The sequence below is a fragment of the Reichenbachiella agarivorans genome, from assembly GCF_025502585.1.
GTDB classification, from domain to species: Bacteria; Bacteroidota; Bacteroidia; order Cytophagales; family Cyclobacteriaceae; genus Reichenbachiella; species Reichenbachiella agarivorans.
Map to the genome: position 1 here is coordinate 4,016,691 of NZ_CP106679.1, position 57,671 is coordinate 4,074,361.

Here is a 57,671-nt window from a genome sequence, read left to right on the forward strand (position 1 = left end):
CATCCGCTACATAATAAGGGCCGTGGGGTGCATTGGTGGAGATGTAGGTGAAGAAGGGTTCGTTGGCCTTGTGCTTAGCATCGATAAAATCAATGGCCTGCTCAAACCAAATATCTGTGCAATATCCTTCATATCTCTTAGGCTTGCCATTGTGGTAATACACATCGTCGAAATAGTCATTGTTCCAGTAGTCAGGCTGCTGTCCAACACCTCCACCCATATGTGCTACTACTTCCTCAAAACCATTGTCCTCTGGCCTGAAAGGAAAATTGTCTCCCAAATGCCACTTGCCAAACATGCCCGTAGCATAGCCGTTTTGTCTGAGCACCTCAGCCAGAGTCACCTCACTGTCGTGCAACAGTGAACGGCCAGCGATGGTATGCCACACCCCAGTACGGTTGGAATACCTGCCTGTCAATAGGGCGGCGCGGGTAGGTGCGCAAGTTGGGCTTACATGAAAGTCAGTAAGGCGTGTGCTCTGCCCATGCAGCTCGTCCATATTTGGAGTTTGGATGATAGGATTGCCATGCACCCCCACATCTCCATATCCCTGATCATCTGATATGACCAGCACGACATTTGGAAGACGGGTCTCCACTTCTACACATGACCACATACCAATCCACATGCACAATCCAATGACTAACTTTGATAGTCCTCTCATCAATCTTTTTCTATTAAGTCCATAATATATTAAATACAGGATGCTAAAGTAAACAGTAGCGCAAGCAATGAGCATAGGCAAATACTCACCAAAAGGAGGGGGAATTTAATATGCAGTTATTTACCCCAGCCTTCATCATGTTTTTGAAACTAATATCGTGAAGCAAAAAATCAAACTCGCTTACAAAAGATGAAAAAACTTCTACTTCTCTATTTGGCAATGACTATCTCATCCCTAGTGGTGAGTCAAAATCCTTTGGTCACACATATCTACACTGCCGACCCTACTGCTCGGGTATTTGATGGTCAGCTCTACCTCTACCCCTCGCATGATGTAGTGCCACCAGCCGATCTGAAAAATCCTCCGCGATTTTGCATGCCAGACTACCACATTTTCTCTCTAGAAAACGGCAATACTTGGCGAGATCACGGAGTAGTGCTCGATCAAAACGAAGTGCCATGGGGAGCCAAAAACTCCTATGGTATGTGGGCACCAGACTGCATCAAAAAAGGTAACAAGTACTACTATTATTACCCAGCCAGCCCAGAAGATGGGAGTGCTTTTAGAAGAATAGGTGTAGGTCTATCTAACAGCCCAACAGGGCCTTTCAAATGGGAGAAAAACTACATAGATGGAGTGAGTGGTATCGATCCAGGCCTGTTACTAGATGACGATGACCATGCTTATCTATTCTTCGGTGGTGGACATGAGCTCTATGTTGCTCCTTTGGCAGAAAACATGAAAGCTATTACCCAAAAGCCCCTGCTGATTGAAGGCTTGCCAGCAGGATACAAAGAGGGTTCTTTTCCATTCAAAAAAGACAGCGTCTATTACCTGACCTTCGCTCATGTCTTCGCTGATGAGGGCTACACCATCGGCTATGCTACTAGTGATAGTCCTATGGGTCCCTACACCTATCAGGGCAAGATCATGGACAACATCGACAATGGTACCAACCACCACTCTGTGGTCAAGTACAAGGATCGCTGGATACTGTTTTACCACTGGTGGGACATCAGTGGACAAAACAAACTTCGCTCTATGCGCGCTGACTATATGGAATTCAAACCTGATGGCACCATACGCAAGGTTACGCCCACACTGCGTGGCATCAACACGCCTACGCTTGGCGACACAATCCAAATCGATCGCTACAGCGAAATCAAAGGGGCAGAGACGGCCTTTGTGGGAGGCAATGAACCTAAAGGCTGGATGGTGTGCGAGACACACATGATGTCATACGTCGGATTCAATAGGGTCAACTTTGGATCAGGAGAAGCGCAAAAGATACATGCACGCGTCTCTTGTGGCCAACGCATAGGATCATACGAAGTAAGGATAGACAGCCCCAAAGGGCCCTTGGTTGCTACTTTTAACGCACAGTACACAGGAGGTTGGAACAAATGGATAACCCAAGAAGCTCCTGTGGAAAACAAAATTGAAGGCATACACGACCTCTATGTCGTATTCAAAGCAGATTGGGGATCGACCAAGGTAGTTAATTTGAATTGGCTGGTAATAGAGTAGGATACCCAAAAATATAAAGAAAGCAGTCTTCCTTTTAAAAAAACTGCTTTCTTTATATTAAAACTAAGCGGCTATTTTATAACGCACGCACCCAAAGGCAATTGGTTTCTCCCAAACACTACTACCTTTTCATTGTCAGGGCTTTTGGTTAGTAGACTTAAATTCTCCTTAGTGATGAATCATCAATTTCTTGTAGTCAAATTTATATTGAGCTCCCTTTAAGGAAACATAGTACACTCCCGACGGATAGTTATGTGTAGATAATTGAAACTTATCCAATCCAGCAGACATCTGTCCATTCTCAAATACTCTGCCTGTTTGATCATATATCACCCATTGGATACCTTCTGGCATCACTGTATCAAACTGAATAGTTACCAATTGATCCGAAGGATTAGGATACATCTTAAAATCCACAATAGAATTCACATCATCCTCTACATCCAAGATATTGTTAGCAACCGTTGCCTTACTAGAAATGAACGCAGATTCACTGGAAGCACCTCCTGCTCGCAAAATTTTGGCCTGATAAATTTCCTTGGTTTGTCTATTTTGGATGAATAAAACTGCTGCCAATTGATTATCATCAGCTATGTTGGCAATATCCCACTGTACATTTAGTGTTGTCACATCTCCATCGGCATCAGTCGTAGAACCCAAAGCCAGTGATTCTCCATTTGCTACATCATTGGCCAACTTAATGTACTTACCTGAAGCATCTGGCAACATCTTCCTTAGCACATTCTTATGAAAATCTATCCCTCCAATTGACTGAGCAACCTCCTGTTCGATAATGGCTACATAAGCAACCAATTCTTCTCCCGCAGCTAAACCTTCAGGTTTGTTGATAGTAAACTTGACGGCACCTTTGATCTGCCCCTCTGTGGCGCTTGGGTCTGGTATCACCTCGATCAAGAAACCAGGGTCTTCCAAAGAACTCAATGTCAAATCAATTTCTGTCCACGTCAAAGGATTAGATGCTGTAGGTGTAGCGGTACCCTCGTCACCATCTATAAATGAACTCACATTGTCTACATTGTACCAGCTGCGCCTAGCGGCTGGATCTGACTTGTTTAAGGCATTGAAGGGATCCTTGAATTCATCATCGATACTAATATGATAGGTAATAGTCAGTTGATCATCTATCAAACCAGAAGCTTGCAACAAGGATTGAATGTTAGTATCGAGCAATTGGGTAGCAGCATTGGTTGCTGTGGCTCCATCAGCTATGCTATAGAACTGCTCTACAAGTACATTCTTTGATCTTTCTTGGATCACAAAGTCATCAAAGGCAAACCCAAAAGGCTTAGGTGTAGAAGTCTCAGCCGTAGATGCAATTGCAAACCTAAACTGCACATGCTTTCTATCTCCTGGGATTACATTCAAGCTATGTCGTGCTGATGCCCAAGTCAATTGATCACCAGCTCCAGACCATCCTACAGAAGTCAGTGTATTGTCATTTTGAGTCTCCTGCTGATTACCTGGATCAGCACCTACGTTATCCCAATTGTACCATTCTAGGCCAGACTTGATGCCATTGACTCCACCTTCGTTGCTTCCGAGTGCCTTCCAAGACTGTCCATTATCAATTGAATACTGAAACACAACTCCGTCCTTGGCATCTTCAAAATTGTACAGCACGTTGAAAGAAACCATTGGTTTTTCTAATCCTGACAAATCAAACGCTGGACTGTACAACCAAGAATCTTCTCCGCCGAGATACCTATTATTTCCATTTTGGTTCAAAGTAGACCACCCATATAGACCTGAAGTTGGTTTTTCTGGATCACTGGCAATAATGGTCGAAAAATCAGTGGCACTCCAAACCCAGCTCGACATTCTTAGTGCCATACTACCTGTTTCGTCAATGATATTGATTGCATCATCCTTGAGTGTTTCGATATACCAACCATCATTGTCTGGCTCAAAGCTTCCTTGCTCAAAAGCTTGGAAATAGGGCTGATCTGGTGTTACCTCGATCAAAGGAAGAATATTGACATCACGCTGCAAACTACTTTTACAATTGTTTTCGGTAGACAAGGTGACGGACACTTTATGTTTTCCTACGCTGTTGTAGGTATAATAAATAGGTTCAAAATCCTCGTCGGCCAATATCGAACTAGGGACAGAATACCAAACTGTATCTGTGAGGTAATCAAAATTCATCCCGATACGAGCTATTCTATTACTCTCTAGAAGCAATTCATTGACAAAGAAACTAGTTTCTTGATTGACCGTCACAGAGTCCCAAACAAAAGCAACACTAGGACTAATGAGAACTTCAACTTCCTTAGAAGTAATTTCATCTACCAACAAGGATGTACATTCATTCTGAGGGCTAGATGTAGAAAAAGTATGAGTGGCATAAAGGTTTGCTGTGAAAATTTCTTCAAAACTAGAGCCCGTGATTTCTAACTTCTTAGTCAGTTCTCTTAGATTGTTGACCTCCATGGTTCCGTCTATATTATAGAGTGGGACATCTCCCCCATTCGCACTTTTCCAGTTCCACAAGTAGCTCAGATCCGACTCATTATAACCTGAACCAGTCTCAACAAATGCACTAAACTTTACATTTGGATCCACACAACCACCCTCGACATCAAAATTTACCTCTGGTTGATCATAAAGCGTGATCACCTTTTCAACCGAATTGCTACATCCTCGCTGATCCTTGTATTCAAACCTAACCGTATAGTCGGCATTGAAACCGCCACCTGAAAGTGTTTTGATGTCTTGACCTACTTCTTGCGAGCCCCATCTTAATGGATCAAATGTAGCTTTGTTGATTGTACCTGAAGTTACAGGGAGATTGACTCCATTGATATAATATTTACCATCATCACCTACTACATCTGCGGTGGCTTCTATCACAAAATCATCATAAGACTCACAAATTACAAATTCAGGAAATGCAAGGTCTGTAAAACCAATTTCATTACTAACCAAAGCCAATTGAGCTAATGGGTTTACTTTAACCTCCTTAGAAACACTGTTGGAACAACTGCTACTTGCATCTGTATAAGTAAGAGTAACCGTATGTACAGTAGGATCTCCACCTTCTTCTGTACCAACTATTCCATTGTCATCTGTCAAGTAATGTGCTATACTTGGCAGAAACCCACCAGTTCCATCACCATAATCATTGATAGCAGTCATTCCAGAACTAACTGTGTATGTTCCTGAATTAACCGGAGTCACACCAATATAGCCTGTCAGTATCACTTCGTCTCTGCTCACACAATATTCACCCGCAGCACTTCTAGTCCCTGTCTCAATATTTGGGAGGTTGATCGTAATATTTGGCAGAGGATTGATACTCAACGTAACATCGGCTGCTAGGGTATTGTCAAACTGACTACTCTTACATCCTCCTTCGATTGCAATCGCATAGTATTTAAGATCAATATCTGTGGCCGAAGAAACTGTTGGAAATGATGGGTGATTGTTGGCCAAAATTTGTGATCCATCGATGCTTTGTGAACTAAAAATCTGACTACTCAATCCAGCATTTGTAAACCATTGAAACGTGACACCTGCATTGTAATCTGACATATTGCCAATATCTAAGGTCGTTATCGTCTCATTGGCACAATATAAATAGGTATTATCACCACTGTTACCTGTCACAATTGGTTTTACTGGTATGTTGTTAACCGTGAAATCAAAACTCAAGTACTCACTCTCACATCCCGCGAACGTAGATCCTCCAATGTTTTTATCAGTCAACTGTGATACAAAATATGTGTACACGCCATCTGTGGTGTTTAGCGGAGTATAGCTAGAAGCAAAAGCTTCATTCACCTGAGGGGTATCATCGATTATATCATTGTCATTCGCATCGTATATCCAAGTAAATCTCTGTCCTGCAGAATTCAAGACCTGAAAAGAAGGTATTGTCGCTCCTTCACATATTGTAGGGGCATTGTTCACCAGGATAGGAGTACTTGGCACTGATCTGACTGAAATAGTGATTCTTACAGGAGTACTCTCAGCTCCAATAAAATTCTGATCACTACCTGAAGTGCCAGAGTCCTTATTAACTGCTACATAGAAAGTATATTCTCCAACCTCTGGAGTTCCACTCAAGTTGGTTCCACCATCAGTACGAGTCTCATCAGTTATCAAATCTACTGGATTGATGTATTCCCCTTCCAAACCAGTCATATTAGTACTAGTGAGTGGGTTGGTTCTAGCCACTGCATCTGCTTCGGATCTGTACCAAACAAATTTCAAGTTAGGTTCACCATCGTCCGATGCGTTATTTTTTACTCGTATTGCTTGCACTGCATCTTCAAAACAGTAATATATTTCAGTTCTGTTGTTGAATTCGGTCGGGGTTGAGGGTTCGTCCCAAGTATTGACCTGTAGTTTGGCATAGTCACTTTGACAACCCACAAAATCACCACTGGTCTCTATGAAAGTCGTCTGATTGATCAGAAAATAACTATTAACATCCGTAGGTATTCCTGTTAGCCCCAATTCATTGGCCTGTGCTGAAGCATCTCTACTGTATGCTATCGCTATCTGACCAAATTTAGCTCCCAAATCATTGGAAATAAACCAATTAAAATTCTGTTCAAAGGTGACATCAGGCACAAAAGTGGTAGATGCGGTAAAAGTATTGGTAGCAGACAATGCACCAGCTTCAAAATTGAGAACTTCATCAATTCCTCCAGTGTACGCACCATTGTCAGATGGACCTTTGACTACAGGCGCGGATGCTAATGGATACATTGTAATATCCACCAAGGAACGTGTAGGACTTTCACATCCAGCAAAATCAGTTGTCAACTTACTTGACCCTAAATAATTAGTCGTTTGAGACAAATATGCCATAGCATGATAGGTGCTCGACAATTCATAATATCCGCTACCTCCATTGGTAGGTGTACTTCCAGTCTCAGCAGTTAAACTAGGTACCACATCCGCATAAGTGACATCCGTACCATCTGCACTTGCAATCGCACTGCCTCCAGTGCTCGCATCATACCAAGAGTATCTAACCAAACTAGCATGAGGGGTTAATATCGGATCGGTAGGTGCGATTCTTGTATTGAGATTCAATTCTCCAGAGCAAACATTGATATCAGACAAAGCATCTGTCAATGTAGGAGCAGCAGGAATCGGATATATCACCACGTTGATTTGCTTTAACATACTAGAGCAACCATCAAAGACTCCATTAAGATTTCTATTTTCTCTTTTCGCAACATATAGGGTATAAGTCCCAGATGTTGGACTATTTGGATCTTCACCAAAATGACCAAAAAATTCACTCCCAGTAATTGACACATTACCAATTGAGCTGATCAAACCTTCTCCAAGCCCGTCACCAACACCATTGGCATCAAGGTCTCCTACGCCAAACCCATCAATAATCGAGATACCATCACTATCATACCAATCATAAAACTCTTCACCTATTTGTGTAGATGGCGAGGAAATCACAATATCATCAATAGCTCCTTGGCAATATTCAAAAGTATATACACCCCCAACCACATCAGCACCTACTGCACTGACATCCACTACTGGATCACTTGGTGTGGGGTATATCTCAACGGTGAGTGTAGAGAAATCACTCTCACAACCTGTAAAACCTGTAAGATCAGTATAATGAACCTGAGTAAAATAAAAAGTATGTGAACCTACTGCTGGATTAATGGTTCCAAAAAGTTCATAAACCGTGGTGGAAGAAGTGACTTCTTCATGAATGAGTGTTCCTAACCCGCCAAAACCATCATCTTCATACCAAATAACCTTGGTCGTGGCATCTTGACCCGACACTACAAAATCTACCGGATTGTCTAAGTCACAATATTCTACTACATAATCATTAGTCCCTTGATCATAACCTACTCCCATGGTAGCCATGTCTAAAACAGGTTTGTTCGGTACTTGATGTAAGGTGAAAATTGCCGTTGCAGTATTGGTGCAACTCAGGTTACTAGAATTCACTCCTGGATCCTGCGCTTCAATTGAAGCAACTTCTATTTGATAACTAGAACCTAGGCCTGATAGCGCAAGAGATGCCCCCAAAGAACCGTCAGCAATCGCTGAAAAATCTAAGCTTCCAGAGGGAATAGTCACATAATTGGCAGTGTTAAAATTTTTCGAACCTGGAGTTGTCTCTTTGACGATTCGGTATTGCGTAAAGGTAATATCGGTAGTTGTATTGACCCCATGTTTGATATCGGCCTTTAAAGCCACACCTGCATCATCAACACAAAAATCATTAGCAAGTTTGTTTTCAATCTCCAAAACAGGAAGATCATAAACGGTGATGTCCACATTACCCAAAGGATTCTTTACACCTTCAGGAGAAAAAGCACCATTAGGAGCAAAAAATCTAACAATTCTAAAATTTCCTGGTCCACTCACAGAGGGGTTGAAGTTCCATCCATCCGTAGGCCAATCGGCTGTGATTGGAACTGATCCACCTCCTGGAGCTGTCAAAGGATCACCAGCGCCAACTAATTCTGTATAACCACCTCCACCATCAGACATGAAAGCTTCCAACTCATAAAACCACACGTTTGCAGGCTCATTACTTGGATTTGCATCCACATCCATGTTTACACTGACTGTGGATTCGCAGAAGTACTGCTCAACGGTATTAGTAAATAAATTCTCATCCGCATCAGACACATACAAAAGTTGAGAGATCAGAAATTGCTTGGCATCAAAATTTCTAGTCAAGGTATAGGTGATGTTGTATGGGGAATCAACATCTCCTACAGCACTAGGCTTGAATCTCACACTGGCAGAGTTAGTAGCCGCGTTAATGTTTTCAGAAACTAACCCAGACCCATTGAAATCACCACTATGACCCGCACTTGGAAAATCCATAGTAATCACAGTCCCTACATTATCATCATCGGTAAAAGCCGTGGTATTTGGATTCAAACTAATACCAAAAACTGCAATATCAACATCGGAAATATCACTCACACAGCCATCGACAGTTTCAGTTACTTGGACAGTATATAGGCCAAATGTCGAAGCTGAAAAATTGTTTGGGAATGTACCTGCAACCCAGCCTGTTTCATCCACAGTTGCGGTACTACCAGACTGTGCCGCTGAACCATTCAAATAAGTCCAATCAAAAGTCCCTCCAGTGCCAGACGCTGTTAAGTCAAAAGTACCATTTGGGTCAATTCTAAATTGATCGTTGGTCACATCTCCTGTGCCTGCCAGATTAATCGTGGGAGCAGCAGGTCTTGCCTTGCTTGAAACAGTTCCCAATACAAATGCAGGATTTCCTATATTGGCTCCAAAAATATTAGCAGTTCCTCCAAATCGTGTAAAGTTTACAGAAGTAGTCACAGTATTTTTTGCTCTTATCTCTAACCCTGTGATAGTGATTGTATTCAACTCAAGTAAAGAAGCTGCAGAGGCTGTATATTCTATTTGAAGCAAATTAGCAGCAGGATAACTCACACTATACCCTGTTATTTCTGTTGAACCATTCACATCTATCGCTCCAACCAATTCATTAAATTCAAAATTGGTGGGCAACTTAATCAGATAGTTGACTGCCGTTCCTGCTTTGATATCATTGGCAATACCTTCGGCAATCACTACGTCGGTAAATCCAGCATTTCCAGCCTCGGCTACTCCGTCTAAACACAAGTCTGTCCACAAAGCTGTGGTAACTGTGACACCACCAGTGGTGACATTGTTGAAACTGGCAACTGCTGACTGGTTGAATAATACTTTGTCTTCCACTATATAATAGACATCATAAACTGTATTAGGACTAAGAATGGCTGTCCTCGTGTAGTCAGTCGTTATACTGGAGACATCTATTGTACCAGAGGCCAATGGAGCTCCTCCACCAGATGCCTGTTGTAATTTCACTTCTGCTGCGGTGGGTGCAGTCGATCCATCAGCAACAATTACATAGTATATATCTCCTGTTTCGTCTGTGTTGAAAGTCAACTTAATCGTTGCATCTTCTGCACTAGCTGTTTCTATATCAAACTTAGGAGCAAAAGTATCAATCACCAAGGAGGCACTTGGTGCTGGATTATTTCCATAGTCCATGACTTCATTATGGGCATTGTTATAGGATATAGTCAAATTGCTAATTCCACTACTCAAGCCTCCTCCACTCATAGAGATCACTATATCTGCGTCATAAGCTGTGCCATCAGATACAGCTGTCACTGGGTAGGATCCTTCTCCATCCACAACAGTAAAATCAGTTGGATTCAACCCCGCAACTTGAACAATGTCATCAAAAGAAATAGTAATATCTGTATCGCTACTCACTACCGCACTGAGCATACTTGGTGCTATCTGATCAGTATCAATAATGTATGAACTAAAATCCCCCAAAAAATTAGCCGCATTTGCTTGGTCTTGTATTTCTGTTGTAGATTTGACAAAAGATAAACTAAGATCTCCCACGGCAGCACTCAAATCAGCAACTGTTAATTTTACTTGACTGGCTGCATGAGTCGCAAGCGCGCTTGATACAAAATCACTTCCTGCACCCTTTGTATCTTTCACCAAAAAGTCAGTTTCTTCTGAACCTACTAGGTTAATATTCCTATTAAAAGTCAATATCAATTCAGTTGCACTCAACTTGCTCACACTAGTCAACGCTATTTCATCGGCAGTACTAAAGGCCCAACCATTGTTGGTTACAATCCCAGCAAAAGCATTTCCATTGGTATCTGTAATCACCCCGTTTGGTATCACCACATAGTAAGAAGAAGATGAATTAAACGCAGGTGGTGTAATGGTAAGTGTCGTGCCCGAAATATTAACCATAGAGGTATTGGTAATATTGATCACCGTATTGTTAGGTGGTACAGATTGCTCCACTATCGTAATCGAACCTGAACCAGCCTGAATATTTTCATTGAAAGTAACCGTCAAAGTGCCATTGAGTGATACCGCGGTAGCATTATTTAATGGAGAGAGGGTATTTACTATTGGAGGATCGGTATCTAATATGGTAATGTTGTTTGCCACCACATCGGTAAATCCTACTCCTGAGAAAGTAAGTACATTGCCAGTACCAGGTGAGTCAATATTGAGGTCAGAGAATGTTACTTCTCCATTGGTCATGGATGCAGAAGATGTTCCTGTAAACGTACCAGAACCAGTAGTATGAACCACTGAAATAGACGAGGTTTCATCTACGTCGTAGTTATTATTCGCATCTACAGCAATAATTGTAGCTGTGATGAAATCTGTCAGTTCAAAACTACCTCCAGTAGGATCGTCACTTGCATCAAAAATGAGCTTAGTACCTACCACCTCTACGTCTATCTGATCTGAAGATGCAGTAGAATTATTATCCAAAGTGGATGAACTAGTAAATACTATATTGTCTCCAGACAATTCAAACTGCAATTTTAAAGAGGCATCATCCAGCGTTTCAGGATCAGCAACGGTAGATTTCAACCATATTTTTAAATTGTAAGTTTTTGTAGAACCTCCTGCATCAATATCTCCCCAATTGCCATTGCCATTGTCAATACCTGTAAAGACAATACTGCTTGCTCCAATTGTCGTTTGGACAATAAAGTCATTGGTAGGGTCTCCATCATATTCCAATCTTGCTCCCGCAATTACATCATCCCAAGCAAAATCGTTGTCTGCCCCAGGAGTAAACGTCATTCCTGTAAATCGAAAATCTTGACTGCTCCCTCCTACAACTGGATTCGTAATACTAAACGAAAACACAATGGCATCTGAGGTAGTACCAGGATCAGTATTCTGAATAGATGAAATCGTATTATTCGTGCCATTTTTAACAATAAAACTTTCATCAGGAGTTAAATTAATGGGACCAATCATCTGACCTGCAGACATAAAGACATCAGATGCATCTTTTACTACTGCTGCACTCAACACGGTTATACTTATGTCTTCACTCCCATCTGGAGTACCTGTCACGTTCAAATTGAATCGAATCGTGGTTTCACCTCCAGCCAATGCTCCTCCTCCAGTTTTGGTTATACTTCCAACTGTTACATTCGAAGCTCCCCCTCCGTTGGCATTGAAATCAAAGGTAAACTCTGTTCCAATAGCAGCAGCCAAAGCTCCTCCACCTGAGGCATATACTGGTTCACTAAATTCTATATCGATGTATGAATTATCAATAGCCAAAATATTTCCTACCATAATAGGAGCTTGACCATCTGAGATCGCAAAACCTAATGCATCTGCTGCACTGTTGCCATTCGCATCCTCTATGACATCTCCTGCATCCAAGGTGATATCCAAAGTTCCTGTATAATCTGTACCTCCCAAATCATCTACAGTCACGATCACCATAGAATTATCTGTATCTAAAGCGATGCTTGTGACTGCCACTCCTCCACTGATTACAATACCATCATCATGACCAAGACTCACTCCATCAATGTCTTCACTGTATTGTAAGGCAATCTCTGTATTGCTGATCGCTGTAGCACTCTGTAATACCGGTGCTTGACCATCTGAGATCGCAAAACCTGATGCATCTGCTGCACTGTTGCCATTCGCATCCTCTATGACATCTCCTGCATCCAAGGTGATATCCAAAGTTCCTGTATAGTCCGTGCCACCCAAATCATCTACAGTCACTATCACCACAGAATTATCTGTATCCAAAGCGATGCTTGTGACTGCCACTCCTCCACTGATAACCATGCCATCATCATGATCAAGACTCACTCCATCAATGTCTTCACTGTATTGTAAGGCAATCTCTGTATTGCTGATCGCTGTAGCACTCTGTAATACTGGTGCTTGACCATCTGAGATCGCAAAACCTGATGCATCTGCTGCACTGTTGCCATTCACATCCTCTATGACATCTCCTGCATCCAAGGTGATATCCAAAGTTCCTGTATAATCAGTACCTCCCAAATCATCTACAGTCACGATCACCACAGAATTATCTGTATCTAACGCGATGCCTGTGACTGTCACTCCTCCACTGATTGCAATACCATCATCATGATCAAGACTCACTCCATCAATGTCTTCACTGTATTGTAAGGCAATCTCTGTATTGCTGATCGCTGTAGCACTCTGTAATACCGGTGCTTGACCATCAGTGAGGTTTTGTCCAACGAAACCTATAATAGGCATACTCGTTGCAACATCTTCCACGGTATTGTCAGCTATGGTAAATGAAGCATCCGTGATCTCAAAGTCAGTACCTGATAAAGCAATACTTAAAGTCACTGTAATAACATCATTACTAACTGTTGCGTCAGCACCTGACACATCCAAACCTGTCCCAGAAATGCCCGTTGCAAAATCCACAGACGACGATGTAAATACTACATCCTGATCAAAAGTTATATCTATGGTAGTTGTAGAGGTAGCTGTTACGCTCAATACAGTTGGTTGAGCCCATGCCTGTATTCCACCCAAAGTCAGGAATGCGACCAGTACGAATAATATATTAAATCTTTTTTTGTTAGTAGAATTTCTCATATAAACGACCTTTAGCATGCAACAGAATATAAACAAATTTGACCTTTGTGTGAGGTATCCCTCATACGGTATGGTTTGGTGGTTAATTTTGATTTACCATTCAAATACTTCATCGTACTGTTCATTCTTAAATATTTTTCATCCCTATACAACACAATTATCGAATTGTGTCCCTCCTCACATTTTACTTAAACTCTCCCCAAACATTAGTCTTCAGTAATGACATCATGGATGTCGATCCAAAGTCGACTGTCGCACCAATGACTAACGTCCCATCAGCCCTCAATATTATAGCATCTGCTTTGTCATTGTCTTCGCTACCATACACTCTAAAATTGTCTAAATCTAGACTTCCAAAGGCATCCACTCTAAAAATACCAATTTCGTTTTCTTTGAATTCACCATCTTCAGTCCTGAATCCATTGATTTGCCCTGCTATGTACACATCACCATTGTTTAATCTTACCAAGTCCAATCCCTGTGTACCAGTAGCAGTAAAATTAAAGTCACCATTAGTGACGTCAATGTTCACAAAATCTATGTTTTCTTCTGGCAAGCTTTTGGGGACTCTTAGAAAGAAAGCTTGCTCGGATTGAACATCACCAGAAGTTCCTGTCACAAACAGAAAATTATTGAATGAAACGATGTTGTTGGGTACATCCGCACCCGCAGTACCGTAGTAGCCACTGTTGATGGCAACACCACTCGATGGATTAAACTCTACAACAAACACATCCTTATTGCCATAACCAGTCGGATTACCTACTGGAATGGTCACTGTTGAAATATAGAAGTATCTACCATTGTCTTCTATCAGCTTTACGCCAGCATCTTCACTTCGAAGGCCTGTCAAATCATGCCATTTGGGTGCAAAAGTCTTGGCATCCACACTCATCAAAAGTATACTTTGTGGATCACTGAGATAAAGATCTTTACTCCATGTCTCTACACTCCCCAAAATAATGAATTCATCATTGGCTTCATTGTATAAAATATCGGCTCCACTGGTCGATTTAGCACCTATGTTGTCTATGGCTACATTTTGAATCCTATCATCATAATACTGATACGCAAATGACTCTATGGCCTGTCCAGTTGCAACATCGATGTTTAACAAGAAAATCCTCAAAGTATCAGAAATATTGCTTGTACCAATTGCCAAGAGATTTTGATCATTGTTGAATAAACGAGCAGATGCAGGTATGTCTTGGCTGGCAGAATTGCCGTCTATTCCATCATCATAATTGTAAGACTCCTGCCAGATCCCATTACCAGCAGAATCCGTTTTGACTATATAAAAGTCATTGTCACCATTGGGCGTATTGGTATATCCCAAAATTAGAATCTCCCCAGACATGGTTTCTACCATGTCTACTACTCCTTCATTGCCAGTAGTACCAAAATATTTGATAAACCTAGCTGATTGATCCAGACTGCTAGGATGGTCATCTATGCATCCAAAAGTCAAGATCAAAACACAGAAAAGCATTATATTTTTCATCCTATCCATCATTTCTTAGCTCGCTTCTGATTTACCTTTTGCAGTTTCTTATCCGAATACTTCTTAGGATTATAGAATGACTTGATATAACCCACCTTGACAGCCAAACTATTGATGGCCATGTCGTCATCTATATGTCCCATATTATAATTCAACTGATCCGAAGCATACCTATTGGCGGAGTTAACAAAATTCTGCGCACCTACGCTGTAAGTAGCTTCTATAAAAAAGGAGTCTGTCCGCTTAAAATTAACTTTCATTCCCACTCCTCCTAGATATGACCAATTCGTCCTATTTCGCATTTTTAAATCCACCAAATCTAAATCAGTCACAAATTTGGTTCCTAATCCTCCTCTGTTACCTGTCATTTTTGCACTCAACAACCAATCAAAGGATACTCCTCCCATTACATAGGGTGTCACTGTCCCAATAGGAATGTTGTACCGCAAAGCCAGTGGTGTTCTCAACCATTGTTGGGACTCAGTCAACAATACCTCAAAAGCATTGGTTGCTTCATAACTACCATTGCTAATCAAGTTGTAATTGACCTCATATACATTACTGGCATACGTTGCTCTTAATAAAATCTCTAGATTTTTGACCAACATATATTCTATTCCAATACCTGCTGAAAAACCCATTTTAGAGGAATATTGTTTGGAAATTGGACTCCCTACAGAATCAAAATCATTGGATGAGGTATTAAACACTGCATAGGTTTTCATTGAATGAATACCAGTTGCATTTCCTCCGATAAAAGTCCCAATTCTAAAGATGGGTTTGGAACGATACTTTGCAAAAAGATACTTTAGCTCCGCAGGATCATTTGGATCATTTTCCGGATGCTCTGGGTCTACCAATAGTAGGTTCACAACAGCGTCTTCTGCGTCAGGTTCGTTATCCATAAATAAATAAACCAATGCCAACAAACGATACGCTTTGATCTTCTCCTCCTTCGTGAATCCATCCTTTCCTGATGACAAGCAGTTTCCTTCATTGATTTTTTTGGTCACTTCATAAAGCCTACCTGCATCATACAAATCTTCAGCTTCACTCAGTTTTTGGGTACAACTCACTTGCGAATAAGACTCCAAAGCCATTCCCAAAATAAGTACTAGTGGAATAAGTATTTTTTTCAAACTCAGTCAGTTTATTTATTCTAATTCTTCACGTTTAGGCATTCCCTCACAGGTGTACTCATATTCAATATCATCCCCTACATAGGCCTCCCATGTCGTTTGAGTCAAATTCTCATTGACAATGTCAAACTCACAGATTGCCAATGCCATCTGATCAGGCTGAGTAGGCCACAACCTAATCACGCCATCGCCAGCTGCGGTGACCAAAGAATAACCATCTGGCGCAAACGATACAGCCCAGACATAACTCTTATTGCCAATCTTGTCTAAACTTTGATGGTCATCAAGATCTATCGGTAGGTCATTCAGGTATTTCATCACCCATAGTTTGGCTGTACCATCCAAACTAGATGAAGCCAACAGTGAATTGTCGTTGTTAAAGTCCAATTCAGTAACCGTAGCGTTATGTGAACTCAGTTTTTTGATGGTACGGTTGTCTTCCAAATCCCATAAAACTATGTCACCCGTCTCATCTCCAAATGCTAGGATACGCCCGTCCCCACTGAAGGTCACTGCACTCACCGAAGCACCTTGTTGTACATAGAGAGAGGTTTCCTCGTAGTTGTTTTCCATATCCCAGAGGTAGACACTCCCAGAATCACTTCCTCCTGCCAAATACCTCCCATCAGGACTAATTGCCAATGATTTGACTCTTGAAGCAACTCTTGCTATTTCCTTGCTCTGGTTAAAATCATAAAGCCTGATCACTTTGTCACTGGAAGTAAATATGAATCCTTTGTTGTTATTGAGGTAGACCAAATCATGTACCACCCCTTGGTGTCCTTTGATCTCCTTAGGAACGGCATCTTTGCTCTTCAAATTGTACAAAAGAATCTGATCATTGTCACTACCTATTGCCAGCCAGTTTTCATCAGGACTGATATCGACTACACGGTTGACTTGGTAGTTGTTGAGCAATTGTGTGCTTTTTCTGGTATCCATATCCCATAGCAAAATCCTCCCGTCGCTACCTGTAGAGTACATGCGTTGGCCATCTTTGGAATACTTCACAGACCTAACTGCCTCAGTGTGACCTATGTAGTGGTTAAAAGTAGATGAATCTCCACCTGTCAATGCTTTGGTTGCATAATACACCCCAGCATACACATCAGGGTTGTATTGCTTGGTTGAGTACTGGTTATCAAACTTCCAAGCTTGGCGCGCGATCAACGCTTGCTGCTCCACATCATCATCTATATTGAGTGACTTGATTGCCATCGAATTGGCAATTGCCTGATACCGAAGTGCCAATGCAGCTAGCTTCTGCTCATTGGCAACTTGCGCACTTTTATCTGCCTCAATCTGTGCCAAACGTGCCTCTTCTGCACTTGCTCTGGCTTTATTAGCATTTCTAGTAGCGAGTGCTTGTGCAGCCTCTGCCTTTAGCCTCTGAGCATTGGCTGCTGCCTCTGCCTTCCTCGCATTTTCTGCTTCAGCTTGTGCCCTCAGCCTCTCTTCATCTGCTCTTTCCAGTGCCTTTCTAGCTTCTACCGTTTTTTCATTAGCCAGCTTCTCTTGCTCCAATGCTTTCGCCTCCTGAATCTTGGCCAATTCCAAATTGGCCTCTGCCTTCGCGGTTTGTTTTTTTGCTTCTCCAGCACGTATCTGAGCTAGTACCACAAAGAAAATACATATCAGCATCGCTACCCCAAGCACTACAGCAATCAACCTAGATCGTCTCAGAGCTCGTTTTTGCAGCAATTCTTTGTTGCGCTGCTCAGTTTCATATGCCTTCTTGCTGGTTTCAAGAAAAACCATCGTACGTTCAAAGGCAGGCTCGTATCTCTGTCCCCAAACCAAAGTTGGTTTGTTTTCTTCCTGCCAGTTCAATGCCAATTGCAAATCTGGCATCTTCCACAGACCTGCTCTACCCATCTGGAATCTCTCAGCTGAGTCAGACAGTTTGAGATACATCTCTGCTGACCTAGATTCTTCGTCCAGCCAGGACTTGAGCCTTGTCCAGATTCTCATCAAACTTTCGTGAGAGATATCGATTACCGTATCTGAATCTAGTCTAACACCATGCGGCGGCATCAGCAAGGTTCTACCTGGTTCGCGAAACTTGTCTACTACTCTGCCTACTTCGTCTTCTGTGACGCCAGATATTGCAGCAATAGTCCCTACTTTGGTAGGACGTCTGATACCAGAGGATTCTGTCCCCCTCTCTGTCAGCGCCTTGAACATAGACTCACAAATCTGCTGTTCGCGTTTGGATAATGAATCAAAAGCTTCGTTGGCGTGTTGAGAGAGTGCTTCTCTCAAAGTACCTACTGCATTGTAGTGCTTTAAATCCATAGGCTCGTCTTCACGACGATGCTCTTTCCAAAATTGCCATGTACGCATCAATGCATGTTGCAAAATTGGGAGTTGATCGGGATTATCTCCGACATCATTGAGCAATTGCTGAGACAAACGGGGCGCTATTTTACCTCCACCTACAGCTACAGGTCCTTCGATAGCCAATCTTTTTTGATCCCTCGTCATTTGTGGAATCAAATAGTGACTGTCATTGATCATCTGCGTCAATTCTGGGAATTGTGCACAATCACCAATAAAATCTGATCGCATCGTCAATGCTACATAAATCGGTGCATCATACTGATGAACTGCCTCCAACAAGAGGTTGACAAATGCAGAAGACTCGTCCAAATCTGAAGACAAGGTTTCTAATTTTTTGTACCTAAAAAGCTCTTCAAACTGATCGACCAGAATCAATACGTTTTCATGTTCTGATGACTTGAGTTGCTTCACTGCCTCGATCAAGCCCAAAGAACTACTTCTCAATACTGTTGAAGTAATAGTTTTACGGATGAGCTTATCCTCTTCGTCTATGCTATTGTATTGCTCATCTTTGGATAGCAAAGACTCTGCAAGGTTGTCAATAGGACCTCCACCTGGTCTTGTCACGACAATTCTCCAATTGGATCCGGCTTGAGTCATGAACCCACCATATAGCGTAGGTATCAATCCACAATACATCAAAGATGATTTCCCACTACCTGATGCGCCTAAAACTCCAACAAACTTGTTCTCTGACAATTTCATCAAAACTTCGTCGCTCTGACCCTCACGTCCAAAGAACAGGTGACTTTCTTCTACACCAAAGGGTCTCAACCCCGGAAAGGGGTCTACGAATTGGGTGATATCATCCAATCTGGTATCGCTAGTATGTAAGTCTTTTTCGGTCATGTTAGTTTTCCAGTTTAGCTAAGAATGGATCTAATGATGTAGGTACAAACGATGCTCCTCCCAATACCATTGTTCTGGTCATTTGTATATTTTGATTGTCGACTCTGGATTGATCCTCAGCAAATATCGCTGAAGCCTTCATCGGCTTGATTCTCCCAAAGCCTGGAGCTTTGAGCAAATCTTGAAGTTTGGTTCTAATCCAATCTTCAGAGGATTTTCCAAAATAGATCAGCGAAGCATCACAGCGTCTCAAATTTTCCTGGTGCAAATACCTCAAATCCATCAATTGTCCTTCAAACAAAGAAGTCACTACATTGTAACCCTTTTGTTTCAAATATTCAGATATGGGCTTGGAAGATTCCAAATCGAGTTGGTCACAGATGAGGTAGATGATGTTGCCCTCATCAGGCAAAGAGTGATCGTGTTTATTTTCCTTTGATTTGAATCGACCACCTGTGACCAATTCCTCTCTGATGATAGATTTTAATTCCTGAAGTGGAATTTGTAACACTTCTGCTTCATCAAGTGCCGCAGCGTCACTTTTTAGATCCTCTATGAATATTTTCTGTCTCTCGCTGATGTTTTTCAAATCTGGAGACAACCAAATCAATCTGCTGAATTTATCCGAAGTGATGCCTTTTTTGTTCTTTTCATTCAACTCAAAAGTATGTTTTGAAGCAATCTTGTTTTGAATATCGACCACTGACAATTCTGATCCTCGTGGTGCATATCCATAATCCTCTCCGATCAAATGAATAGACAAACAGCAACTCTCCAAGTCCTTCTTTACGACTGATTCTAGAGAGTGAATCTCTTTGGGTAGAGACTGGTCTGGCAACACACGGTATCCATGTCTGATCAATTCTCTCTTGACTATATCTCGCTGGATGATCATATCTACACCAGAGTTCGCCAAATAAATCGTCTTCTCTTTGTCTATTTCTTTAGGAATCGACTTTTGTGTAGAGACCTCCTCTAGTTTCCTTTGGATTTGATGAATATCATAGGCCATATCCACCATTTTCATCCAGTAGCTTCGCTCTGCCTCGTTACCAAAGAACCGTCTGAATTCCTGAGGCTCCCCTGTCAGTGGATCAATCTGATAAAAATCATAGGACAGTATGTCTGAGTAATCAGGCAAATACTCATCTATATCAATGGGAAACTTGATGACTTTGAGCAATCTAGACAATCCTCCCAATTGTAATGAACCACTTTCTTTGGCTGTACTGGCAAAGAGATTCACCCCATTGATCAAAATGGGATTATTGAGGAAGTTTTTAGAAAAAATTGAAATCAACAAGGCACTGTTGCTATACAAATCAAGGTGGCTATCGCTTTCGTTGACCATTTTGATCTTAGGCTTGACACCTGAAACTTGCTCTACAAGTGTGGAGAGAAACTTATAAAAATTCGTCACCCAACCTTTGCCATCACCACTGATAGGCTGATCATCCAAAGTATGATAAGCAAGTAATATATCGTGTTCAAATTTCATTCTCGGTTGCTTTACTGGTATATATCATCAATTGAATAATGACTCAACTTCTTCTTCTATCTCACTTTCGTTGACTATCGTAAGGATACCATCGACCATCTCTACATTGCGAGAAACTGCATCGTACAATTCGTCCTTACCTATTGTAAGCAACAAACACTCTGTCTCTGTAGTCAAGTTGTAGGGGTAAACGTCCGACATCAAGATTAACTTGTGTCCTACGATCCCTTTTTCCTCCAATATCTTGCTGGTGCCGTCCTCATAATCCACTCTGAGTGACCCCTTCAATACTATATAAACTGGTGCTGTACCATAATCGCCAATCTCGGCAATCGTAGTATTGGCTCCTACTTTGATCTCTTCAAATCTCTTGCAAAGTTCAAGCAAAATCACCCCTGGTATTCCTTTGAAAATCTCAATCTGCTTGAGCATAATCACCCTTTCTATCACCAAAAGCTTTTGATGAACATCCTCCTGATTGATTTTGAAAACTGGAGGAACAATATCCTTGTCCAATCTCTTTTTCAAGGTAGTTTTTAATCGTTTGGTATGGTATTGATAGGCATCCGCATCTAGTTTGTACATCGTAGCTGCCGCCGTTTGTACCATCACATAATCTGGATTGAACAAATTGGCAATCAAATCATCTGTCACCTTCTGACCTCTGATCAGAGATAGTTTATAGATCGCTAGGCACTTGGTGTACTTGTTGATATTGTTGTAATCTCGGTTGACTATCTGCAAGAGCAAATCCGAATAATCCTCAAAGTTCTCGGGAGGGAAATAATTGTTCAACCTTTTCAGCTTTTCTTCAGGAGTCACATCATCCAACACTGCAGATAGTTTGGGCTTGATGTTCTCATCCACAAAAATATCAAGCATCTCAATCCCAAATGACACACTGTCCGTAGTTCCTAAGTCAATATTGTCACGCACGAGTTTGATACTCTGTGCATCATATATCATCGATAGCAACATGAAGATCAAATCAAAATTCTTCTTGTTTTCTTCCTCAAAAGCAGCAAAAATCAAGCGATCAAAGAAGTCTGTTCTAGGTATCTCTTGTACCGCTTTGATGTTCCAAGCCAAATCGCTGATGGTACTTTCAATCGCAATTTTAATCCTCGCCGCATAAAAATCCTTGGCAGAAAACCCAATGTAACTGAGTGACAACAGCATCTCAGAAACGATGGCCTTGTCAGGAAAATCAATCTTTTTCCAGAGCATTTCACTGGCGGTTTTTCCCCCAATCTTACCCATGATTTGAATAATCCGAACCATGGTATCCGTATGCTGTGCAGTTTTGTAAAATGCTGAATCTATGGCATAGAAAACCGTCTCTCCAGAAGCTATCAATGCTGAATCAGCATAATTGCTATACGCAGGTATGTGCAAATTTTCTATCAGGACATTCCAAAACTCTGGTCGCTTCAGCTTCCCTGCAGTGGTGATGGCCGCTCTGCGTACAGAAGGATTGATGTCACGCAACAGCTCGGTGAGGAACGGCACAAACTTATCATCCTCCAGCTTAACCAGCACTCGTGCCGCAAATATCCTATCTTTGGTTTCAGTAGACCGTACCAATTTCTTGATTCCTGCCTCGGTAAGCTGGTAATCTTCCAACTCCTGAAGTACCTCTATAGTATTGGCAGCTACCAAACGAACCTCTGGGTCTTCTTCCTTCTTAATCTCTCTCTCTAGTATATCCAGCGTATTGAAGCTCATCAAATACCCCAATCGGTAGTAGGCATATTGTCGAAGTGACTTATGCTGTGAGCGAATAAAATCTAGCAATGAAAAATCGAGCAGAATTGGCTCCATTTTTTCCATCAATTTGAGGGCATTTTGCGCTCTTCCCTCGTCCCTTCTCAAGAGTTCTTTTTTCAGAATATTGATGGTATTGTATTCATTTTTTGTTCCTGCACCATGAAGTTTAACCTTTTGATCTTCCAGAGTCAGTAGCAATTGTGACTTGTACTCAGTGTACAGTTTGCCTGCGTAGTAAATAATGAACCCTGCCAGTAAAAGGATAAAGTAGGCATAATGAATGAGTTCAAAGAAGACAAACAAACCCATGACTATCTGCAAGCCTCCAGCAATCAAGATCGCAGTCTGATTGACTACTCCCTCTATTCTTGATTGGATATCAAAGCGGATTTTTACATCAAAGGGCAAGAAAAACAATTTGAAGGCGGGATTCTCTAGCGCATCCTTGAGTGAAGAGGTAAACACCTTGCCTACAACCAAAAAGATAAAGAAAAAGAGGAACTCATCTGTTTTTTCTTCATAACCAAACATGTGTCCAGAAAAAATCGCACCAATCGTAAACAAACCAAGTACCAATGGCATCACCATCAGTGATACCCTCAACCCAAAACGACCAATGATGATATCATTGATAAAACTTTGGATGATAAAACTCAATACCATGACCGCCGCATTGGCAAACGATAGGAAATTCCTTAACTCTTCATCTCCCTTTTCTGGATTGGGATCAACAGGGTACATGATTTCTGTGGCAGAAATATAAACGTAATTGGCAAATACCGCTGAACTCATAGAAAACACCATAAACAAGCACAGCATCCTCATGTATTTGTCCTTGAACAAGTCTCTATATGTTATTTGTCGGACAGTAACCTTCTCATCCTTTCTGGTTTTAGTCGTGGCATCCAGGTTGTAATCTTTGACAATCCAAATCGTCACGATCAATATACCTAAGGCAGAAAATGCAGAGAAAAACAACAAGTCATACGTGTTGTCAATGATATCCAAACTAGTCAAAAGCGGAATAGAAAAGAAGGCAATCATGGTAGCCGTCAACTGTCCAGTATCGATTCCCCCTATGGTTCGTTTGGCTTGCTTGAGATCGAATATCCGACCAAATATCCCCCAAAATCCCAATAGTGTGATAGCAGTCACAGGCCCTATCATTACAAACAAAATAAAAGGCAATATCTGAAACCCTTCATCTAGTTGATCATAGTCTGTGTACCAAAATGCCAGTCTCAACAGTGATATGAAAAGAAAAATCAGAAAAGCATTGGAAACAACCAATGTAGAAAAATTTGACCTTTTCTGGATATACACATACAAGGCTGTTGTGAATATTCCTAGAGCACCCGCTAAGAAAAATGCGACATCAAGATAAGCCTCCCCTAAAGTGCCAATAAATAGCGTTTCTGCTCCTACTTGATAGGTAGCCAAAAAAACCCCCATAAAGAAACCCTTGCTTAGCAATAGAAGCATAGTCTTTTCTTCACCAGGTTTTCCGCCTAGAAAGGATAAAAAGGATTGTAGCACGGTTAAGCGTAAAAGTTCGTAATAGTCAAATATTTTCCTTAACTGAAAACAGAATTATTTCAAAATAAAATTGAACTATCCCAATATGACATCCACAGATTCACATAACCTTTCGCATAGCTGAATCCAATATCATCGTGGACGTAGTCTTTTATTCATCAATAGATTACATCTCCAACATTCAAACATAAGAAAAAAAAAGCGATTGAAACAATTTTCAACTAGGTAAGAATACTTATAGGACTTATACGAATATAGAACAGGATCACATCTAAGAATGGTACAAAATACAACTACAATAATCCTATTCATTTGTACTTTAACAAGAAACTTAAAATGTTCTGCGTAAGCCCTTTGAATAAATCAAAGTCTTTACCTTTGATACAACATTAAACCCAAAAATTAGACTAAATGCAAGAATTCGGAATCATCCCTGAAACCCACGGAATAGGGTACACTGGGATTCAAAAAGTAGCACAGGTACACTGGAATCTACCGCCTGCTTCATTGATCGAAGAAGCCATCCTCAACAAAGAAGGCACACTCACGAGCACAGGTGCTTTGATGTGCGACACAGGTAAATTTACGGGTCGATCACCCAAGGATCGATTCATTGTCCGAGACGAAGAGAGCGCTCAACACATCTGGTGGAATGACATCAACCTTCCATTCTCAGAAACCGATTTTGAGCTACTCCATCAAAAAATGCTCAATCACCTCGCAGACAAAAAAGTCTATATCCGAGATGCCTATGCTGGAGCTGATAAAACCTACCGTCTCAACCTCAGAGTCGTCAATACCCAGGCTTGGCACAACTTATTCTGCTACAACATGTTCCTCAGACCTGAAGAATATAAATTGAGGGAGTTCAAACCGAATTTCACCATTATTTGTATCCCAGAATTTGAAGCCAATCCTGAGACAGATGGGACAAGGAGCAAGAATTTTGCTATCATCAATCTCAAAAAGCGCATCATTCTCATAGGAGGTACTGCCTATGCTGGAGAGATGAAAAAAGGTATTTTTTCAGTCCTCAACTATCTGCTCCCAGTCCAGGAAAACATCTTATCGATGCATTGTTCGGCCAATATGGGGAGAGAAAAACATGACACAGCAATCTTCTTTGGTCTATCAGGCACGGGTAAGACTACTCTATCAGCCGACCCAAACAGAGATTTGATCGGCGATGACGAACACGGCTGGACTGACTCCAACATATTCAATTTTGAAGGCGGCTGCTATGCCAAGGTCATAGATCTAACAGAAGAAAATGAACCTGACATCTTCCGAGCCATCAAATTTGGTTCGATCGTAGAAAACACACGCTACCATGTGGGTACGCGTAGAGTGGATTATGAAAATATCTTCTGTCACTGAGAACACGAGGGCTGCCTATCCAATTCACCATATTGCCAATGCAGCCAATCCATCAGTTGGTGGCATCCCTCGCAACATCTTCTTTCTCACCTGTGATGCCTTTGGTGTACTCCCTCCTATCTCCAAGATGAGCAAGGGGCAGGCTATGTATCATTTTATCTCTGGCTACACTGCCAAAGTAGCTGGTACAGAAGCGGGTGTCACAGAACCGCAAACAGTGTTTAGTGCTTGTTTTGGTGCACCTTTCCTTCCTTTGCACCCCACCAAATATGCGGAATTGCTTGGTCAAAAGATGGAAGAAAACAAAGTCAATGTCTGGCTCATCAATACGGGATGGACGGGTGGTCCTTATGGCATTGGGTCGAGAATGAAGCTAAAGTACACCAGGGCGATGATTTCTGCCGCACTCAATGGCACACTAAAAAACGTAGGCTATCGGACACACTCAATCTACGGTGTACAGATACCAATGACTTGTCCAGATGTACCTTCTGTACTTTTGAGCCCTAGAGAAACTTGGAAAAACGACAAAGGATACTATGCCAAAGCCAATGATTTGGCATACAAATTCATTGAAAACTTCAAGAAGTTCGAGGAGTTTGCAAGCGAAGAAATCATGGATGGGCAACCTACACCCAACCTCCAATATCAAGACTAACAGTCCCTGTAAGGCGGTCTCAGATCGCCTTACTTACATGATCATTCCTACGATAGTTGCTGACAGCAAGGATGCTATCGTACCAGCGATCAAGGCTTTGAATCCCAACTCAGACAACATTACTTTCTTGCTAGGAGCGATCCCTCCGATCCCTCCGATTTGAATACCTATGGAGGCGAAATTAGCAAAACCGCACAACATGTAGGTCGCCATGATAATAGACTTAGTCTGTGCAAAAGCTCCCTCTCCTTTGAGTCTTGCTAGACTCTCATATCCCACGAACTCACTCGCAATGATTTTCTCTCCCAACAATCTACCTACAAGCGTGATATCCTCTACTCCCACACCAATCAACCACATCAAGGGTGCAAACAAATACCCTAGGATAAACTCCAAACTCAAGGAACTATAATTGCCATTCGAAAATGACATGATGGTCTCGTTCCAGCCAGTAAAGGAGCCAATCTGAAACAGTACAAAATTCATCATGGAGAGAAAAGCAAAGAAAACGAGCAGCATAGCTCCTACATTCATTGCCAATTTCAATCCTTCGGTCGTACCATTGGACAAAGCATCAAGAAAGTTTGAACCAACATTCATTTTACTGATTTTCACCTCTCTATCTACTGCCTCTGTCTGGGGGAATATGATTTTGGAAACTATCACCGCACCAGGTGCCGCCATGATCGATGCTGCGAGCAAATGTTTTGCGAATAGCAATCTTTGGACAGGATCATCTCCGCCCAAGAAACCAATGTATGCAGCCAGTACACCTCCAGCCACAGTAGCCATTCCTCCCGTCATCACGAGTAAAATCTCTGAGCGATTCATGTTGTCAATGTAGCCTTTGATCAGCAAGGAAGCTTCGGTCTGCCCAAGAAAAATATTACCTGCGACACTGAGACTCTCTGCTCCACTTAGTTTCAACGCCTTACCTAGTAGCCATGCCAACAGATAAACCACCTTTTGAATGATCCCTAAATAGAAAAGCACACTGGTGATCGCAGAGAAAAATATAATAGTAGGCAAAATCTGCAACGCAAACACAAAACCATATGAATCTATGCTCATCAAGTTCCCAAACAAAAACTGGCTTCCAACCTTTGTAAACTCTAGGACTTGTGTAAATAGCTTACCGACAAATTCAAAAACCATTCTCACTGCTGACAGGTGCAAAACACCTACTGCCAGTAACAACTGAATCCCCAATCCTATCCCTACGATCTTCCAAGAGATAGCTTTCCTATTGCTGCTAAATAACCACGCAATCAAAAGCAACACAACGATACCCAACATCCCTCTGAGCACTGAAACAAAACCGTCTTCAGTAGAATCCTGTTCGTGGGTGATCAAGTCATGACCATGGGATACAGGCGCTGCAACCAAATGTATGGAATCAACAGAAATACTGTCAACGGATACGCCTAGCAGCAAAGAATCTTGCGCACAAACGGGCGACAAAAAGAATGAGAAACAGAAAAAAAAGAGGAGAATGACACTTCTTACAATCATCAAGGAGCCAACGAGGGTTTTTAAGTTGCTATTAACTGCCTAAATTAACAGCCCTTGCTACTCAGTACAAAACCTTTTGAAGATAAGTTTTCCATTTGCTGCGAAAAGGTCTAGCGATTGATCTCTAAAATCCTATTCACAACTGCTCTCTCGACGAAAAACAATCACTGAATCATCCCAAATTGGAAGAGAATAAAATATCCAAACCCCACTCCTGTCAAAACCGCAAGGGTAATTTTGATCAAATGAAATGCTACATTTTTCAATTGAGGTCTAGGAGTAAGCTCCTCTTTTTGATCGGAGTTTGCTTTGGGTAAATTGGAGTCTGTTGTATTCATCATATTTTTCTGTGCACACATGCGGGGCGGCTGGACAAAATAATTACTGTTTTATTGATTTCTCGTCAATGATATATGGATTTTTGCGTCCTATCTACAAAAGCTCAATATTCACGACAGAAATTGTCATTTGAATGAAAATAATTTTCCAAAATACAATCTACAGCCCTGATGAGCTGAATCAACTCTCCAAGACATACCTTGGTAGCCAACCTTTGTGTCAATTTATCTCCCATTGGCTCGAAGGTCATAGTGACTTCACTTTTCAGACTTCTGGATCTACAGGGATACCCAAAAACATATCAGTCCAGCGCAGACAAATAGAAGCCAGCGTACATGCCACCGCAGATTTCCTAAATCTGAAGGCCTCTGATCAAGTACTGCTCTGCCTCAATCCTCAATACATAGCATCTATCATGATGGCGGCCAGGGCGCTTGTTCTAGACATGGATTTATATATCCAGGCACCCAGTGCCAACCCACTCACCACACTGAATCACACCATTGATTTCGCATCATTTGTTCCTTTTCAGATTTATCAAATGATCCAAGAGAACTCCATTCTTCAATTAGAAGGAATCAAAAATGTCTTGATCGGTGGTGCGCCGCTTAATCAAGAAACTTTTGACATCCTATCCTCCCTCAACAACAATTGCTATCTCACCTATGGCATGACAGAGACAGTCAGCCATATTGCACTGATGAAAATCTCAGGAGACTACCAACAAGCATGCTATGATGTATTGGATGGGATAAAAATCGGAAATAACGATGAGCAATGCCTACAAATACAAGGGGTAGTCACTAATGATCAATGGATCCAAACAACAGATGTAGTAGAGCTCATATCAGAACGACAATTTCGATGGCTCGGTAGAGCCGACCATGTCATCAACTCAGGTGGAATCAAAATTCACCCAGAACAACTCGAAAAATATTTGTCAAGCCTGATCACAACTGGTGAATTTTTCATCGGAGGGATTTCGGATTCAAAATTGAACGAAAGATGCGTATTGGTCACCGAATCACCAATGTCACCGGATAAGTTTGTACAAATTCAGGAATCAGTCGCAGAGCACTTTTCGAAACATCATGTCCCCAAGGCCTACTTCCATTTACCCACTTTCATCAAAACCGAGAGTGGAAAATTGAAGAGAAAAGAGATGCTTGTTCAAATAGAAAAGTAAAAAATCCATAGACGATGGTCTACGGACTATGGTCTTGTTTGTCACAATACTCACATCTCATGTCTCATGTCGAAGAGCTATGACACCTTCACTACTACCTTACCTGTGGATTTGCCACTCTGGAAGAGCTTCACTGCATCGTGGAGTTGATCAAAGGCAAAAACAGATCCTACATAGGGTCTTCCCAAATCCAATTTGCTCATGGCAGTTAAAAGCTCATCCATAATCTCTACTTTCTCATAAAGCCAGATCAAGTTGAAACCCATTACAGACTTGTTGTCTTGGATCATCTCTTGCGGGTCTAACTTGGGTCGTGTCACAAACTTCCACAGCAACTTGAAATAATTCGGTTTAGAACCTGGTGAGGCGAATTGAGATGCCCCCACTACCACCATTCTTCCCTGTGGTGCCATCGCCTTGTATCCAGCTTTGAATACCTCACCACCAATGGTTTCAATGATCAAATTGAGGTCTCTGTCTCCCAGAGCATTTTTTAGATCTGCTCCAAAATCCTTGCTACGCACAATCGACGCATCAAACCCCTCTCGCTGCAGCACATCCAACTTGCGGTCACTACCGATGGTCCCGATCGTAAAGGCTTCATAGCATTTGGCAATCCTATTGGCCAAGATGCCCACACCACCTGCACCACTGTGGATGAGTACATTTTGTCCCTTTTTCAATCCCCCTAAATAAACCAGTGCGTAATAGGCCGTCAGACCCTGCACCAAGTAGGCTGCACCTTCCTCGTAGCTCCAATCAGGCGGCAATGCTACAATATGTTTGTCATCAATATTGATCTTGGTAGCATAGCCCCCAAAACGCGTCACACCCATGATCTTGTCTCCCTTTTTGTAGTCTGTGACCTCAGCACCTACCTCCTCGACTACACCACAAAACTCCAACCCTGGTACAAAACTGCCTTTGGGAGTGGCACTGTATAATCCATGGATTGCAAAAACATCCGCAAAATTGAGCCCTATCGTTTTGACCTCTACCTGTACCTCATTCGCATGTGGGGCGGATATTTCTTCTGTCACCAGTTTCAGGTTGGAGGTAGATCCTACTTTGTCAATTCTGTACGCTTGTCTTTGCATGATGAAATATGATTTTGCCTCAAAGATGCAGAAAAATAGAGGACTTTCGGTCAACTGGCGACAACCTACTTGTCAAAAAACAAGCAACATTATTTAATTATTCAATGCGCCATCATCCACCCAGCAGGCCAGCATTTGGATCTCTTCGTCAGTGATCGAACCATCCTTAGGCATGGTTTTGTTCTGAGTATTGGTCTTGATCAATTGGGCGTAGGATTGGATGTTCTCAAACTCAGTAAATGGCACAATCGCATTGCCTGCCACATGACAACCTTCAATCGCACAATTGTTGGTGATGATGGGTTGGATTTCATCTTTGAAACTGATCCCTGATGGGATATAAAACGTGTCATCATTGTCACAACCCTCTATGTCCGTGATTGACAAGGTATGTGTACCCTTCTCCAAATTGGTGTAAGTAATTTGATCATTCATAGGGCTACCATCCAGAATATAGGTGTATGGACCACTTCCTCCAGTCACATTCACTGTGGCTTCACCCGTATTTCCATCACAACCAGCCGCCTGTATCTCCTCTACAACCACCGTAAACTCTGGGATCTCAGATGCTATCGCAAATGCCGTTTCTACCAAACAATTGTTGTCATCTCGGGTTAGGAGTACATAGTCTCCTGCGGATAAATTTTTAAAAACAGCCTCTTTCTGAAAGGAGATTCCATTGACACTGTACTCATAGGGAGTATCCCCTCCAGAGGTCGAAAATTCTACTTGCCCACCTGTCTTGCAAGTCTCAGCAGACTGTGACACCACAGCAGTTGACAAATCACTCAGGTTGCAATCCACGGCCTTGTCTTCCTCACCACAAGAAATCGCAAGAACCAAAACAACTAAACTCCAAACGACCTTTTTCATAACTTTTTCAATCAACCCACCACAATAAAAACTTTCAACTTTACAAACTTTCAACTCAAACCCCAGCAGCCATCTGCATCAGTACGCCACAAATATACGCAGCATAAGTACCCAAAGCATAACCCAATACTGCCAGCAATACCCCAACAGGTGCAAGAGAGGGATGAAAAGCTGCTGCAACAATAGGTGCTGACGCTGCCCCACCGACGTTGGCCTGACTACCCACAGATACAAAGAAAAAAGGTGCTTTGATCAACCTGGCTACCAAAAGCAACAAGCCAATATGTACCATCATCCATACGATCCCAACTAAAAACAAGCCGGGAGAATCGATAATTGCCAGTACATCCATTTGCATGCCGACAGTAGCCACCAATATGTAGATAAACACACTGCCAATTTTAGAGGCTCCTGCTCCCTCCAAATTTCGCAATTTGGTGAAAGAAAGAACCAAGCCAACCGTGGTAGCTATGACCACCAGCCAAAAGAAACTGCTCGTCAGACTATAATCTGCCAACACGGGATAATGAGTCCCGATGTACGGAGCGATGATATCAGCCAAAAAATGTGACAAACCCGTCACAGCGGATCCAATCGCCAAAATCATCATCAAATCCCCCAATGAAGGAACTCTCGCAATGCTGAGTTGGTATTTTTCAATCTTATTTTTTACTTGCTCGATGGCTGACGCATCCGCTTTGAACAAGGCATCTATCTGCTTTGATCTTCCTGCCCCGATCAAGAGTACTGCCAACCACACATTGGCCACCAAGATATCGACGGTCACCATTTTGGAAAACAGTTCGCCATCCACCTCAAAAACTTCTTTCATGGCAGCCTGGTTGGCACTACCTCCTATCCAGCTCCCAGCGATGGTGGTCATTCCCCTCCAGACATCGGAAAACTCTCCACCCACGATGCCTGGTGCTACCCATGAAAAAAACAGAATTGATACAGGCCCTCCAATCACGATCCCCAGTGTCCCAGTCAAAAACATAATGATTGCCTTGCTACCAAGTTTTTTGATTTCCTTAAAATCCGTGCTTAGCGTCAACAACACCAAACTGGCAGGCAGCATGTATCGAGACGCTACAAAATACAGATTAGACTTTTCACCTGAAATGATTCCGAGAGAATTGAGCACTGAGGGCAAAAAATAGCACACCAATACTGAGGGAACATAGGTGTAAAATTTTTGCCAAAAAGGATTTTCGGAAGTGCTCGTCTTGAACACCCAGCCAAGTATGAGCATCAGTAAGCCAAAAACTACTGCATCATTTGTGATCCACGCATCATTCATTTCCATATTGGGTTTGTTTAATTATTTCTGACAATTCACTCAAAATCATAGCTGTAGCTCCCCAAACGACACGATTTTGAATATCAAAGTACGGTGCTTCTATTTTGACACCTTGATAAGGTTTGATCCAGGTTTTCTTCCTCAGATCAGGAGCGATGATGTCTGACACATTCACTTCCACGATTTGATCTACTTCCTTGGGGTCTTTGACAAAGACAGGTGTATGATCCAAATAGCCCAAGTAGGGTTGTATATTGAAATTGCTCGGAGGTACATAGTGGTGTGACAAAGCTCCAATCATCCTTACACTCTCTCTTGCGATTCCTATTTCCTCCTCAGTCTCTCTCAGTGCTGTCACGGACAGATCCTGATCTGACAACTCACGTTTTCCACCGGGGAGAGAAATCTGACCACTATGCACACCTACATACGTCTGTCTGACAGTGAGCGGAAACCGAATCTGATCCCCGACCTGATAAAACAGGATCAAAACAGCACTTTGTCTCGGAGGAATATCATGCCGAAAGGTACGCTTCAAATCCTCCATCCGCACGGGAGCCATGGCATGCTGTGCACGCACACCGGGCAACTCCTTTTTCAACACGCCCTTTAGCTCTGTGACAAACTCCTTGATCAATTTCTATTTTTCAAATGAATCCAATTCCTTTTTCTCTGCGTAGAGAACAAACATATCAATATAATCATTAAATTGACCTGAACAAGCCTCAAAAACATGACAGACCAACTGCCCTATTATGTTTATGTCATCTTTCTATTGACAACACTTGCGACGTACGGATTTTTACATTTTGGCTTCAAAGGTGCTGAGACCAAAAATTCTAATACTGCCATGGTTGTTTCTGTCTGTATCGGTTCATGGCTCTTTACGATTGGCGTCCTTTCTCTGTACAACTTCTTCTTAGATTTCGAAACCTTACCCCCCAAATTTCTGATAGCCGTTTTACCACCGCTGATCACCGTGATTTTTGTTCTGTCTTACACAAAATCAAGAAACTTCATCATGCGCATGCCCATCGCCACACTGACTTACCTCCACATAGTCAGAATCCCAGTCGAAATCGTCCTATGGTGGCTGGCCTTGCAAAGTTGGCTACCGATGATACTCACATTCGAGGGGACGAACTATGACATACTATCTGGTATTTCTGCTCCCTTTGTAGCCATCTTTATGGTCGGTCTGCGTAGCAAAGTCAAAATCGGCGCTATCATCTGGAACATCCTAGCACTGACTCTGTTGGTCAACATCGTAGTTCATGCCGTGCTTTCAGCTCCCTTTCCTTTTCAAAAATATGGTTTCGATCAACCCAACATTGCAGTCTTTCATTTTCCCTTTATCTGGCTACCAGGATTCATAGTACCTGCGGTTCTATTTTCTCACCTCACTTCGCTACTGCAACTGTTTACTAAGAAAGAAGAAAACTTATAATGTACCCTCCTTTACATGGCTCTTGAGAAACAATACATCAAGTTAATATTCGGAATCAAACTGAAACAATACAGACAGCGACTGAACCTATCGTTGCAAAGCCTATCCGATAGCTGCGGCATCTCCGTCTCCTATCTCAACGAGATCGAAAAAGGTAAAAAATACCCCAAGACCGAAAAGATCATTGCTTTGGCGCAAGCCCTGAAGGTGCATCCCATGGATCTCAAATCCGAGATGCTGGACAAAACCCTCGCACCTATCACCCAACTGATGCACTCCGGGATTCTGTCAGAGCTGCCTTTGGAGCTATTCGGCCTAGAGGTGTCTCGATTGCTGGATCTGCTCTCCAATGCTCCGTCTAAGCTAAACGCCTTCATCGGTACTCTGCTAGAGGTGAGCAGAAACTACGACGTGAGAGTAGAGACTTTCTATTTCTCCGTGCTACGCTCCTATCAGGAAATCCACGAAAACTATTTTGATGAAATCGAAAAAAAGGCAGAAGAGTTCTTGCAAGAAATCAGTCTAATTCGTCACAAGCATATTTCTGCCCATCAGTTTGAGAAATACCTAGAGGATCACTATGATTACAAGATCATTGCCGATGATTTTTCATCCCATGACGCACTCCAAGACATGCGATCCCTGACTGTGGTCAAAAGGAGAAAACGACAACTGATCCTCAACAGCAGGCTCAGTTCGAGGCAACGGGCCTTTTATCTCGCCAAGGAAGTTGGGTACAACTACCTTGGCTACAAAGAACGCAACCATGCCATGCCATGGGTCAAGATTGATAGCTTTGACCAGGTCTTAAATGACTTCCGTGCATCTTATTTCGCATCAGCGGTTCTCATCAACCGCAAGGATTTTACCAAGGACTTGAAAGTCTTCTTTCAAAGTGAAAAGTGGAATCAGAATATCCTCATCAATACCATGAGAGAATACAATGCCACACCCGAAATGGTATTGCAGCGCATGACCAACCTGTTGCCCGCATCCTTTGGACTCAAAGAGCTCTTCTTCTTCAAGTTCAACCACAAGCCTGGTAGTGATCACTACGAACTGAGTAAGGAACTGCATCTCTCGCGACAACATCAGCCGAGAGGCACTGTACTCCAAGAACATTTTTGTAGACGATGGGGATTCATTGAGATGCTGGACACCTTGGCTGAAGTACACGAGGAGAAACCTGAGCAGATCATAGGAGGAGCACAAATCGCCCGATACTTCGATACCAAAGACGAGTTTCTTCTCCTCTCACTGGCCAAACCCTTTAGTCCTACTCAAGGAATCAACAACAGCCTTTCGCTGGGAATACGAATCAATGAAAAGACCAAAGAAACCATCCAGTTTCTCAACGACCCTAGTATCAAGACACGACTGGTCAATGACACCTGCGAGAGATGCCCTGCAGCCAACTGCAACAAACGTGTAGCTCCTGCTACCCTGTTCGAGCGCAGCAAAAAAGAAAGTGAAAGGATCGAATTGCTCAGAGTGTATGGATTGAATTAGATTTTAGTATTTAGACACTAGACTTTTTCGTATTCCACCCGTCCTGATCAGTACTTCTGACTTTTATCGGCAGATTTTAGCGCTTTTGATCAAAACTCATCCTAACTTCGCGCACTCAAAAACAGCTATCTACCTAATCGGATATTCAACTTGGCTAAAATTTAGTACTGAATAGACTTTCACAAAGACATAGCATACATGAAATACTCATCACTGAGAATCCTTTTCATCATTCTTCTTATTTGTTTTTTTCTACCTGAGTCGCCTATCAACTCGGCCAATCAGCGTATGGTCTCTGCTTCCCTTTTGACAGCTGGTTTGGGCACAGAGTCAAACACAGAGATCACCAAGACTAAACACACAAGCAAGCTCCCTAGCAGCAAAAAAATTACTAACTACAGACTCAGAAAATACCGACACGTCACCCAGATGATGCATGATCTCAGTCCTGCCACCATCGAGCTGTGTGTCAAGAACAAGGTACCTCCTGCAGCTATATTGTCTATCATCTCCTTGGAGTCAGGATGGGGATCAGGCTATGTTGGTCAAATCACTGGCAACATCATGAGCTTGAATGCTGGTAAAAAAAGCACCAAACTGCCTCCGCTTTACCTTCCAGAAGTCATCGAAACAGGCAAAATACTCTTTGACGAAGTGGAGATAAAAAAATACGACCCAGAGCAACTGGAATACAAAATGAGAAGTGCAAGCATGAAGCGCGACTACCGCCCAAAAAGCATCGCAGGCACGAGCAAAGACCTCAATTATTTCAAATACCACCCAAAAGAAAGAGTCGATGCACAGATGCGCTGCATCAATGACTTCATCCAGCGATTTGTGAGCTACCGCAGCAGCATCCCAGCTTACAGAGAGGCACGTGCCAACATGGATGCTTATGTAAAGACACATGGCGTCAGCATACTCTTTGACCCGACGGTCAATGTAGAATTCATTCACACCATTGGTGGACGACCCAATTCATTCAACTACCACGAAGAATGGCCACTCAAGGTAGAAAACATCATGAATGGAGTGGGACTGGTAGAATTGTCACGAGACATGTACCTCAATCACAAGACATTTAATCAGTCTTGGTAGCACTCTCGTCTCTGCGGACAAAAACAATGCTCGGTGAGTTGACAATTCTTTCATAATCTAATTAATATTGAACCGTCAAACAGTCATTTGTATTTGATAGTACACTAGTAAACTTATTTCATATGCCTTCAGATTGGTTTGGAGAATCCCAAAAAGCCTACCACTTGTTTCAAATCCTAGGAACGATATTCATCATCATTCTTTACTTCTCGATCAAGTACATTTTCCAGAAGACCATCCTGAGGAGAGCCATTCAGCAAAACTTTGATCCCGCCAGATCGGTTTATGTAAGAAAACTGATCGGATTCATCATCTTCATGGTATGTTTGGTACTGGCTGGGATGGTATGGGAAGTCTCCCTCAAAGGACTCTCAGTGTATATCGCTTCTGTCTTGACGATCGTAGGGGTCGGCCTATTTGCTACCTGGTCTATGGTCAGCAACATCACTGCTTCACTGATTCTATTCTTCTTTTTCCCTCTCAAAATTGGTTCAAAGATCAAAATCGTAGATGGTAGCAACTCGATCGAAGGCGAAGTGCTCAACCTATCACTCTTTTCCATCAAAATCTTGCTCCCCGATGGGCAACATGCCTACTATCCTAACAATCTAGCTGTACAGCGTTATATCATTCATTTGGAGGAAAATTAGATATTAGATTTAAGAACCAAGAAAAAAAATCTTAACTCTTAGCTTAAAAAAACCAAAAAAGTCACCTCAATTTGATTGAAGTGACTTTTTCAATATTTATACTTCGCCCTAAAGATTACCTTAATAACGCAATTGCTATTCTTCGAGCCTAGTTATATTTCACTAATTAATCACCTTGATATTATAAAAGAAATTTTCACTGTACTCAAGCCCTGGCCATTGCAAATAGAATTCATAAGCTAAGTTAGAACTCAAGGTAGTTCTGTTTATGACAACTTCTATTTTTTCGCTAGACACTACTATTCCTGTAAGATTTTTAGTTGGGCCATTGCCATCCAACCATCCTATAGTAACTCCACCTCCTACGTTTTTGAAGTTCTTACCATATATCTCTAATGTTTCTCCATTTCCTATTGTAGTCTTATTTACTCCTGTAATTACAGGCTCTATGGAAACACTCTGAGTTACGGACACAGTTGCGCTCGAAGTAAAAGTTCCTCCTAACGAAACAACTTTAATCTGGTAGTCTCCTGTTTCAATAAAAGGAGGAATAACTACGTACACACTAGTTAAACTTTCACTTTTGATGTTTGCCAATTCTTCATTTGCACCTGATACGAAATACACTTCGTTTTTACCATTCACAAAATTGGTTCCTATGAGTCTTAGTATTTTATTTCCATCAGAAGTCGATTCTACAAATTGATTAATTGAAGGTGCTGGAGGCAATATGCTAATAGTACCTAATACAAATTCTTGATCACGCACTTTAACTTTTAAAACAACATCCCCTACTGAAAAATTAAAAGAAGTTATTTCTATCTTAAAACTCGTACTAGTAATATCCGACACAATGCTTGATGTAGTAGTAGCACCGAGTATCACCCTACAATCTTTGGTAAAATTCTCTCCACTGATCGTAATGAAATCTCCTATTGAATATTCTGTAACTGTTAGAGCATCAATTGTCGCTTCTGGTGCAGTTTCCCTCTCCACGTTTATTGTATATAACTGTACATCTCCGTTTTCTGCAGTGACATTAAATGTTCTTTCATAATTAAAGTTTGCACTAACACCTGATGCTGGATCAACAGTCGCTCCTTCTGACACTACTACCGTTGGTATCAAAGAGAAAATATCATAATCAAAATCAAATTCGGCATCCCACGGTATAGTTACACTTACTGTCTTAGCCTCCTGATCTATCTCGCCTACCAAATCAGGAGTAAACTCCTCAAACTTGAACTCAGTAATAGCATTCTCATCATTTTTTTCAAACGATACCATTACACTATATTCTGCTTTGTCACCACTTTGAGATGTAACGGTATAGGTCACTTCTTCTGAAAAATTTGTAGCAACTCCTGATTCTGGAGAAACTGTAGCTTCATCAGAAATACTGATAGTAGGAACTATTTGTGTCAAATCAGTTCCTTTTGGTACAATTATGACAACTGTATTATTCACTAAATCTACTTCACCTATTACTGCTGGTGAAAGTTCATTTAAGTCAAAACTTAGTATTTCATTACCCTCTGAAGCCTCTACACTTGCGGTCACAGTATAGGTTTGCTGGCTTCCGTCTTCTGCAGTCACCTCATAAAGCACAGGATCAGTGAAATCTTGTACCACACCTGACTCAGGTGATACTAATGCCTCAGGTGAGACAGCAATAGTTGGTGTCAATGCTGTGATATCCGTCCCATATGGCAAACTGATGCTAATGGTCCTATTACTCTCGACAATTTCAGCAGACACGGTGGATACAGAGAATGCAGTGATTGATTTTGCGCTACTTTTTTCATCAACTGGATCATCATCTTTACCACAACTAACAATTAAAATGGTTGATAACAATACAATGGAGAATCGATAAAGAATCTTCTTCATATTAAATTTTAATTTAGAAATTGTCTACTCTGTTAAATGCTTTTCGACTACCGCATATTTCTTGGGACAAGTGGTATTAATTCACTTCAGATCAAATCTAGGAATGAAAACTAATCAGGAGAATTGAATCACCTAGAAGGGAACAGAAGGTTGGTATTGCAACAATAAATAAAAATCTACTGCTGCATTCATTATCCTCACTATTTATTGCAAGGATTTTCTACTTCCAATTGCTCTGCCTTCGTCTGATACAACTCACAAGCAAGCTGCTGATTGCCTAGGCGCAGATAAGTATCAATGAGCAATGGATAACTCCCCAGTAGGGACGAATCCAGTTCAATCGCTTGGGAGAGTGAAGTGACAGCTTGATCCAGACTATCCATTTGGATGTAGAGCTTGCCTTGATTGAGATAGGCGTATGGGTTTTGTCTGTCTATCTTCATACTGCTGCGAATCAAAGAATCTGCTTGTGCATAATTGCCCATCAACATCTGCACATAGCCTGCATTGTTGATAAAATACGCCTGCCCGCCTACCAGTGTCATGGCTATTTGGATCAGAGAATCCGCCTTCTGTAGCTGTCCCCTATCTGCAAGCACCAAGGCCAGAGAGTTGAGGGCATAAGGTTCATTTTGATGAATCACTAACGCCTGAGACAAATCCGCCGCTGCAGCCTCATAATCACCCAACTCGTACCGCGAAATCCCTCTGTTGGAATAGGCGTCAAAGTTGTCAGGATCCCTCTGCAGTGCCTCGGTGAAAGACACTATGGCTTGCTCATACTTCAGGTCATTCATCATCACCAAGCCCTCCACCACATCGATCAACGCAGTATCTGGATAGAGCATCCTGAGGTGATTCAAATCCTCCAGGGCATTGTCGGTGCGCCCTAGCTCCATATAGGCATAGGCGCGGTTGAAAAGCACCTCTTCATAATCAGGCTTGAGGCGGTACACCTCGTTGTAGTCCGCGAGTGCAGCCACATATTTGCCCATTTCGTAGTAGGCCACTCCACGGTTGAGGTAGGCATCGGTGATCTGGTTGTCTTTTTCCAATACCTGAGTATATAGTGCCACTGCCTCAGCATAGTAGCCATCATTGAGTTTCTTGTTGGCGGTTTCAAAGGTGTATTTGATGCGGTTTTTGCGATTGGCAGGACTACAGGCAGTCAATATCACCACAAACAAGAGGAAAAGAGTCAATGATTTTTGCATGGTGCAAATCTCATCAGACCCAAGCATAATCAAAAGAGAAAGTTAGAATTCTGATGGATGATAGATGTCAGGTTCTCGGATGAAATTGGGTTGGGTGCGTGCTTGAAAGTTTTATACCTTCCTCAGTGTGACTTAAAACCAATCGTGTAAAACTACTGTCTCCGACACAGATGGATTGCTATACATTTACCCTTTCTCCCTCACTTTCCTGCCGTTTGGTTTAGATCAGTAAAGGTTCTCTCAGCACAGTATTGCCTTTACTCTGCCCTCATTGTGCCTTTATTATGTCCTGTCGATAAGCAACCTTCACCTTCCTTGTGCTTATAATTAGTTAAAAAGATATATATCTTTTTAAAATAAGACTTATATCTTTTTATATAAACTCTATATATCATTTTCAGAAAAGATATATATCTTTTTGATCAATTAACCGTTACAACAGAGTAATACAACCGCATCAAACCAGTAAAATCATGGCAATCAAATACAAAGTAGTGACTAAGAAACCAGGTTTAAGTAGTCAAGTCCGTTATTATCCTGTGCTGACAGGGCGCAAAGTCGTAGACATCTATGAAGTGTGTGACTATATATCCAAGCAGTCTAGTTTTAATCATCCAGATGTCGTGGGTATCGTGGAGGCGCTGATAGATGCTGTCCCATATTTTGTATCCATGGGAGACAATGTCCGCCTCGATGGCCTAGGGACATTCAGTGTGCATGCATCTAGCAAGGGTAAGGAATCTGCCGAGGAAGTCACCTCCAGAGACATCTCGGAGTTGAAGATGTCCTTCTTGCCTGACAAACGAATCAAGCGAGCGATCAAAGGCATGACTTTTACAAAAGTGAAATAGAATATTCTTTGGAATTGAATCAAAGGTTAAGGTATCACATGAGTTGAATTCAAGTATCACAAAGTAATTGGGTTACAATGGAGTAGCAATGGTGTGAGTTCGGACTAGAGGAGTAAGTCAAAACTCTACTTGATACCTAGACGCTTGATGCTATCTTGTATCAATTCTGTTTTGATAGCAGCTTCTATATCCAAGAAATCTTCTTTGCCAGCACTTTGTTTGAAAGCGCCATTCTTGAGGAAATGAATGTAGTCACAGCTCTCGTTGAGCGTAGAGAATATATGAGAGGAAACAATGACAGCCTTACCTGCAGACCGAAGTTCCTTCAATATCTCTATCAGTAGCAAACAACTTTGATAGTCCAGACCATTGAAAGGCTCATCGAGAACATAGAATGCATTGCCTTGTAGTATGACACCCAGCAAAGCCAATTTCTTTTGCATCCCTGTGGAGTAGGTATCTGCATAACTATTCAAGGGCAAATCAAATATATTGGATCCATCAAAGTCGTCCCGATCAATCCCTCTTGCTAGTAGCACCAACTTCAAATATTCACTCCCCGTTATTTTGGTAATCATCGGAGGGTTAGCGGGTAAAAAACCGATGGATTGCTGTACATCAGGCACATAGTCAACAGCCCCACTGTACCCCTTTTTGAATCCTACCAAACTTTCAAAGAGTGTAGTTTTACCCGCGCCATTCTCTCCAACTATGCCATGAACCTCCCCAGGTTTCACTTCGAAACTCAAGTGATCCAATACCTGTTTGCTCCCATAGCTGACCGACAAATTTTCTACTCTGACCATAGCGTACTTGTTACATTTTTGAGTGCTTTGATATACATCAAAGGCATAATAGCCAACAATAACGGAGGCATCAATAGACTAAACGCAAGTAGCAATCCTTTAAGCACATCCATCCCACGATGCAAGTAGGCATATTTAATCAACATCACTTCTGCGATGTACAACAAACCAAGAACGATCACCGCCACAATGATCATATACATCTCAGGGTATCCGATGATCAAAACCAAACATAAAGGAGCGACAAGTGCCAAGGTATTGATCATCAAAAACTGCAGCTTTTGCGTTAAATAACGCTGAGCCGATCCATTGAAATTCCAGACATAAAAATTATGCTCGGAGAAAGAATAAAATCCAATAAGGGTCAACAGTATGACTACCAATGCGAATAGTCCAAGGTTAAAATTGGCGACATAAACCGAAATACAGGAAAGGGTAAAACATACGATCAACACAGGAAAAGACCTCCTAAACCCTAGTATAAACTCAAAGGGTCTTCGTCCAAAAGGGGTTGGAATGACTGTTGAGTTGACAATTGGATGAACCTGAACTATTGAAAGAAAAAACACTGATATGAGTAACAAACCTATTTCCCAATATCCCTGAAATACTATCAGAAAGACAACAAACGGAAGTATCAGTGCAAGCTTGGTAAAAAACCGAATCCAAACAAATACACCTTTAGAAACCCAATTAATCAAGACACTCTCATCCAAGGAAATGATTCTTGCGACTCCAATTGCCATCCCTGCATATATTAAAGCCCCATGCTCTAATTGCCTCAGCAAGGCAAGAGATGCAAAACTAAATACAGCCATCAAAACTGTATAGATAATCAAGGGATGAATTCCAGCCTCGCGAATGTAGCGATTGGCTCTTTTGATTTGGAGCAGTAAGTAGTAGTTGAAGAAGCTCAATATATTTTAGAATCAGCTTCAAGATATGAAAAGTATTCAAGCTCCACAATCACATGTTATTTACTTATCACTATACTCTATAAACTTCAATGAAACAGCATGCTTTTTTTGAAAAAGATTGTATAGTCCTTCTCAAAAAAACATCTACGCCAATTCTGTATGGTTAAACTATTATACAAATGAGCGTTTAACAGAGCACATATATTGTATTATTTTACAGAAAAGATAAATGAAATATCAAAGGAGTGAGATTTGAACAATTGGGGTATTGCATCTATACTATTTTGATCATTTACCCAAGAGATCTCGTTTTTTGGGTAACTGTGCTTCTTTTTAAACAAATTCATAAACCCATACTTTTCCTGTAAATAATAGCTCTCTCCTACGTTCAATGAGACAAAGTTTTTGTAAGAAAGTGCAAGTTTCCAATTAGGATTAAGTCTAAACTCATACCCAATACCCAATTGTATTCCACGTTCTTTTTTTTCATAAATAGGAGTTGTTTGATTAATTTCTTCATACATGAGTAAGTTTTTGTAATCAGCATAAGCGATAGAAGTACTAATATATGAGGGGCGCGAAGTTTTCAAATCGAAAAGATATAATATTCCTAAATCCATCGACTCATTCCTAACAACTTCATTTAAACTACCCGCAACATTAAAAGTCAACAAACAATTAGAAAGCAAACGATAACGGATAGTTGTCAATAGATTTAGATATCCCTTTTTTATATCAAATGTATCTGTCACATTGAAGTTTTGCGAATTGTATGTCGTACTTCCAACTGAAGACAAGGTGTATGTGTTAAATAGATAATATTTCAACCCATAACCTACTTCGATCCTATCCAGCCAATTGAGTTTAGACGCTTTATCATAAACCACAGCCTCCATTTTAGTCTTACTCTTGCTATCACCAGGTTGCATTGCTATACCCTTTTGAACCAAGGTTTCACGAAAGAATAATTGTTGATCGTAAGTCCATCTGGACAACGTATCTTGGATCAAACCTGTGGTACGAAAGTGCTGCTCTAATAGAAAATCATCCTCAAAAGACACTGCCTCGTCCCAAACATAGCTGAGGTACCATTTGCCATAGGCATCAGGAACATACTCGGTGATAAACATTCTTCTATCCGCCCATCGACTATTAAAATCTGTATAAAAACCTGCTGGCGAATAATAATACTCTGCTCTAACAAATACCTCCTCTAACATGCCCAGATACAATTTACCCCTGTATTGACCACCAGTGACATGTTCACTTTTGGGATTAAATTGAATCACATCGAGTTTTCTTCCTCCTTGTTCCAACTCTCCTAGATATTGATAGTCATATTTGGACAGCGTCATGGGTGAGATAAAATCCGCACGCTGCATCACAAAGTCAAAACGATGTGAAATATGGCCTCCTGCTCCGATTAAATACTTGACTGAACTACTCCCATATACTTGTGACTGTATTGTATCCAACTTGACTTCCCCACCGCTGGACTTGTGCTCATAGGAGGATTTGGACACCTCGATTTTCGCCTCTGTCTGGACCTGCGTGACGTAACTGGTGTCCTTGTAATACTCCACCAAATCGCCTATCAATACATGTTTCTGGTTTTGATAATGCTCAGGGATTTTGGCATAAACCTGCTTGATTATATCCTCTAGGGAAAAGGGCGTGACCACTACTGTGTCCAGCACTTTTTGGTCAGCACGCATCGTTAGGACATTCTCCCCTTCCAGTTTCAGATTGTCAGCCGAAAAGTCGTACGGTTGATAACCGACACATGTGATCTGATAGGTCACGCCTGCTGTCACTACCAGATGAAACTGACCTTTGTAGTTAGAGATGGCATCCAGCTGCCCATCATGACTGATGTGGGCGTAACTGATCGCTTCCAGCTGTGCATCTATTATTCGGAAGCTCGTTAGACTTGATTGAGCGGCAGCACTCCATGTATGGACAATGAGTAATATTAGCAGGCTGATTTGGTTGGTTTTCATAGAGGGAAAATAAAACTAATTTTGATTAATCTCCTAACATGAAAACCCTCTGCCTGCATTATCAAAATCTTGTTCTAAAAACGAAGCGAATCATCACTGAGACCCACGGAGTATTTGATCTGGGTTGACGTGGATCTTTTCGATTTGTCCTTGTTCATCAAATAATATCCCTTCAGCATAAGCATACAGATCAAATGCTCCGAAAAAGTCAGCATCTTCAGGAACTATTGCATGTTCATCAATCCCAAACCTGCTCAAAAATTGACGATTCCTTTCCACGGGAAGCCTTTGACCATGAGCCACAAATCTTACAGCCACATCACCGCAAGATTCATTCAATTCTTTCAGTTTAGGAATCGCCTTTATACATGGTCGGCAAGTATTGGAATAGTGATAGATATAAGTCTTCTTTCCCGTGACGACCAAGTCATTTCCTTCTATGATACTTTGTGTAAAGGTGTCTTTGAAGGTATATCTAGAAATATCAAATGAGAAGTCTATCACATCAACCAAAGTTGATGGATCATCTACTGGGGTGACCTCTACTTCGAGACCATCTTCAGAGATTGCGGACAATCTAAAGACGCGCCCATCTACATTGACAGATATATCATTGCCCATCATTCGTTCCAACCCAGTTATAATCGTCAGCAAGGAATCTGTATTCTGTGGGACAATAAATAATCTATCAACATCTACATCAGTGTATTTGCCATTGTTATTGTAATCCAATAATGCAATCTTGAAATTAACTCCATACGGATTTTCAAATATACCACCCCGAAAACCCATGACATTCACCTTTGGCCTCTCTCCGTCTATCAAGCCATTCATTTCAAAACTCAAGGTCTGACAATCCGACATAATCGAATCACTATCCCACCTGATACCAGCAGCCAACATAAAACTAGGCTTGAGTGTAATGTTTTTTAAACACTCATCCATCTCGACCTTGTACACTTCAGAGCGATCACAAGCAGTCATCGCAAAGACAATAAATAGTCCCAGAATTTTACACTTCATATTCAGTATTACTATTTAGTGTGAGGGTAGATGGACTTGCAACAAAAAAGTGGACAAATAGTTAAGCGCATTTTGAATAATTATCTTCCCCAAATTCATCGGGTGTTTTATAGCCTAGATAGGCATGTTTCCTTTTTCTATTGTACCAAACTTCAATGAATTCAAATATTTGAGTTTTAGCTTGAAGGATACTGTAGTAATTGACATGGCTGACCATTTCAGACTTGAGTATTTTGAAAAAGCTTTCAGCAACAGCATTGTCCCAACAATTCCCTTTTCTGCTCATGCTCTGCTTGACTCCCTCTCGCTTGAGATGATCAGAAAAAGCATACGCAGCATATTGCACGCCTCGATCTGAATGAAATAACAAGGCTTTAGTAATAGGTCTGTTTTTGATTGCCATTTTCCATGCAGCTAATACAGTAGCCTGTGTGGTCATCGTCGTGCTTAGTGACCAACCCACGATCTTTCGGTCGTACAAATCCATGACAATAGTGAGGTACAACCATCCTTGCTTTGTGGGAATGTAGGTGATGTCAGACACCCATTTTTGCCCTGGGCCTTCCGCATGAAAATCCCTATTCAAGTGGTTTTCAGCTAATGGGAATGAATGTTTAGAATCAGTAGTAACACCTCTGAATTTCTTGACCACAATACTTCTAATGCCTTCTGCACGCATGATTCTTGCCACTCTCTGCCTGGAAACTTTCCATCCCATATCCTGCAGGTCATCTGTGACTTTAGGGCTTCCATACCTTTGTTTACTGCTAAGATGAACCTTTTTGATGTCCTCCATGAGCTGTTTCCTTTGTTTATACCTTTTGGAAGGCTTGTGATGTAACCAACGATAGTAGCCGCTCCGACTTACCTTGAATACTCGACACATCTTCTCAACGGAATGTTTATCGTGGTTTGCCTTCATGAAGAAGAAAACTTCCCGTCGTTCTTGGAGAAGATGCTCACCGCCTTTTTTAGGATATCCCTTTCTTCCTGGGCATCTAGGAGCGCTTTGCGTAGTCTGGCTATCTCTTTTTGTTCATCAGTCATATTTGTGTTTCCCTGTCCAGAAAAACTCCCTTCCTGATATTGTTCATGTTCTCGTCTCCACCGTCTGACTAGGTCTGGTTTGATCCCCAGCTCCTCGGCTACTTCTTTGGTAGGCTTTCCTGATGAAACCAGGTTAACTACCATCATTTTAAACTCCTTATCGAAGTTCCTCCTTTCTCTTTTCATATGCAATAAATTTAACTCCTACGAGCTTAACTTACTGTCTCTTCAAATGTAGCAAGTTCAAGAAAATCTACCCTCACACTAACTTAACATTCATTTCCAATACTCGTGTAGCATGCACCCGTTTCGGAGTTCCACCAAACCATACCACAAACATCATCCCATATTTTGGCAAAATATCCTCCCTGAGTTTTTGTCATTTCATCTTGTCTCATCTCTATAAGACCCAATTCATTTAAATTTTCCATTTTGTATTAAAATTTAAGTTAGACCTGCTCTTAGTTTGGGTGGCAGGAGACACCTTTTATGCTAGCATAGCCCTAAGGTAATCCCGCTCCGTCCAGAAAAAAGTACGGAAGGAAAAACCTGCCTACCTCCGTATAATTTTTCACTTTCATCTTCTCTAAGCACACGCAAGGAAAACTCAATTTCCAAAGCTTCTTGTCTTTCGAATCGAAAACTTCTCGCAGTCCTGTCATAAACAACATTCAGCCCCCAGACCTTCATCATATCTATCATTTCGTAGAGTTTGCTACGGCTTACTCCCAGACGATTTGCTAGTTCATCAGGCGAACCTGTTCTTTCCTGAAGGATGAGTTTGTTGATCAGTTGTAGATTTTCTATCTGTTTGATGAAATTCATGAGGGTTGATTTAGGTAAGACTCTGTATTGATATTCTCCTGTTGCCCCATCAATTGCTGATAGGGTTGATTGGATCGTAAAAGTTCTTCATGGCTGCCGTTGGCGATGACTCGTCCACTCTCTAGTAGCACGATCTGGTCTGCCATCGTCACGGCATTGAGGCGATGTGAGATCGAGATGACGATCTTGCCCTGATCTCTGAGTCTCAGCATAGTTTTGAGTACAAATGCTTCAGACTTCTTGTCCAAAGCGGAAGTTGCTTCATCAAAAATCACTACCTCAGGATCGGCATACAATGTCCTGAGTATTGCCAATCGCTGACGCTGACCAATGGAGAGATTTGTTCCGTTTTCTCCTAAATAGGCAGAAAAACCTCCCTGCAATTCGTTGATAAAATCTAAAACACCCAACTCATGAGCCAGTTGCACGATTCTTTGGGTATCTGGCTGAAACTCACCCAAGGCGATATTTTCGATCACTGTGCCAGCAAAGAGATCGATCTCCTGTGGCACAATTCCAACCAGGGCGTTGAGACTGTCTTCATGGATAGCATTGATTTCATAATTACCGATCAGTATCTGACCGCTGTCTATTTTGTAAAGCCTTTTCAGCAAAGAAGCGATGGTAGATTTGCCCGAGCCGCTCTCTCCTAAAATCAGCATCAGCTTTCCTTTCGGGATCAAAAGGTCTAAATTTTCGAAGACTGTCTTTCTAGTTCCATACCTGAAATTAACTTTTTCGAAACGAATATCTCCAACCTCTGATGGGAGTATTTCCAATTTATCTTTGTTAGAATCCGTCTCCAAATCCATGATCTCAAACAAGCGATCCGCTGCTATCATAGCATTTTGATAAGATCTATTCGCTCCTATCAAACTACTGACCGGCCCTGTGAAATATCCTATAATGGCATAAAACGACATGAGTTCCCCAGGAGAAATATGCTGATCCATCACAAAGCCAGCCCCTACCCAAAGTAAAATAATGGTAAACAAACGAGAGACGGTCAAGGAAGCATTGGTAGAAAATATAGCATTTTTACCCGATTGGTAAACAGAGCCCAAAAGGTTCACAAAACGAATTTCGGTCTTTAGATTAGCATGAAATCTCATTCCAAACATTTTGATTGTTTTGGCGGAGTTGACCGACTCGACCAACTGAGATTCTAACTCAGCAGAATGTTCCATCACTTTCCTCTCCACCTTTTTATTGAATCGATTGGTCATCCAGTAGATCAACAGATATACTGGTATTACCAATAACATTACGACGGCAAGTTTCCAATAATAGGTGAACATGAGTACAAATGAAAAAGCGATCACGAACAGGTTGATGATTACATCAATGGCTATTTCATTGATAAATGCCCTGATCTTGACCGCATCATTGATCCTGCTAATGATCTCGCCCGTACGCATGGTGTCAAAAAACCGCTGTGGCAGGGTCAGTAAATGTTTGTAATAGCCCAAGATCAATTTGACATCTATCTGCTGTCCTGTTTTCAACACAAACAAGGATTTCAATGAATTGATCACAATCTGAACAGCCAGTAGGCACAGCATTGCTACTCCTAAGAGATTCAGTAAGTTCTGATTTTGGCTCGGCAGCACATGATCTACAATTTTTTGCACATAAATAGCGGTAGTCAACCCAATCAAAGTAAAAACAGCAGCTCCTACGATTGACTGAATAATGATGGAACGATGAGGTCTTATCAAAAACCAAAACCTACAACCCACTGACACTTTAGTATTAGCGGACTGGAAAGATTCATTGGGCATCATCAATATCAAAACACCAGACCATATTTTGATAAATTCATCTTTGGAGTAGGTCTCCATTTTGCCTGTTCCAGGATCCATCACCATCACCGTATCTTTGGTTACTTTATAGATCACCACATAGTGATGCAATACTTCTTTGACCACTACATGAGCGATAGTCGGCACTGGTATTTTGTCCAGCGCATCTGCTCCTCCTTTGGCACCTTTGGCCGAAAAGCCGAGCTTCTCAGCTGCTTCCACCATACCCAAAGCATTTGTACCTTTTTTATCCGTACCGGCTATTTGTCTGATTTTCGAAACGGGTAATTTCAAATCGTAGTGGGCTGCAATAGACGCCAGACATGCTGCACCACAATCTGTAATATCACGCTGTTTTACGAGTGCATCCTTTTTCATTTGGCTGATAGTTGGTTGGTTCTTACTTGGGGATTGACCAGATTATCTGCTTTGTCATAAAGCAATTGAAACAAGGTTCTCTCCGTTAAATAGAAATTACTTTGAAAGGTCATTCCCTTTTTTACTTTCCCAACCACGCCATTGGCTAAAGAAAGGGTTTGCTCATGAAGCTTACTTTTTACAATGAAATAGGCTTGTCCATCCTCAGAAAAGTACACATCATCTGATATTTCGATAATTTGTCCCTTCAGTCCTCCCCATTCGTTGAAATTGAAAGCGTCAATTCTAAAATAACCTTCTTGTCCCAATTGAAGCATTCCTATATCACTAGGAGACACAAAACATGATGCCACTAACTCATCATCAGGGGATATCTCGCCCAATTCTGACCCAGCATGCAAGTATTGCCCTATTTGGAGCGGAGTAATATTTTGCAAATTGCCTGACGTACTAGATAATATGGAATAATTGACAAGCTGATCTTTTAGCTGTGACAACTGGATATTTAATTGTCTGCTCTCTTCTTTAAAATTGATGATTTGCTGTTGCCATTCTGTTTTCTTACCATCCTGATACAACCTTGAGTCCATTACCGCTTGATCCAATTCAGTCTGAATCTCATCAAATTCTTTTTGTGATATAATACCTTTTTCGTACAACGCTTTTTGTATGTCAAATCTCTTTTGTGTACTACCTAATAGACTATTGGACTTTTCAGTCTGCCCTATAAACTCAACATATTCTAGTTGGTAACGGTCACTTCTTATTAATCGACTGGCACTTGTCTGATCAGACAACAATGCTAAATCTTGGATATATTGATCAAGTTGAGACTTTCTAGTGCCTATTCTATCGACTTCAGAGATGATCACCCTGTCATCAAATCTCACCAAGGTATCGCCCTTTTTCACATTGAGATTCTCTTCTAAGCTCGAAAAGACCACTCTTGCGGTCACAGGTGCTTGTATCGAATACTTTTTACCCATAGAAGTAATTCTTCCTGACACAGACTCTATGACATCCACAGATACCAATGGTAAAATCACGAGAAATATGAGTAGGCAACTGAGTAGGACAATGTATATCCTGTTGGTGGGGCGGTTAATTTTGAAAGTATAATTTTCTACACTCGCTTGGATAAACTCCTCTGGGAATAGTTCTTTTTTCATGGCTGGTTGGTTCAACGACTATTGCTAATGAGATAAGAATCAAAATTCTTTATCTACCATTTTTGCTTTTAACAGTTTGATTGTTGGTACCCACAATATTTATATAAAAATGAACTTTTCAAAATATTAATTCGCCTTTTAAACATATACCTACACCTAATTTGGCGTAAAATTCATGATATATAAAACAACCCACTCTTCAACTTCTCTAAAGTCGAACCACGATCATAGAATTCTCAATCCATAACCAACACCTCAAATCTGATTTTTTAAATCCAAAAACAGGTTTAGCCTGTTGTCTCATCCCACAATTTAATACTTTAGCGAAAAAATCGCTGCATGAACTACTACTACCATCCTGATCCAGAATCCAAACCCGTGCTCAACGGAGAGGAATCAATGCATGCTGTCAAGGTGTTGCGAAAAAAGGAAGGGGATGAGATTCTCATCATGGATGGAAAAGGTGGAAAGTACAAAGCAGAAATCACCGATGCGAACTTTAGAAAATGCAGCTTCAAAATCACACAAAAGAAGCTGATTGACAAACGACCGCACACCATTCATCTGGCCATTGCCCCTACCAAAAACATAGATCGTCTGGAGTGGTTCGTGGAGAAAGCCTGCGAACTGGGAGTCGATCAGATCACCATCCTGCTCACCAAACGCACCGAAAGAAAAAAAATCAACCTAGAGAGAATCGAAAAGAAAGCGATCTCAGCGATGAAGCAATCCAAGAACTTTTGGAAATGCCAAATCAATGACCTCATTGCCTTTGATCAGTTTGTATCTTCACCCGCTACCAATACACAACAAAGCTACATAGCCTATGCAGAGACAGGTCACGAGTCCTCTCTCCACCAATTGCTGCAGCCCAACAAAGAGACCCTCATCATGATAGGCCCAGAGGGGGATTTCACCTCAGAAGAAGTCCAACTGGCCGTCAAGCACGGCTCGGTGGCGGTCAACCTTGGTGCGAGCATCCTCAGGACAGAGACCGCTGGTGTGATTGCCGTCCATACTTTCAACTTGGTCAATGGCTTTTGAGAATAGTTGATTGCAAATGGTTAATAGAAAATAGTTGAGTCGTTAATAGTATTTGCATGCGCCATTAAATTCGTTGTTCACTATGGACTATTGACTAATCACTGTCATCAAAATTCCTGTTTTAGCAAAAAGCACTTAGCTTTGCTCCTCAATTTATTTAAAGAACAAGATGAAAGCAGAAATCCACACTTCAAAAGGTGTCATGAAGATTGAATTCTTCGAAAAAGATGCACCCAAAGCAGTTAAAAACTTCACTGACTTAGCTAAAAAAGGATATTACGACGGCCTTACTTTTCATAGAGTGATCCCTAATTTCATGGTGCAAGGTGGATGTCCTGACGGCACTGGTGCTGGTGGGCCAGGTTACACCATCGATTGTGAATTGACTGGCGACAATCAGTATCATGATAGAGGCGTGTTATCAATGGCTCATGCAGGTAGAAATACTGGTGGTTCACAATTTTTCATCTGCCACAACAGAGAAAACACTTCTCACTTAGATCGAAACCATACAGTATTTGGCAAAGTGGTAGAAGGGGTTGATTTGGTAGATGGCATCAGACAAGGTGATGTGATGACCAAGGTAGTCGTGACAGAAGATTAATCTTTACATAGATACAAGATACGAGAGCCAAGTGTCAAGATACCCGTCTTGATTCTTGGCTCTTTTTCTATCTTGACTCTAGATGCTCTAGAATACTACTTAATTATCCCGTTCTCAATTGATTAATTCGAGTTCAGCCTTAACTTAGTCCTCTCAATCAAAACTATATCTATGAAACATCTAAAGATTCTTACAATCATGCTGATAGGCTTTGCATGTCAGCCAAAGCCTCAAACAGAAACTACTGCAGAAACTACCGAAGACAGTCCTACCATAGGCTTGGTCAAGCTATGGGCATCTGATTCTAGTCTTACTACCAATGAGTCCATCATATATCATCCGGGTATGGACGTGTTGTTTGTCTCATGTATAGGAAGCGTGCCTCCAGACAGCATGGACAATGATGGATTCATCGCGCAAGTGTCTCCAGCCAATGGAGAAGTAATCAACCTCAAATGGGTAGACGGCATATCTGCCCCCAAAGGCATGGGAATCGTGGGCAATAGCTTATTCGTAACCAACATCAATGAGGTATTGGAGATAGATATCGAAAAGGCCGAAATCATCAAAAGCTATCCTATCGAAGGTGCAGGATTTCTCAATGATATCTCAGTAGGAGCAGACAGTACGGTCTATATCTCAGACACAGGCACCAACAAAATCCACCAAATCAAAAATCAGGAATTAGGTCTTTTTCTTGAATCGGCAGATTTCAAAGGGCCAAATGGTCTGTTGGTCAAAGGCAATGATCTATTCGTTGCTTCATACCGTGGCAGTGAGGGTAATTTCATAAAGGTAGACATGTCAACCAAAGAATTGACAGTGGTAGCCGACTCCATTGTCGGTGGTGATGGCATTGTATCTTTGGGAGAGGATTTTATCGTATCTACATGGCCTGGCGAAGTGTATTTAGTCGCAGCAGATGGCACCAAAAGTCTCTTGCAAGATACACGTGAGGCAAAAATCAATGCTGCCGACATCTGGTTCATCTCAGACATAAGCATGTTACTCATACCTACTTTCTTCGACAATCGAATCGTAGCGTACGGCATAGCAGAGTAAATGGGTGGATAGAAACAAGATTCAAGAACCAAGATCCAAGATTATATTGACAGACTGATTTACTAGTGGGCTAGTTCAATTGCAAAATAGTCTTGGTTCTTCTATTTTCGACACTTTTCTGATTTGACAGTAAAAATCAAGCATATGAGTTAATTGAGGCTGATTTCGGTTCAAGACTGCATTTCTCAGAAGATTTTCATTCTTCTACGAATGTTCGACAGGAAGAAGAAAATAAGAGCAGTCTTATCTGCGTGTAGGTATATATAAAAGCACAGGTAAATATAGAGTCAGGAAAACCATTGGGTCGAGTGCTGATCCTGAAGAAGTTACCGTCTAGTGCACCAAGGGGATAAATGGATTGAAGCATATAAAGAGACCTTAAATTTAGATCTAAAGTGATCCTTAGGTCGCGAAACACCAATTTCACCAACACTTGATTGGTATCTGAGGGAGTAATCTAAGCGACTCTAGCATTCTGATCGGCAAATACACTTCACTCTCTCATATGTTGGAATGGTGCGTCAAACTTTACTCAAATACCTAAACCTAGGCATTTCACTCCTATACATCCATGCGGCACATTCCCTACTTGCGGAAGCCAAAAAAACATGGCTTTTCTCTTGTCAGAACTTTCTAGAATTACCAAAAAATGTGTTTTTCAGCCTTTCGAAATGAAAAGTATCAGTCAGAACCTTTCTGACTGATACCAAATAGATTGCCCCACCTATTAATGCCGCCAGATATCCTTGCGGTAGCGGGCGGGACTGGTGCCGGTGATTTTACTAAATAGCCGAGAGAAGTAGGACAGGTTGGGCAACCCCACTCTATGCGAGATTTCGATCAATGAATAATTGGTGGTAGTCAATAACAACTGCGCCCGCTGTATCCTTTTTTGCTGGATGTACTGTATAGGGCGCTGCCCAAACACCTCTACGAATATTTTGGAATAATAATCGACATGCAGGTGACACTGATCGGCCAGTAGTTCAACATTCAACAGATCTGGTAGATGCTGATCGATATACCGAGCCGAGCGAGCGACGAGCTCGTGCGTCTGGCTACCTTTACTAGACTCATAGTTCTCATTGAGGATGAAGCGAGAAAACAGGCTGAGCAAGATGCCTCTAGACTCAAGAATCACCGATGCGGAAAGCTGTTCATTTTTTTGCAAAAAACTCATGAGCACCGGCTGATTGTCATACACTTTAGGATTGTCATCCACATAGGATCGACCAGGGTTGAGCGCAATATATCGCTGTATCAGTTGAAGATCCTGATCAGTAGCCTCCACCTCATATACAAACCTATTGATCTGATAAATGGACTGCCCCTCTCCCACTTCCTCCAAAAAACTGAGATAGTACTGTCCCATGCTGTCGGGACAGCGGTACCTACTGTAAGTGAAACTCGGGATCAAATACATGTGACCAGGCTTGAGTTGCCACTGCTGGTCATGATGGTAAATATAGCCTTCTCCCTGATCCACATAATACATCCGACTGAATGGACTAATCACATGGTCGTAGTTCCATCGGCGATCGAGGGATGCATAGCCCGCATTGAGCAGAGACAAACGAAGCGATTGTAAGGTTTTGTACATAAGGCAAATTAAATATACAAACACAAATTGGCTCATTTAAATATTAGAATACAAAAAATCGGATATGTACATTTTTTAGTCGGATTAGTCCTATAAGAAATTTAGCCCTACTACTACTTTTGGATTATTCGAAAAACCATCAAACAAAGAGTGATTATGATAAGACGCTGGATGGCTATGATAGCCCTGGTCTGTAGCTATGCATGTGCGCCAGATCTGCCGGAGGAAGTAAAAGTGCAACTGAACCAGTTGCCTGCAGAGTTGGATTTCAATGTACATGTCAAGCCCATCCTCTCAGACAAATGTTTTGCCTGCCACGGACCAGACAAAGCCAAACAACAGGCTGGCCTCAGACTGGATTTGGCAGAAGCCGCCTATAATGAACTCCCCGAGTCGCCCGGCAAATACGCCATCGTACCTGGCGACCTGAGCAGCTCAGAGGTGTTTCAACGCATCATCACCGACGATCATGAGTACATCATGCCTACTCCTAAGTCCAATCTCAAATTAAGCGCAAGAGAAAAGGCCATCCTGGTCAAATGGATCGACGATGGAGCAGAGTACAAAGATCACTGGGCCTTCCTCCCTCCACAAAAACCAGCAATCCCTGAGGTATCCGCCGATGCACCCATCAACAACTCCATCGATCAGTTCGTCCAAGCTGAGCTGCAACGAAAAAACCTCAGTCCAGCACCAACCGCTGACAAAGAAACTTTGCTCAGAAGACTATCTCTTGATCTCACAGGACTACCTCCGACCGTAGCAGAAATAGATGCCTTCCTGGCTGACCATAGTCCCAATGCCTATGAGCAGCAAGTAGACAGACTGCTGGCCTCAGCGCACTACGGCGAGCGTATGGCGGCTGACTGGCTCGACCTGGCACGCTATGCCGATACCCATGGCTATACCGTAGATCGCTACCGCAACATGAGTCCCTGGCGCGACTGGGTCATCGAATCGTTCAATGACAACTTGCCCTACGATCAATTCCTGACTTGGCAGCTCGCTGGAGATCTGCTACCCAATCCTACCAGAGAGCAGATCCTCGCCACAGGCTTCAACCGCCTGCATCCCCAAAACATGGAAGGTGGTATTGTCAACGAAGAATTCCGCGTGGAGTATGTCGCCGATCGTACCTCGGTACTCGGACAGGGTGTCATGGCCATGACGCTCGCCTGTGCCAGATGTCACGACCACAAGTACGACCCGATTTCTCAAAAGAACTTCTTCGAACTCTACAGTTTTTTCAATAGCATCAATGAGAGTGGACAAATTTCCTGGGACGAAAAAGACATGCCTGTACCGACTCTCATGCTCACCACCGAGCAGCAGCAGGAGGTGCTTGATTATATAGATAGAGAGTTAACGACGCAAAGCCAGCGTCTGACTAAGATTGAGAAAAGTACAGAAACTGATTTTCAAAAATGGCTGGATGCAAAAGCCTATCAAAAGCTCGACCTGACCGCCAATCGCCACCTAGTAGCTCACTTCGACCTCAATGGTCAGCTCAAAAACAAAGCAGGCAGTGGCATGGGCAAGATGGATCGCAAGTTTAGCAAAGGCGAGACGGCCAATTTTGTCCCAGGTCATAGTGGCCAAGGCCTGCTGCTTGATGGAGACGCCTGGCTGGATATGTATCCGCAGGGTATCTACTCGCGCAGTGACCGATTCAGTATTTCACTCTGGGTCAAATTTCCAGAAGACCTGAAAGAAGGCGTGATCTTCCACAAAAACATCGGCAGCCGCCTCCACAACTTCAAAGGCTACCAACTCTACTTCACCGAAGGAAAGCTACAAGTCATGCTGGCCCACACCTGGCCAGACAATGCCATCTCCAAGTGGACAAAACAGGAGGTAAAACGAAACGAATGGATGCATCTGACCATGACCTACGACGGTAGCAGCACCGCCGACGGTCTGCAGCTGTACATCGACGGAGCGAGTCAGTATATGGAGGTAGAAATAGACAATCTCTACAAAGACATCATATACAGCGACAGCCGTACAGCCAAAGCCACCAATGACCAAGAGCCAGGTATAAAAGTCGGCGCAAGATGGCGTGGACAAGGGGTAGGTAACACCACCGTGGACGACATCATGATATTCGACGAATGTCTCTCCTTTATA

37 protein-coding genes and 1 pseudogene (2 of these 38 cut by a window edge) are annotated in these 57,671 nt (G+C 41.8%); 12 read left to right on the plus strand and 26 right to left on the minus strand.

All coding sequences use genetic code 11. The features are described 5' to 3' along the window. A protein-coding gene (locus tag N6H18_RS16760; RefSeq protein ID WP_262309436.1) for an arylsulfatase crosses the window boundary here: on the minus strand, positions 1 to 664 show its 5' portion. The gene continues 1,154 nt to the left of window position 1, outside the view; only the first 664 of its 1,818 coding nucleotides appear in the window; the start codon lies at positions 662 to 664; the stop codon falls past the left edge of the window. A 189-nt stretch (positions 665 to 853) separates the two neighbouring features. Here N6H18_RS16760 and N6H18_RS16765 point away from each other — a divergent pair, with 189 nt between their 5' ends. Continuing rightward, the gene (locus N6H18_RS16765; RefSeq protein WP_262309437.1) at positions 854 to 2,191 is read left to right on the plus strand and encodes a family 43 glycosylhydrolase; all 1,338 of its coding nucleotides are present in this window, start codon (positions 854 to 856) and stop codon (positions 2,189 to 2,191) included. Between the two features lie 168 nt (positions 2,192 to 2,359). On the opposite strand, the gene N6H18_RS16770 is transcribed toward N6H18_RS16765, so the two are convergent. The 6 genes from N6H18_RS16770 to N6H18_RS16795 all read right to left on the minus strand — a co-directional run bounded on the left by N6H18_RS16770 (position 2,360) and on the right by N6H18_RS16795 (position 24,182). Beyond that, a complete protein-coding gene (locus N6H18_RS16770) occupies positions 2,360 to 13,636 on the minus strand; it encodes an Ig-like domain-containing protein (RefSeq protein WP_262309438.1) in 11,277 nt (3,758 codons plus the stop codon). Positions 13,637 to 13,820: 184 nt separating this feature from the next. After that, positions 13,821 to 15,137, minus strand: a complete 1,317-nt coding sequence (locus N6H18_RS16775) for a hypothetical protein (RefSeq protein WP_262309439.1) — start codon at positions 15,135 to 15,137, stop codon at positions 13,821 to 13,823. A gap of 8 nt (positions 15,138 to 15,145) precedes the next feature. Then, complete coding sequence (locus N6H18_RS16780) at positions 15,146 to 16,276, minus strand: outer membrane beta-barrel protein (RefSeq protein WP_262309440.1); 1,131 nt, start codon at positions 16,274 to 16,276, stop codon at positions 15,146 to 15,148. A 15-nt stretch (positions 16,277 to 16,291) separates the two neighbouring features. Then, positions 16,292 to 19,465, minus strand: coding sequence for an nSTAND1 domain-containing NTPase (locus N6H18_RS16785; protein WP_262309441.1), 3,174 nt, complete (start codon positions 19,463 to 19,465; stop codon positions 16,292 to 16,294). A gap of 1 nt (position 19,466) precedes the next feature. Next, a complete protein-coding gene (locus N6H18_RS16790; protein WP_262309442.1) occupies positions 19,467 to 20,963 on the minus strand; it encodes a hypothetical protein in 1,497 nt (498 codons plus the stop codon). Positions 20,964 to 20,990: 27 nt separating this feature from the next. Next, complete coding sequence (locus tag N6H18_RS16795) at positions 20,991 to 24,182, minus strand: HEAT repeat domain-containing protein (protein ID WP_262309443.1); 3,192 nt, start codon at positions 24,180 to 24,182, stop codon at positions 20,991 to 20,993. 495 nt (positions 24,183 to 24,677) lie between these two features. Between N6H18_RS16795 and pckA the strand changes: the two are divergent. Beyond that, positions 24,678 to 26,301, plus strand: a pseudogene (gene pckA, locus N6H18_RS18770) (phosphoenolpyruvate carboxykinase (ATP)). Between the two features lie 33 nt (positions 26,302 to 26,334). Here pckA and N6H18_RS16805 read toward each other — a convergent pair. Both N6H18_RS16805 and N6H18_RS16810 read right to left on the minus strand, forming a co-directional pair. Further along, positions 26,335 to 27,813, minus strand: a complete 1,479-nt coding sequence (locus N6H18_RS16805) for a NupC/NupG family nucleoside CNT transporter (protein ID WP_262309444.1) — start codon at positions 27,811 to 27,813, stop codon at positions 26,335 to 26,337. A 164-nt stretch (positions 27,814 to 27,977) separates the two neighbouring features. Then, positions 27,978 to 28,154 (minus strand): hypothetical protein, encoded by a 177-nt coding sequence (locus N6H18_RS16810; RefSeq protein ID WP_262309445.1) that lies wholly within the window; start codon positions 28,152 to 28,154, stop codon positions 27,978 to 27,980. A gap of 131 nt (positions 28,155 to 28,285) precedes the next feature. On the opposite strand from N6H18_RS16810, the gene N6H18_RS16815 reads away from it, so the two are divergent. Then, on the plus strand, positions 28,286 to 29,338 hold the full coding sequence (locus tag N6H18_RS16815) for an AMP-binding protein (protein WP_262309446.1): 1,053 nt from the start codon (positions 28,286 to 28,288) through the stop codon (positions 29,336 to 29,338). 77 nt (positions 29,339 to 29,415) lie between these two features. Here N6H18_RS16815 and N6H18_RS16820 read toward each other — a convergent pair whose 3' ends face one another. From N6H18_RS16820 to N6H18_RS16835, 4 genes are all read right to left on the minus strand, one after another. Beyond that, on the minus strand, positions 29,416 to 30,435 hold the full coding sequence (locus N6H18_RS16820) for a zinc-binding dehydrogenase (protein ID WP_316044820.1): 1,020 nt from the start codon (positions 30,433 to 30,435) through the stop codon (positions 29,416 to 29,418). 93 nt (positions 30,436 to 30,528) lie between these two features. After that, a complete protein-coding gene (locus tag N6H18_RS16825) occupies positions 30,529 to 31,308 on the minus strand; it encodes a SprB repeat-containing protein (protein ID WP_262309447.1) in 780 nt (259 codons plus the stop codon). A 55-nt stretch (positions 31,309 to 31,363) separates the two neighbouring features. Beyond that, entirely contained in the window at positions 31,364 to 32,614 is a 1,251-nt protein-coding gene (locus tag N6H18_RS16830; RefSeq protein ID WP_262309448.1) for a DUF819 family protein, read from the minus strand. Beyond that, positions 32,601 to 33,245: an NUDIX hydrolase gene (locus tag N6H18_RS16835; protein ID WP_262309449.1), complete on the minus strand. Its 645-nt coding sequence runs from the start codon at positions 33,243 to 33,245 to the stop codon at positions 32,601 to 32,603. The genes N6H18_RS16830 and N6H18_RS16835 overlap by 14 nt, the downstream gene beginning before the upstream one ends. 96 nt (positions 33,246 to 33,341) lie before the next feature. Between N6H18_RS16835 and N6H18_RS16840 the strand changes: the two genes are divergently transcribed. The 4 genes from N6H18_RS16840 to N6H18_RS16855 all read left to right on the plus strand — a co-directional run bounded on the left by N6H18_RS16840 (position 33,342) and on the right by N6H18_RS16855 (position 37,312). Next, positions 33,342 to 34,055 (plus strand): hypothetical protein, encoded by a 714-nt coding sequence (locus N6H18_RS16840; protein ID WP_262309450.1) that lies wholly within the window; start codon positions 33,342 to 33,344, stop codon positions 34,053 to 34,055. Positions 34,056 to 34,070: 15 nt separating this feature from the next. Beyond that, entirely contained in the window at positions 34,071 to 35,564 is a 1,494-nt protein-coding gene (locus N6H18_RS16845) for an XRE family transcriptional regulator (protein WP_262309451.1), read from the plus strand. Positions 35,565 to 35,762: 198 nt separating this feature from the next. Beyond that, complete coding sequence (locus tag N6H18_RS16850) at positions 35,763 to 36,662, plus strand: hypothetical protein (RefSeq protein WP_262309452.1); 900 nt, start codon at positions 35,763 to 35,765, stop codon at positions 36,660 to 36,662. 122 nt (positions 36,663 to 36,784) lie between these two features. After that, the gene (locus N6H18_RS16855; protein WP_262309453.1) at positions 36,785 to 37,312 is read left to right on the plus strand and encodes a mechanosensitive ion channel family protein; all 528 of its coding nucleotides are present in this window, start codon (positions 36,785 to 36,787) and stop codon (positions 37,310 to 37,312) included. A 162-nt stretch (positions 37,313 to 37,474) separates the two neighbouring features. Here N6H18_RS16855 and N6H18_RS16860 read toward each other — a convergent pair whose 3' ends face one another. Together N6H18_RS16860 and N6H18_RS16865 are read right to left on the minus strand one after the other, a co-directional pair. Then, positions 37,475 to 39,202, minus strand: coding sequence for a DUF5018 domain-containing protein (locus tag N6H18_RS16860; protein ID WP_262309454.1), 1,728 nt, complete (start codon positions 39,200 to 39,202; stop codon positions 37,475 to 37,477). A 200-nt stretch (positions 39,203 to 39,402) separates the two neighbouring features. Continuing rightward, positions 39,403 to 40,416 (minus strand): tetratricopeptide repeat protein, encoded by a 1,014-nt coding sequence (locus tag N6H18_RS16865; protein WP_262309455.1) that lies wholly within the window; start codon positions 40,414 to 40,416, stop codon positions 39,403 to 39,405. A gap of 473 nt (positions 40,417 to 40,889) precedes the next feature. Here N6H18_RS16865 and N6H18_RS16870 point away from each other — a divergent pair, with 473 nt between their 5' ends. Next, positions 40,890 to 41,267: an HU family DNA-binding protein gene (locus N6H18_RS16870; RefSeq protein ID WP_262309456.1), complete on the plus strand. Its 378-nt coding sequence runs from the start codon at positions 40,890 to 40,892 to the stop codon at positions 41,265 to 41,267. A gap of 125 nt (positions 41,268 to 41,392) precedes the next feature. On the opposite strand, the gene N6H18_RS16875 is transcribed toward N6H18_RS16870, so the two are convergent. The 10 genes from N6H18_RS16875 to N6H18_RS16920 all read right to left on the minus strand — a co-directional run bounded on the left by N6H18_RS16875 (position 41,393) and on the right by N6H18_RS16920 (position 51,234). Beyond that, positions 41,393 to 42,073, minus strand: a complete 681-nt coding sequence (locus N6H18_RS16875; protein WP_262309457.1) for an ATP-binding cassette domain-containing protein — start codon at positions 42,071 to 42,073, stop codon at positions 41,393 to 41,395. After that, a complete protein-coding gene (locus N6H18_RS16880) occupies positions 42,061 to 42,990 on the minus strand; it encodes a hypothetical protein (protein WP_262309458.1) in 930 nt (309 codons plus the stop codon). Before N6H18_RS16880 ends, N6H18_RS16875 begins: the two co-directional genes overlap by 13 nt. Before the next feature lie 209 nt (positions 42,991 to 43,199). Then, positions 43,200 to 44,990 carry a hypothetical protein gene (locus tag N6H18_RS16885; protein ID WP_262309459.1) on the minus strand — a complete coding sequence of 597 codons (1,791 nt, stop codon included), beginning with the start codon at positions 44,988 to 44,990 and terminating at the stop codon, positions 43,200 to 43,202. Between the two features lie 93 nt (positions 44,991 to 45,083). After that, positions 45,084 to 46,013 (minus strand): TlpA family protein disulfide reductase, encoded by a 930-nt coding sequence (locus N6H18_RS16890; RefSeq protein ID WP_262309460.1) that lies wholly within the window; start codon positions 46,011 to 46,013, stop codon positions 45,084 to 45,086. A 61-nt stretch (positions 46,014 to 46,074) separates the two neighbouring features. Then, positions 46,075 to 46,935, minus strand: a complete 861-nt coding sequence (locus N6H18_RS16895; RefSeq protein WP_262308138.1) for an IS3 family transposase — start codon at positions 46,933 to 46,935, stop codon at positions 46,075 to 46,077. Continuing rightward, positions 46,932 to 47,246: a transposase gene (locus N6H18_RS18835; protein WP_262308139.1), complete on the minus strand. Its 315-nt coding sequence runs from the start codon at positions 47,244 to 47,246 to the stop codon at positions 46,932 to 46,934. The genes N6H18_RS16895 and N6H18_RS18835 overlap by 4 nt, the downstream gene beginning before the upstream one ends. Before the next feature lie 83 nt (positions 47,247 to 47,329). Continuing rightward, a complete protein-coding gene (locus N6H18_RS16905; RefSeq protein ID WP_262309461.1) occupies positions 47,330 to 47,491 on the minus strand; it encodes a hypothetical protein in 162 nt (53 codons plus the stop codon). 61 nt (positions 47,492 to 47,552) lie between these two features. Continuing rightward, the gene (locus N6H18_RS16910; RefSeq protein WP_262309462.1) at positions 47,553 to 47,885 is read right to left on the minus strand and encodes an IclR family transcriptional regulator; all 333 of its coding nucleotides are present in this window, start codon (positions 47,883 to 47,885) and stop codon (positions 47,553 to 47,555) included. Then, positions 47,882 to 50,065 carry a peptidase domain-containing ABC transporter gene (locus N6H18_RS16915; RefSeq protein WP_262309463.1) on the minus strand — a complete coding sequence of 728 codons (2,184 nt, stop codon included), beginning with the start codon at positions 50,063 to 50,065 and terminating at the stop codon, positions 47,882 to 47,884. Before N6H18_RS16915 ends, N6H18_RS16910 begins: the two co-directional genes overlap by 4 nt. Beyond that, positions 50,062 to 51,234 carry an HlyD family secretion protein gene (locus N6H18_RS16920; protein WP_262309464.1) on the minus strand — a complete coding sequence of 391 codons (1,173 nt, stop codon included), beginning with the start codon at positions 51,232 to 51,234 and terminating at the stop codon, positions 50,062 to 50,064. The genes N6H18_RS16915 and N6H18_RS16920 overlap by 4 nt, the downstream gene beginning before the upstream one ends. Positions 51,235 to 51,573: 339 nt before the next feature. On the opposite strand from N6H18_RS16920, the gene N6H18_RS16925 reads away from it, so the two are divergent. From N6H18_RS16925 to N6H18_RS16935, 3 genes are all read left to right on the plus strand, one after another. Beyond that, on the plus strand, positions 51,574 to 52,278 hold the full coding sequence (locus tag N6H18_RS16925; protein ID WP_262309465.1) for an RsmE family RNA methyltransferase: 705 nt from the start codon (positions 51,574 to 51,576) through the stop codon (positions 52,276 to 52,278). Between the two features lie 169 nt (positions 52,279 to 52,447). Further along, entirely contained in the window at positions 52,448 to 52,882 is a 435-nt protein-coding gene (locus N6H18_RS16930) for a peptidylprolyl isomerase (protein ID WP_262309466.1), read from the plus strand. A gap of 171 nt (positions 52,883 to 53,053) precedes the next feature. Further along, positions 53,054 to 53,944, plus strand: coding sequence for an NHL repeat-containing protein (locus N6H18_RS16935; protein WP_262309467.1), 891 nt, complete (start codon positions 53,054 to 53,056; stop codon positions 53,942 to 53,944). A gap of 727 nt (positions 53,945 to 54,671) precedes the next feature. Here the strand turns inward: N6H18_RS16935 and N6H18_RS16940 are convergent. Further along, complete coding sequence (locus N6H18_RS16940) at positions 54,672 to 55,544, minus strand: helix-turn-helix transcriptional regulator (protein WP_262309468.1); 873 nt, start codon at positions 55,542 to 55,544, stop codon at positions 54,672 to 54,674. 156 nt (positions 55,545 to 55,700) lie between these two features. Between N6H18_RS16940 and N6H18_RS16945 the strand changes: the two genes are divergently transcribed. Continuing rightward, positions 55,701 to 57,671, plus strand: partial view of a DUF1553 domain-containing protein gene (locus tag N6H18_RS16945; RefSeq protein ID WP_262309469.1) — the 5' portion only. Its footprint extends 1,257 nt past the window's final position; only the first 1,971 of its 3,228 coding nucleotides appear in the window; it begins with the start codon at positions 55,701 to 55,703; the stop codon falls past the right edge of the window.

What these genes read in the sequence shown, in the direction of transcription:
- N6H18_RS16765 (WP_262309437.1), top strand. Translation starts at nt 854, where the DNA reads ATGAAAAAACTTCTACTTCTCTATTTGGCAATGACTATCTCATCCCTA.
- N6H18_RS16770 (WP_262309438.1), bottom strand. Translation starts at nt 13,636, where the DNA reads ATGAGAAATTCTACTAACAAAAAAAGATTTAATATATTATTCGTACTG.
- N6H18_RS16775 (WP_262309439.1), bottom strand. Translation starts at nt 15,137, where the DNA reads ATGAAAAATATAATGCTTTTCTGTGTTTTGATCTTGACTTTTGGATGC.
- N6H18_RS16785 (WP_262309441.1), bottom strand. Translation starts at nt 19,465, where the DNA reads ATGACCGAAAAAGACTTACATACTAGCGATACCAGATTGGATGATATC.
- N6H18_RS16790 (WP_262309442.1), bottom strand. Translation starts at nt 20,963, where the DNA reads ATGAAATTTGAACACGATATATTACTTGCTTATCATACTTTGGATGAT.
- N6H18_RS16795 (WP_262309443.1), bottom strand. Translation starts at nt 24,182, where the DNA reads ATGGGGGTTTTTTTGGCTACCTATCAAGTAGGAGCAGAAACGCTATTT.
- N6H18_RS16805 (WP_262309444.1), bottom strand. Translation starts at nt 27,813, where the DNA reads ATGATTGTAAGAAGTGTCATTCTCCTCTTTTTTTTCTGTTTCTCATTC.
- N6H18_RS16810 (WP_262309445.1), bottom strand. Translation starts at nt 28,154, where the DNA reads ATGATGAATACAACAGACTCCAATTTACCCAAAGCAAACTCCGATCAA.
- N6H18_RS16815 (WP_262309446.1), top strand. Translation starts at nt 28,286, where the DNA reads ATGAAAATAATTTTCCAAAATACAATCTACAGCCCTGATGAGCTGAAT.
- N6H18_RS16820 (WP_316044820.1), bottom strand. Translation starts at nt 30,435, where the DNA reads ATGCAAAGACAAGCGTACAGAATTGACAAAGTAGGATCTACCTCCAAC.
- N6H18_RS16825 (WP_262309447.1), bottom strand. Translation starts at nt 31,308, where the DNA reads ATGAAAAAGGTCGTTTGGAGTTTAGTTGTTTTGGTTCTTGCGATTTCT.
- N6H18_RS16830 (WP_262309448.1), bottom strand. Translation starts at nt 32,614, where the DNA reads ATGGAAATGAATGATGCGTGGATCACAAATGATGCAGTAGTTTTTGGC.
- N6H18_RS16840 (WP_262309450.1), top strand. Translation starts at nt 33,342, where the DNA reads ATGACAGACCAACTGCCCTATTATGTTTATGTCATCTTTCTATTGACA.
- N6H18_RS16845 (WP_262309451.1), top strand. Translation starts at nt 34,071, where the DNA reads ATGGCTCTTGAGAAACAATACATCAAGTTAATATTCGGAATCAAACTG.
- N6H18_RS16850 (WP_262309452.1), top strand. Translation starts at nt 35,763, where the DNA reads ATGAAATACTCATCACTGAGAATCCTTTTCATCATTCTTCTTATTTGT.
- N6H18_RS16855 (WP_262309453.1), top strand. Translation starts at nt 36,785, where the DNA reads ATGCCTTCAGATTGGTTTGGAGAATCCCAAAAAGCCTACCACTTGTTT.
- N6H18_RS16860 (WP_262309454.1), bottom strand. Translation starts at nt 39,202, where the DNA reads ATGAAGAAGATTCTTTATCGATTCTCCATTGTATTGTTATCAACCATT.
- N6H18_RS16865 (WP_262309455.1), bottom strand. Translation starts at nt 40,416, where the DNA reads ATGCAAAAATCATTGACTCTTTTCCTCTTGTTTGTGGTGATATTGACT.
- N6H18_RS16870 (WP_262309456.1), top strand. Translation starts at nt 40,890, where the DNA reads ATGGCAATCAAATACAAAGTAGTGACTAAGAAACCAGGTTTAAGTAGT.
- N6H18_RS16875 (WP_262309457.1), bottom strand. Translation starts at nt 42,073, where the DNA reads ATGGTCAGAGTAGAAAATTTGTCGGTCAGCTATGGGAGCAAACAGGTA.
- N6H18_RS16885 (WP_262309459.1), bottom strand. Translation starts at nt 44,990, where the DNA reads ATGAAAACCAACCAAATCAGCCTGCTAATATTACTCATTGTCCATACA.
- N6H18_RS16890 (WP_262309460.1), bottom strand. Translation starts at nt 46,013, where the DNA reads ATGAAGTGTAAAATTCTGGGACTATTTATTGTCTTTGCGATGACTGCT.
- N6H18_RS16895 (WP_262308138.1), bottom strand. Translation starts at nt 46,935, where the DNA reads ATGAAGGCAAACCACGATAAACATTCCGTTGAGAAGATGTGTCGAGTA.
- N6H18_RS18835 (WP_262308139.1), bottom strand. Translation starts at nt 47,246, where the DNA reads ATGAAAAGAGAAAGGAGGAACTTCGATAAGGAGTTTAAAATGATGGTA.
- N6H18_RS16905 (WP_262309461.1), bottom strand. Translation starts at nt 47,491, where the DNA reads ATGGAAAATTTAAATGAATTGGGTCTTATAGAGATGAGACAAGATGAA.
- N6H18_RS16910 (WP_262309462.1), bottom strand. Translation starts at nt 47,885, where the DNA reads ATGAATTTCATCAAACAGATAGAAAATCTACAACTGATCAACAAACTC.
- N6H18_RS16915 (WP_262309463.1), bottom strand. Translation starts at nt 50,065, where the DNA reads ATGAAAAAGGATGCACTCGTAAAACAGCGTGATATTACAGATTGTGGT.
- N6H18_RS16920 (WP_262309464.1), bottom strand. Translation starts at nt 51,234, where the DNA reads ATGAAAAAAGAACTATTCCCAGAGGAGTTTATCCAAGCGAGTGTAGAA.
- N6H18_RS16925 (WP_262309465.1), top strand. Translation starts at nt 51,574, where the DNA reads ATGAACTACTACTACCATCCTGATCCAGAATCCAAACCCGTGCTCAAC.
- N6H18_RS16930 (WP_262309466.1), top strand. Translation starts at nt 52,448, where the DNA reads ATGAAAGCAGAAATCCACACTTCAAAAGGTGTCATGAAGATTGAATTC.
- N6H18_RS16935 (WP_262309467.1), top strand. Translation starts at nt 53,054, where the DNA reads ATGAAACATCTAAAGATTCTTACAATCATGCTGATAGGCTTTGCATGT.
- N6H18_RS16940 (WP_262309468.1), bottom strand. Translation starts at nt 55,544, where the DNA reads ATGTACAAAACCTTACAATCGCTTCGTTTGTCTCTGCTCAATGCGGGC.